At 66.4% G+C, this 56,008-nt stretch carries 55 protein-coding genes and 3 tRNA genes (2 of these 58 running past the window's edge); 27 read left to right on the top strand and 31 right to left on the bottom strand.

The features are described from left to right. On the top strand, window positions 1-1,097 hold the 3' portion of the coding sequence (locus ACVXZ4_RS02555; RefSeq protein WP_461796680.1) for an LLM class flavin-dependent oxidoreductase. Its footprint begins 223 nt before the window's first position; only the last 1,097 of its 1,320 coding nucleotides appear in the window; its start codon lies off the left edge, out of view; the stop codon is at window positions 1,095-1,097. Here ACVXZ4_RS02555 and ACVXZ4_RS02550 read toward each other — a convergent pair. After that, window positions 1,094-1,558, bottom strand: a complete 465-nt coding sequence (locus tag ACVXZ4_RS02550; protein WP_461796679.1) for a GNAT family N-acetyltransferase — start codon at window positions 1,556-1,558, stop codon at window positions 1,094-1,096. The genes ACVXZ4_RS02555 and ACVXZ4_RS02550 overlap by 4 nt on opposite strands. A gap of 129 nt (window positions 1,559-1,687) precedes the next feature. Here ACVXZ4_RS02550 and ACVXZ4_RS02545 point away from each other — a divergent pair, with 129 nt between their 5' ends. From ACVXZ4_RS02545 to ACVXZ4_RS02535, 3 genes are all read left to right on the top strand, one after another. Beyond that, complete coding sequence (locus ACVXZ4_RS02545) at window positions 1,688-2,284, top strand: DUF6230 family protein (protein ID WP_461796678.1); 597 nt, start codon at window positions 1,688-1,690, stop codon at window positions 2,282-2,284. Next, the gene (locus tag ACVXZ4_RS02540; RefSeq protein ID WP_461796677.1) at window positions 2,284-2,709 is read left to right on the top strand and encodes a DUF6114 domain-containing protein; all 426 of its coding nucleotides are present in this window, start codon (window positions 2,284-2,286) and stop codon (window positions 2,707-2,709) included. The genes ACVXZ4_RS02545 and ACVXZ4_RS02540 overlap by 1 nt, the downstream gene beginning before the upstream one ends. 65 nt (window positions 2,710-2,774) lie before the next feature. Beyond that, window positions 2,775-3,392, top strand: coding sequence for a hypothetical protein (locus ACVXZ4_RS02535; RefSeq protein WP_461798046.1), 618 nt, complete (start codon window positions 2,775-2,777; stop codon window positions 3,390-3,392). A 21-nt stretch (window positions 3,393-3,413) separates the two neighbouring features. Here ACVXZ4_RS02535 and ACVXZ4_RS02530 read toward each other — a convergent pair whose 3' ends face one another. Beyond that, complete coding sequence (locus tag ACVXZ4_RS02530) at window positions 3,414-4,175, bottom strand: SDR family NAD(P)-dependent oxidoreductase (RefSeq protein ID WP_461796676.1); 762 nt, start codon at window positions 4,173-4,175, stop codon at window positions 3,414-3,416. A gap of 97 nt (window positions 4,176-4,272) precedes the next feature. Between ACVXZ4_RS02530 and ACVXZ4_RS02525 the strand changes: the two genes are divergently transcribed. After that, window positions 4,273-4,890, top strand: a complete 618-nt coding sequence (locus tag ACVXZ4_RS02525; protein ID WP_461796675.1) for a TetR family transcriptional regulator — start codon at window positions 4,273-4,275, stop codon at window positions 4,888-4,890. 9 nt (window positions 4,891-4,899) lie between these two features. Here the strand turns inward: ACVXZ4_RS02525 and ACVXZ4_RS02520 are convergent, their stop codons facing one another. From ACVXZ4_RS02520 to ACVXZ4_RS02510, 3 genes are all read right to left on the bottom strand, one after another. After that, window positions 4,900-5,268, bottom strand: coding sequence for a VOC family protein (locus tag ACVXZ4_RS02520; RefSeq protein ID WP_461796674.1), 369 nt, complete (start codon window positions 5,266-5,268; stop codon window positions 4,900-4,902). Between the two features lie 81 nt (window positions 5,269-5,349). Continuing rightward, window positions 5,350-6,258, bottom strand: a complete 909-nt coding sequence (locus ACVXZ4_RS02515; protein WP_461796673.1) for an NAD(P)-dependent oxidoreductase — start codon at window positions 6,256-6,258, stop codon at window positions 5,350-5,352. A 78-nt stretch (window positions 6,259-6,336) separates the two neighbouring features. Then, window positions 6,337-6,684: a cupin domain-containing protein gene (locus ACVXZ4_RS02510; protein WP_461796672.1), complete on the bottom strand. Its 348-nt coding sequence runs from the start codon at window positions 6,682-6,684 to the stop codon at window positions 6,337-6,339. Between the two features lie 219 nt (window positions 6,685-6,903). On the opposite strand from ACVXZ4_RS02510, the gene ACVXZ4_RS02505 reads away from it, so the two are divergent. From ACVXZ4_RS02505 to ACVXZ4_RS02485, 5 genes are all read left to right on the top strand, one after another. Further along, complete coding sequence (locus ACVXZ4_RS02505; RefSeq protein ID WP_461796671.1) at window positions 6,904-7,392, top strand: CBS domain-containing protein; 489 nt, start codon at window positions 6,904-6,906, stop codon at window positions 7,390-7,392. Then, a complete protein-coding gene (locus tag ACVXZ4_RS02500; protein ID WP_461796670.1) occupies window positions 7,389-8,675 on the top strand; it encodes an ArsB/NhaD family transporter in 1,287 nt (428 codons plus the stop codon). The genes ACVXZ4_RS02505 and ACVXZ4_RS02500 overlap by 4 nt, the downstream gene beginning before the upstream one ends. A gap of 105 nt (window positions 8,676-8,780) precedes the next feature. Then, window positions 8,781-9,764, top strand: a complete 984-nt coding sequence (locus ACVXZ4_RS02495) for a cytochrome c oxidase assembly protein (RefSeq protein ID WP_461796669.1) — start codon at window positions 8,781-8,783, stop codon at window positions 9,762-9,764. Further along, window positions 9,761-10,630 (top strand): cytochrome c biogenesis CcdA family protein, encoded by an 870-nt coding sequence (locus ACVXZ4_RS02490; protein ID WP_461796668.1) that lies wholly within the window; start codon window positions 9,761-9,763, stop codon window positions 10,628-10,630. The genes ACVXZ4_RS02495 and ACVXZ4_RS02490 overlap by 4 nt, the downstream gene beginning before the upstream one ends. Further along, complete coding sequence (locus tag ACVXZ4_RS02485; protein WP_461796667.1) at window positions 10,620-11,843, top strand: redoxin domain-containing protein; 1,224 nt, start codon at window positions 10,620-10,622, stop codon at window positions 11,841-11,843. Before ACVXZ4_RS02490 ends, ACVXZ4_RS02485 begins: the two co-directional genes overlap by 11 nt. Window positions 11,844-11,860: 17 nt before the next feature. Here ACVXZ4_RS02485 and ACVXZ4_RS02480 read toward each other — a convergent pair whose 3' ends face one another. Then, a complete protein-coding gene (locus ACVXZ4_RS02480) occupies window positions 11,861-13,645 on the bottom strand; it encodes a chloride channel protein (RefSeq protein WP_461796666.1) in 1,785 nt (594 codons plus the stop codon). A 480-nt stretch (window positions 13,646-14,125) separates the two neighbouring features. Between ACVXZ4_RS02480 and ACVXZ4_RS02475 the strand changes: the two genes are divergently transcribed. From ACVXZ4_RS02475 to ACVXZ4_RS02455, 5 genes are all read left to right on the top strand, one after another. Further along, window positions 14,126-15,436, top strand: a complete 1,311-nt coding sequence (locus tag ACVXZ4_RS02475) for a quaternary amine ABC transporter ATP-binding protein (protein ID WP_461796665.1) — start codon at window positions 14,126-14,128, stop codon at window positions 15,434-15,436. Then, window positions 15,433-16,362: an ABC transporter permease gene (locus tag ACVXZ4_RS02470; protein ID WP_461796664.1), complete on the top strand. Its 930-nt coding sequence runs from the start codon at window positions 15,433-15,435 to the stop codon at window positions 16,360-16,362. The genes ACVXZ4_RS02475 and ACVXZ4_RS02470 overlap by 4 nt, the downstream gene beginning before the upstream one ends. 43 nt (window positions 16,363-16,405) lie before the next feature. After that, entirely contained in the window at window positions 16,406-17,308 is a 903-nt protein-coding gene (locus ACVXZ4_RS02465; RefSeq protein WP_461796663.1) for a glycine betaine ABC transporter substrate-binding protein, read from the top strand. A gap of 325 nt (window positions 17,309-17,633) precedes the next feature. Continuing rightward, window positions 17,634-20,180 carry a transglycosylase domain-containing protein gene (locus tag ACVXZ4_RS02460; RefSeq protein ID WP_461796662.1) on the top strand — a complete coding sequence of 849 codons (2,547 nt, stop codon included), beginning with the start codon at window positions 17,634-17,636 and terminating at the stop codon, window positions 20,178-20,180. 132 nt (window positions 20,181-20,312) lie between these two features. Then, window positions 20,313-20,786, top strand: coding sequence for a MarR family winged helix-turn-helix transcriptional regulator (locus tag ACVXZ4_RS02455; RefSeq protein WP_461796661.1), 474 nt, complete (start codon window positions 20,313-20,315; stop codon window positions 20,784-20,786). Window positions 20,787-21,061: 275 nt separating this feature from the next. On the opposite strand, the gene ACVXZ4_RS02450 is transcribed toward ACVXZ4_RS02455, so the two are convergent. The 3 genes from ACVXZ4_RS02450 to ACVXZ4_RS02440 all read right to left on the bottom strand — a co-directional run bounded on the left by ACVXZ4_RS02450 (window position 21,062) and on the right by ACVXZ4_RS02440 (window position 23,979). Further along, on the bottom strand, window positions 21,062-22,162 hold the full coding sequence (locus ACVXZ4_RS02450) for an ABC transporter substrate-binding protein (RefSeq protein WP_461796660.1): 1,101 nt from the start codon (window positions 22,160-22,162) through the stop codon (window positions 21,062-21,064). A gap of 63 nt (window positions 22,163-22,225) precedes the next feature. Next, complete coding sequence (locus ACVXZ4_RS02445) at window positions 22,226-23,122, bottom strand: ABC transporter permease (RefSeq protein WP_461796659.1); 897 nt, start codon at window positions 23,120-23,122, stop codon at window positions 22,226-22,228. Next, complete coding sequence (locus tag ACVXZ4_RS02440) at window positions 23,119-23,979, bottom strand: ABC transporter ATP-binding protein (protein ID WP_461796658.1); 861 nt, start codon at window positions 23,977-23,979, stop codon at window positions 23,119-23,121. The genes ACVXZ4_RS02445 and ACVXZ4_RS02440 overlap by 4 nt, the downstream gene beginning before the upstream one ends. Window positions 23,980-24,145: 166 nt before the next feature. Here ACVXZ4_RS02440 and ACVXZ4_RS02435 point away from each other — a divergent pair, with 166 nt between their 5' ends. Together ACVXZ4_RS02435 and ACVXZ4_RS02430 are read left to right on the top strand one after the other, a co-directional pair. Beyond that, window positions 24,146-25,750: an ATP-binding protein gene (locus tag ACVXZ4_RS02435; RefSeq protein ID WP_461796657.1), complete on the top strand. Its 1,605-nt coding sequence runs from the start codon at window positions 24,146-24,148 to the stop codon at window positions 25,748-25,750. Beyond that, window positions 25,747-26,451 (top strand): response regulator, encoded by a 705-nt coding sequence (locus tag ACVXZ4_RS02430; RefSeq protein WP_461796656.1) that lies wholly within the window; start codon window positions 25,747-25,749, stop codon window positions 26,449-26,451. The genes ACVXZ4_RS02435 and ACVXZ4_RS02430 overlap by 4 nt, the downstream gene beginning before the upstream one ends. Window positions 26,452-26,808: 357 nt before the next feature. Here ACVXZ4_RS02430 and ACVXZ4_RS02425 read toward each other — a convergent pair. The 4 genes from ACVXZ4_RS02425 to ACVXZ4_RS02410 form a co-directional block, all read right to left on the bottom strand. After that, a tRNA-Met gene (locus ACVXZ4_RS02425) sits at window positions 26,809-26,882 on the bottom strand. Window positions 26,883-26,909: 27 nt separating this feature from the next. Next, window positions 26,910-26,981: transfer RNA gene (locus tag ACVXZ4_RS02420), tRNA-Thr, on the bottom strand. A gap of 76 nt (window positions 26,982-27,057) precedes the next feature. Next, window positions 27,058-28,932, bottom strand: a complete 1,875-nt coding sequence (locus ACVXZ4_RS02415; protein WP_461796655.1) for a glycoside hydrolase family 13 protein — start codon at window positions 28,930-28,932, stop codon at window positions 27,058-27,060. A gap of 98 nt (window positions 28,933-29,030) precedes the next feature. Beyond that, complete coding sequence (locus ACVXZ4_RS02410) at window positions 29,031-30,089, bottom strand: sodium:calcium antiporter (protein WP_461796654.1); 1,059 nt, start codon at window positions 30,087-30,089, stop codon at window positions 29,031-29,033. Between the two features lie 88 nt (window positions 30,090-30,177). On the opposite strand from ACVXZ4_RS02410, the gene ACVXZ4_RS02405 reads away from it, so the two are divergent. Beyond that, complete coding sequence (locus ACVXZ4_RS02405) at window positions 30,178-31,926, top strand: glycoside hydrolase family 13 protein (protein WP_461796653.1); 1,749 nt, start codon at window positions 30,178-30,180, stop codon at window positions 31,924-31,926. A gap of 36 nt (window positions 31,927-31,962) precedes the next feature. Here ACVXZ4_RS02405 and ACVXZ4_RS02400 read toward each other — a convergent pair whose 3' ends face one another. The 4 genes from ACVXZ4_RS02400 to ACVXZ4_RS02385 form a co-directional block, all read right to left on the bottom strand. Continuing rightward, window positions 31,963-32,874 carry a M23 family metallopeptidase gene (locus ACVXZ4_RS02400; RefSeq protein WP_461796652.1) on the bottom strand — a complete coding sequence of 304 codons (912 nt, stop codon included), beginning with the start codon at window positions 32,872-32,874 and terminating at the stop codon, window positions 31,963-31,965. A 239-nt stretch (window positions 32,875-33,113) separates the two neighbouring features. Beyond that, the gene (locus ACVXZ4_RS02395) at window positions 33,114-34,118 is read right to left on the bottom strand and encodes a M23 family metallopeptidase (protein ID WP_461796651.1); all 1,005 of its coding nucleotides are present in this window, start codon (window positions 34,116-34,118) and stop codon (window positions 33,114-33,116) included. 290 nt (window positions 34,119-34,408) lie between these two features. After that, a complete protein-coding gene (locus tag ACVXZ4_RS02390) occupies window positions 34,409-35,200 on the bottom strand; it encodes an inositol monophosphatase family protein (RefSeq protein ID WP_461796650.1) in 792 nt (263 codons plus the stop codon). A 92-nt stretch (window positions 35,201-35,292) separates the two neighbouring features. Next, a tRNA-Tyr gene (locus ACVXZ4_RS02385) sits at window positions 35,293-35,374 on the bottom strand. Window positions 35,375-35,506: 132 nt separating this feature from the next. On the opposite strand from ACVXZ4_RS02385, the gene ACVXZ4_RS02380 reads away from it, so the two are divergent. After that, on the top strand, window positions 35,507-36,526 hold the full coding sequence (locus ACVXZ4_RS02380; RefSeq protein ID WP_461796649.1) for a LacI family DNA-binding transcriptional regulator: 1,020 nt from the start codon (window positions 35,507-35,509) through the stop codon (window positions 36,524-36,526). 3 nt (window positions 36,527-36,529) lie between these two features. Here the strand turns inward: ACVXZ4_RS02380 and ACVXZ4_RS02375 are convergent, their stop codons facing one another. Then, window positions 36,530-37,300 carry a lytic transglycosylase domain-containing protein gene (locus ACVXZ4_RS02375; protein ID WP_461796648.1) on the bottom strand — a complete coding sequence of 257 codons (771 nt, stop codon included), beginning with the start codon at window positions 37,298-37,300 and terminating at the stop codon, window positions 36,530-36,532. A 41-nt stretch (window positions 37,301-37,341) separates the two neighbouring features. Here ACVXZ4_RS02375 and ACVXZ4_RS02370 point away from each other — a divergent pair, with 41 nt between their 5' ends. Further along, on the top strand, window positions 37,342-37,830 hold the full coding sequence (locus ACVXZ4_RS02370; protein ID WP_461796647.1) for a YajQ family cyclic di-GMP-binding protein: 489 nt from the start codon (window positions 37,342-37,344) through the stop codon (window positions 37,828-37,830). Between the two features lie 21 nt (window positions 37,831-37,851). Further along, on the top strand, window positions 37,852-39,327 hold the full coding sequence (gene cls, locus ACVXZ4_RS02365) for a cardiolipin synthase (protein ID WP_461796646.1): 1,476 nt from the start codon (window positions 37,852-37,854) through the stop codon (window positions 39,325-39,327). 119 nt (window positions 39,328-39,446) lie between these two features. On the opposite strand, the gene ACVXZ4_RS02360 is transcribed toward cls, so the two are convergent. Genes ACVXZ4_RS02360 through ACVXZ4_RS02350 form a run of 3 tightly spaced genes read right to left on the bottom strand, consistent with a single transcriptional unit; the run spans window position 39,447 to window position 42,777 of the window. Further along, a complete protein-coding gene (locus ACVXZ4_RS02360) occupies window positions 39,447-40,799 on the bottom strand; it encodes an FAD-dependent oxidoreductase (RefSeq protein WP_461796645.1) in 1,353 nt (450 codons plus the stop codon). Between the two features lie 58 nt (window positions 40,800-40,857). Continuing rightward, on the bottom strand, window positions 40,858-41,940 hold the full coding sequence (locus ACVXZ4_RS02355; RefSeq protein WP_461796644.1) for a polyprenyl synthetase family protein: 1,083 nt from the start codon (window positions 41,938-41,940) through the stop codon (window positions 40,858-40,860). Between the two features lie 36 nt (window positions 41,941-41,976). Next, window positions 41,977-42,777 carry a class I SAM-dependent methyltransferase gene (locus ACVXZ4_RS02350; RefSeq protein WP_461798045.1) on the bottom strand — a complete coding sequence of 267 codons (801 nt, stop codon included), beginning with the start codon at window positions 42,775-42,777 and terminating at the stop codon, window positions 41,977-41,979. Between the two features lie 127 nt (window positions 42,778-42,904). Between ACVXZ4_RS02350 and ACVXZ4_RS02345 the strand changes: the two genes are divergently transcribed. Continuing rightward, complete coding sequence (locus ACVXZ4_RS02345) at window positions 42,905-44,164, top strand: isochorismate synthase (RefSeq protein ID WP_461796643.1); 1,260 nt, start codon at window positions 42,905-42,907, stop codon at window positions 44,162-44,164. A gap of 2 nt (window positions 44,165-44,166) precedes the next feature. Here ACVXZ4_RS02345 and ACVXZ4_RS02340 read toward each other — a convergent pair whose 3' ends face one another. Genes ACVXZ4_RS02340 through ACVXZ4_RS02330 form a run of 3 tightly spaced genes read right to left on the bottom strand, consistent with a single transcriptional unit; the run spans window position 44,167 to window position 47,126 of the window. Next, window positions 44,167-45,018 carry a polyphosphate kinase 2 family protein gene (locus tag ACVXZ4_RS02340; RefSeq protein ID WP_461796642.1) on the bottom strand — a complete coding sequence of 284 codons (852 nt, stop codon included), beginning with the start codon at window positions 45,016-45,018 and terminating at the stop codon, window positions 44,167-44,169. Window positions 45,019-45,078: 60 nt separating this feature from the next. Continuing rightward, entirely contained in the window at window positions 45,079-46,710 is a 1,632-nt protein-coding gene (gene menD / locus ACVXZ4_RS02335) for a 2-succinyl-5-enolpyruvyl-6-hydroxy-3-cyclohexene-1-carboxylic-acid synthase (protein ID WP_461798044.1), read from the bottom strand. 59 nt (window positions 46,711-46,769) lie between these two features. After that, the gene (locus ACVXZ4_RS02330; protein ID WP_461796641.1) at window positions 46,770-47,126 is read right to left on the bottom strand and encodes a PLDc N-terminal domain-containing protein; all 357 of its coding nucleotides are present in this window, start codon (window positions 47,124-47,126) and stop codon (window positions 46,770-46,772) included. 71 nt (window positions 47,127-47,197) lie between these two features. Between ACVXZ4_RS02330 and ACVXZ4_RS02325 the strand changes: the two genes are divergently transcribed. Further along, on the top strand, window positions 47,198-47,464 hold the full coding sequence (locus ACVXZ4_RS02325) for a DUF4229 domain-containing protein (RefSeq protein ID WP_461796640.1): 267 nt from the start codon (window positions 47,198-47,200) through the stop codon (window positions 47,462-47,464). A gap of 24 nt (window positions 47,465-47,488) precedes the next feature. Here the strand turns inward: ACVXZ4_RS02325 and ACVXZ4_RS02320 are convergent, their stop codons facing one another. The 4 genes from ACVXZ4_RS02320 to ACVXZ4_RS02305 form a co-directional block, all read right to left on the bottom strand. Further along, on the bottom strand, window positions 47,489-48,370 hold the full coding sequence (locus ACVXZ4_RS02320; protein WP_461798043.1) for a 1,4-dihydroxy-2-naphthoate polyprenyltransferase: 882 nt from the start codon (window positions 48,368-48,370) through the stop codon (window positions 47,489-47,491). A gap of 218 nt (window positions 48,371-48,588) precedes the next feature. Next, window positions 48,589-49,731, bottom strand: coding sequence for an AMP-binding protein (locus tag ACVXZ4_RS02315; protein ID WP_461796639.1), 1,143 nt, complete (start codon window positions 49,729-49,731; stop codon window positions 48,589-48,591). Beyond that, complete coding sequence (locus ACVXZ4_RS02310; protein ID WP_461796638.1) at window positions 49,731-50,072, bottom strand: hypothetical protein; 342 nt, start codon at window positions 50,070-50,072, stop codon at window positions 49,731-49,733. Before ACVXZ4_RS02310 ends, ACVXZ4_RS02315 begins: the two co-directional genes overlap by 1 nt. Window positions 50,073-50,130: 58 nt before the next feature. After that, a complete protein-coding gene (locus ACVXZ4_RS02305) occupies window positions 50,131-50,415 on the bottom strand; it encodes a Fe-S cluster assembly protein HesB (protein WP_461796637.1) in 285 nt (94 codons plus the stop codon). Between the two features lie 147 nt (window positions 50,416-50,562). Between ACVXZ4_RS02305 and ACVXZ4_RS02300 the strand changes: the two genes are divergently transcribed. Beyond that, a complete protein-coding gene (locus ACVXZ4_RS02300) occupies window positions 50,563-51,543 on the top strand; it encodes an o-succinylbenzoate synthase (protein WP_461796636.1) in 981 nt (326 codons plus the stop codon). On the opposite strand, the gene ACVXZ4_RS02295 is transcribed toward ACVXZ4_RS02300, so the two are convergent. Beyond that, a complete protein-coding gene (locus ACVXZ4_RS02295; RefSeq protein ID WP_461796635.1) occupies window positions 51,540-52,157 on the bottom strand; it encodes a DUF6226 family protein in 618 nt (205 codons plus the stop codon). The genes ACVXZ4_RS02300 and ACVXZ4_RS02295 overlap by 4 nt on opposite strands. A gap of 92 nt (window positions 52,158-52,249) precedes the next feature. On the opposite strand from ACVXZ4_RS02295, the gene ACVXZ4_RS02290 reads away from it, so the two are divergent. The 3 genes from ACVXZ4_RS02290 (at window position 52,250) to ACVXZ4_RS02280 (ending at window position 54,708) form a co-directional block, all read left to right on the top strand. Continuing rightward, window positions 52,250-53,290 (top strand): LLM class flavin-dependent oxidoreductase, encoded by a 1,041-nt coding sequence (locus ACVXZ4_RS02290; RefSeq protein ID WP_461796634.1) that lies wholly within the window; start codon window positions 52,250-52,252, stop codon window positions 53,288-53,290. A 54-nt stretch (window positions 53,291-53,344) separates the two neighbouring features. After that, entirely contained in the window at window positions 53,345-53,887 is a 543-nt protein-coding gene (locus tag ACVXZ4_RS02285; protein WP_461796633.1) for a MarR family winged helix-turn-helix transcriptional regulator, read from the top strand. Between the two features lie 149 nt (window positions 53,888-54,036). After that, entirely contained in the window at window positions 54,037-54,708 is a 672-nt protein-coding gene (locus tag ACVXZ4_RS02280; RefSeq protein ID WP_461798042.1) for a GTP pyrophosphokinase, read from the top strand. Between the two features lie 20 nt (window positions 54,709-54,728). Here the strand turns inward: ACVXZ4_RS02280 and ACVXZ4_RS02275 are convergent, their stop codons facing one another. Beyond that, window positions 54,729-55,469: a DUF952 domain-containing protein gene (locus ACVXZ4_RS02275; RefSeq protein ID WP_461796632.1), complete on the bottom strand. Its 741-nt coding sequence runs from the start codon at window positions 55,467-55,469 to the stop codon at window positions 54,729-54,731. Between the two features lie 15 nt (window positions 55,470-55,484). After that, window positions 55,485-56,008: the 3' portion of a c-type cytochrome biogenesis protein CcsB gene (gene ccsB / locus ACVXZ4_RS02270; RefSeq protein WP_461796631.1), read on the bottom strand. 448 nt of this gene lie beyond the right edge of the window; the window shows 524 of its 972 coding nt (coding positions 449-972); its start codon lies off the right edge, out of view; it ends in the stop codon at window positions 55,485-55,487.

Below are 56,008 nucleotides of genomic sequence, written 5' to 3'. Positions count from 1 at the left end.
GCGGGCCGAAGCTCGACCCACTGCTGTTGACCCCCTACCTCTTCGAGGCGAGCTCCCACATCGCGATCGCGCCCACGATCAACGCGGGTGCCTACCCTCCCTACCTCGCCGCCCGCCAGTTCGCAACGCTGCAGCACCTCAGCGATAACCGATTCGGGATCAACCTGGTGACCGACGTGAAGAGCGCACGCCACTTCGGGCTCGACGAGCTGTCGCACGACGCGGCCTATGATCGCGCTGAGGAATGGCTCACCGTGGTGCGACGCCTCTGGCACAGCTGGGACGAGGGGGCTCTCGTTCAGGATGCCGCCACCGGCCAGTTCGCGGACGGCAGTCGCATCGACGCCTTCCATCACGAGGGTGAGTACTTCACCCTCGACGGCCCGCTCAACGCCGTGCCGTTCGAGGCGGGGGATCCCCTCATCGTCTCCCCCGGCGGTTCGGGACGCGGGCTGTCGTTCGCGGGCGGCAACTCCGACGTGCAGCTGGCGCTCGCACCGCTCACCGTCGACGGTGTGCGCGCCTATCGCGCGAAGGTGCACGAAGCTGCCGTCGCTCGCGGACGACGGGCGGAAGACATCAAGATCCTCTTCGTCTTCAAGCCGGAGATCGTTGCGAGCCAGGAGGAGGTGGATCGCATCGTCGCCGCCTCGCTGCATCCGTCCGATGCCGAGGTGCGGGCGGTTCTCGCGGGCCAGTCGAGCGACCTCGAAACCGACCTCACCATCCTCGACCTCGACAAGCCGCTCGACATCTCGGTGTTCGGCCAGAATGTGTCCCGCGGCACGATCAACGGCCTGCTCGGCGGCTCGGACAGCTTCGAGACCCAGACCCTTCGCGACCTCGCCGTTCGTAAGGCCCGCAAGGGCCGCATCGCCGACGGCACCGGATTCGTCGGCACCCTCGGGCAGGTCGCGGACTTCATCCAGCGCCTCGGTGACGAGGCCGACAACGACGGCTTCATCTTCTCCGGCGACCTGCACCCGGTGACCGTGCACGGCTATCTCGACCTGCTTGTGCCGGAGTTGCGCAAGCGAGGAGTGCTGCGCCGCGAGTATGGCTCGGATGGCGCGAGGGGAAACCTTCTCGAGTTCTAGGCCGCTGCCGCGCGCGAGTAGAGCAGGTAGTCCCCGTCTTCGCCGGTGAGCCGGTAGCCATCGCGCTCGTAGAGCCGCCGCGCGGGATTGTCGCGGTGGACGCCGAGATCGAGGCGACTGTTTCCCGCGGCCGCCGCGTCCGTCGCGAACCACCCGAGGAGCCGGGCTCCGAATCCGTGGCGCCGGTACGCCGGGAGCACGTGCATCGTCACGAGGGTCGCGCCGTCGTCCCTGGGCATCCACATCGCGTAGCCCGCCGGCTCGCCGTCGGCCTCGAGCACGATCGTGCGCTCGAGGTTCGCGACCCACAGCTCGAGGTTTCGATCCAGCGCGGCCGTCCAGCGGGCCTCGTTCTCCGGCTCGATCTGCTGAAGATACAGCCGTTCCCCGCGAAGGATCATCGCGAGGTCCATCGGCGCCGCCGAACGCAGGAGGAGGGCAGGGTCGTCGGCTGGGGGCATGCGGGCGAGTCTACGAGCACCGCCCTCCGGAAAACTATTTTCCCGGATCCGCGTCATAGTTCCCCTCCGGCGGCGTCGCTCTTTCTATAGCGATCAAATGAGTCATTTGGTGTGGATCAAGGAGGATCTATGAAGTTCCGAAACCTCACAGGAACACACGCCGGACGCATTGTGCTCGCCGCAGTGCCGGTCGCCGTCGTCGCCACCGTACTCATGGGCGGGGTGGCCAACGGCGCCGTACCGGTCTCGTTCGCGGTGTCGGGCAGCCAGTTCCAGATCAGCGCCTCCCAGCTCGATGGCACCGGGTTCTCGCAGTATGCCGGCGTCACCAACGACACGGCCGGCAAGCCGCACCAGGTCGCGATCGCCAATATCGCCTCGGCGAAACTTGCCGATCTCTGCCAGTCGGTGGTCACCGACACCCCACTCGGCAAGGTCGGACTGCTGATCACCGCGGGCGGCGGCGGCGCGCCCGCGACAGCCACCGACCTGCAGATCGGGATGACCGATCTCAAGGGCGACTCGACCTTCAACAACATCCGCATCGGAGTCGACGCCTCGACGGTGAACACCAGCCACAAGGGCACCGCCGGGGACTTCGCGCAGGACGCCGACTCGCTCAAGATCGTCGGACTCCAGCAGACCGCCTGGTCCACCCAGGCATCCGTGTTCACGCTCACCGGGATGCACCTGCAGCTGACGGACGGCAGCAAGGGGTGCTTCTGATGACGCGCTTCGCCGCTTTCTCGGCCTGGCGTCGACGCCGCCCGTTCGTCGGCGCGGTTCTCGCCGCTCTCGCCGGAGTGGAGATGTTCTTCTCCGGTCAACTCGACGTGGGCAAGATCCATGTCCAGGTGGGCATCGAGGGCCTGCAGGCCACGATTATCCCGCTGCTGATGGTGCTGCTCGGCGTGCTCGCGATGGCGATGCCCGTGCACCGCATCTTCTATGGCGTGCTCGTGCTCGCCGTCTCGGTGTACTCCCTCATCGGAGTTAATCTCGGGGGATTCTTCATCGGGATGCTGCTCGGCGCTGTCGGTGGCGTGCTGATCGTCGCCTGGATGCCGAAGTCAGCCGCGCACGCCGCGGAATCGACCGCTGCGGAGTCGTCCCCCACGGAGTCGTCCCCTTTTGTGTCGGGCCGGTCCTGACCGGCGCGGCTCGACGGCGCCCGGGCGGGGCCAGCACCTCGATCGCTCTCGTCGCCGTGCTGGTGATGTCCCTCTCGGGCATCGGCGCCGCGCGCGTTCCGGGCGCGGGGATGTGCATTCCGCTGTTGATGCAGTGCGGATCGGGACAACCCACGCCCACGCCCACACCGGCGCCGACGAAGGGCCTGATCCCCGCGGTGCCGGCGATCCCCGGCGGTGTTGTACCCGCCCCGGCCGCCCCCGCCCCGGTGGTCGGAGTGCCGGATGCCGGAGCCCCGACCTTCACGTTGCCAGCCGCCCAGCTCGGTGGTTCGTCGATCTCGATCTCCGGCCTGCACTCGGTCACCGTCGTCACCGTTCCGCTCGCCGATGGAACGCGTACTACCGCGCTCAGGATTGTGGCAGACGGCGTCACCGTCGACGACTTCCTTCTCGACGTGCGGAAGGCGACCGGGCCATCACTGGTGACCAACGCAACCCGGATGCAGTTGCGCGGCAACGTGCAGGTCTATCTCGACTCGCTCACGGCGACCCTGGTCGACGGCACAGCGCTCACGCTCGGGGCAGCGACGCCACCGCCGGGAGACGAGCTGCCCCCGACCATGCTGCGCGTGAACCTCGGACTGGTCGGAGTCACGGCGAGTTCGATCGCGTTCACGGCGCCACACCAGTCGCTGAAGTGACGCCGTGCCCGCGGGAGCCGGTCAGACGGTGGACCAACCGCCGTCCGACATGAGAATCGCGCCGTTCACGTTGGAGGAGTCCTCGCTTAGCAGCCAGCAGATGGAGGCGGCGAGCTCCTCGGCTTCTGCGGGCGCTGGGATGGTCGTCTGCATGATCGGGCCGAGTCGTTCGCCCGCCCAGGCCGACAGGAAGGGGGCCTCGATGTTGGTCTTGACGGCGCCAGGGGCGACGGCATTGCAGCGCACGCCCTTCGGGCCGTAGAAGAGCGCCGTGCTCTTGGTGAGACCGATGACCGCGTGCTTGGATGCTGCGTAGGTCGTGCCCGACGCCCCCGCACGAATTCCCGCCTCGCTGGCCAGGTTGACGATGCGGCCGAAACCAGCATCGACCATTCCGGGCAGCACCGCGCGCATGGTGCGCATCTGGGATGTCACGTTGATGCGCATCACGCGCTCCCACACGTCATCGGTGATCTCGGCCGTCGGCAGGAAGGCATCCATGATCCCGGCATTGTTGACAAGGCCATCGATCGTCGCGCCGGCTGCAGAGACAAGGGAATCGACGTCTTCCTGCTTGCTCACGTCACCCGTGACGGTGACCATTCGATCGCCCGGATACTCGAGGGCGAGCTCCGCGAGTCGCTCGGCGGAGATGTCTGCCGCGATGACGCGGGCGCCCTCCTGGTGGAGGCGAACCGCCGTCGCGCGTCCGATGCCGCTGCCGGCTCCGGTGACGATGACTGTTCGACCGGCAAAGCGATCGACGATCGGGGTGATGCTCATGACAGACCATTCCTTCGTGCTCAGTGCCGCGGGTCGGCGTGGACTCAAAATATAGCACTCAGTGCCATAATTGTCCCCGGCGAAGTATCCTGTGAGGATGACCGTCGCCCCCGCTTCCCCCCGCCGTGGCCGGGGACGCCCGCCGAGCGTCGATCCCGAGGCGGTGAGCCTGGTGGCACTACGCCTGTTCGACGAGCTCGGGCTCGACGACGTGACGATGGACCAGGTCGCCGATGCCGCAGACGTGAGCAGGCGCACCCTGTTCCGCCTGTTCCCCACCAAGGCATCCATAGTCTGGGGTGGAATGTCCGAGTTCGCCGCCGTTCTCGAGCGGGAGATCGCGGATGCAACAGGCGACGCCGTAGTGCCACTGCTGCACCGAAGCTGGGTCACCGCGATGCACTCGCTCGACTCGGCGACCGAGATCACCCGCCTGAGGCTGAGGATCATCGGCTCATCCGCTGTGGTGCGGGCGTGGGGCTATTCGCAGCTCGAGCAATCAGCCACAGTTCTCGAAGCGCACATCACGAGGCTCGAGAGGCTCGAGACCGGGTCCCTGCGGGCCCGCGTGATCTCTACCGCGCTGCTGGGATCCACCTTCTCGGCGCTCACGTGGTGGGCCGCGGGGGACGATCCCCGCACCCCCGCGGAGATGATCGATGAGAGCTTCGGCGAACTCGAGCGCATCTTCGGCGAGGCTGGCTCCGGGGCTTAGCTCGCCGCGCTAGCGGGAGATCTGCTGCAGCGCCCAGGAGTTGCCGTCGGGATCGCTGAAGTAGGCGTAGCGCACACCGCCCCCGAGGTCGCTGATGGGCGAGACATCCACCCCGGTGCCGAGAAGCGAATCGCGCGCCGCCTCGATGTCGTCGACGACGAGATGGAGCCCGAGCACCGGCCCCGCGCTCGGATCACTGATCCCCACCCCGATCACGATCGAGCACGCCGACCCGGGCGGGGTCAGCTGCACCACGCGCATCCCGTTGCCCGGTTCCACATCGTGGTCGAGGCGGAAACCCACGCGGTCGACGTAGAACTCTCTGCTGCGGTCGACGTCGCTCGAGGGCAGGGGAACAAGTTCCAGGCGCATATCCACGGTGTACTCCTTCGGACGGCTGTTCTCGGCCGGTCGGCCCCGTCAGCGTCCAGCATGGCACTCCCGGCCGCGTCATCCGTCTCATCGCCCGCTGTCGGCCCGCAGAGTGCGGTGCGCTCGCTCCTCCAACAGCTTCGCCGCAAGGAGCTCGCCGTCGACCGGGCCGAAGCGCTCCAGTGCGTCCCGGTGCAGTGTCGCCACGTGCGCGGTGAGGTCGCCGGGCGTTTCGAGGGCCGAGGCGAGGGCGGTCACGGCGTCGAGCTCTTCCACCACCCGGTCGATGCCGAAGGTCGTGAGGTAGTCGCCAGACAGGAGCGCATCGCTGTAGTCCGTGAGAAAGACGCTGCCGCCCGCGCTGGCCGCGAGGGCGTCACGAAGGGAGAGCACATCGAGCCCGGCCGCCTGGCCGAGGAGAAGGGCCTCTGTCACCGCGACGGCCTGGGTGAACCACAGGGTGTTCGCGAGGAGCTTCGTCGTATAGCCCGCCCGGATGTCCGGCCCCATCACGGTGAGAGAGTCGGGCCCGCCGAGCGATTCGAGGATCGGGCGCACTCGCGTGACGGCGTCCGGGCCGCCCCCGACGAAGAACCTGAGGGCTCCGGATACTGCAGAGTCCGGTCCTCCTCCCATGGGCGCGCCGACGCACTCCACCCCGGCGGTGGCCGCCACTACGGCGAGGTCAGCGACGATCCGCGGGTCGGCGCTGGTGAGGTCCAGCCAGCAGGAACCTCGGCGCATCGCCGAGAGAATCCCGTCGGATCCCAGCATCGCACCGGAGAGTTCGCCTCCACCGGGGAGAACGGTGATGAGCGTGTCGACCCGGGACGCGAGCGCCGTGGCCGACACCGCGGGGCGAGCACCGAACTCGCGGGCCGCATCGACGGCGGCCGGGCTCAGATCGAAGACGGACACCTCGAAGCCTGCACCACAGAGCCTCGCCACGATCGGAAGGCCCATGCGGCCGAGGCCGACGACGCCGATGGTGTTCATCGATCCTCCTCCCGGCAGCGCCGGTCCCCTGCTCAATTATCCCGGGAGCAACACCCGCCAGGGCGGATGTCCCGAGCGTCAGCTTCCACCCCTGACGACGTCGACCGATATCTCAACGGCAGGGACGGATCCGCGGTTCTCGAGCCAGTGCAGTGTGTGGTGGTCCTCGGGCCAGCCGAGACCCGGCCCGTACTCCGTGGCGAGGCCATCCCTGTGGTCGGTGATGACGCCCTGCAGCACGTAGACGACTCCCGGCCTCCCCACGTGGTCGTGGACCGGCCCGAAGACGCCGCCGGGCTCGATGGTCACCAGCCGCATCCTCAGCTGTCTTCCGTCCATGCCCGGGATCTCAGACCCGAGGTCGATCGCGGCGAGCAACTCCGTCGCGACCTCGCCTGTCTCCGGCGCCACACCATCATCGGTCACTGCGCTGTCCTCTCCGAAAGGCCGGGCTGGCGATTCCCCGCGGTCGCCCGAGGGGCAGATCGAGCTTTCGAGGCCTGCCGACGTGGGTCGATTATCCCCCTCCGGGAATCGCGCGAACAGGGGCGCGGCACGGACGTCGAGAAGCGGATACGCTCGACGGAGGTGAGCCGGGAAGTCTGGTCGGCATTATTTTGTGCTGCCAACATCGAGGAGGACACCGTGCGCGCATCAGACCTTCAGACCACTTTCCCCCTGGTGGGGCGGGATTCGTCCGCCCTCGAGGCTGCGCGGCTGATTGCCGCGGACCGTCTCGCCGGGCTGGTCGTGGTCGACCGATCAGGTATACCTGCCGCCGTGGTCTCCGCTGTCGATGTCCTCAAACTCATGTTGCCCGGCTATGTACTCGACGACCTGTCTCTCGCCGGGGTCTTCGATGAGGGCGCAGCCGAAGAGGTTTTCGGGCACGCCAAGGACCACACCATCGGCGAACTCCTCGATGACGAAAGCGTGCGTGTCTACGACCTCCTGGTCGTGGAGCCGGATGCCACCATCGTCGAAGTCGCCGCCCGCATGGCCGATGCCCGTGCCCAGGTCGCCCAGGTGAAGGGCGCTGCCGGAGCGCCACCGGTGTTCCTCACCCTCCCTGTCGTGTTAGACGCCGTGCTCGCCCTCTGCTCCCCGCGCCCGAACGGCGAGGACGGCGCGTGACGATTCAGATAGCCCTCGCGCTCGCAGTCTTCATCGGCGCCTATGTGCTGATTGCGACCGAGAAGGTTCCGAGGATCACCGTCGCCCTCGTCGGCGCGGCGCTCATGGTCATCATCGGAGCGACCGACGACCACGGAGTCTTCTTCTCGGAAGACAGCGGAATCGACTGGAACGTCATCTTCCTCCTGCTCGGGATGATGATCATCGTGGGGATCCTTCAGCAGACCGGCGTCTTCGAATTCCTGGCAATCTGGGCCGCCAAACGTGCCCGTGGTCGCCCGTTCGTGATCATGGTCATGCTCGTCGTCATCACGGCAGTGTTATCGGCATTTCTCGACAATGTGACCACAGTGCTGCTGATCGCACCGGTGACGCTGCTGATTTGCGAGCGACTCGCAATGCCCGCGATTCCGTTCCTTATCGCTGAAGTGATGGCGAGCAACATCGGAGGAACGTCGACGTTGATCGGGGATCCCCCCAACATCATCATCGCAAGCCGCGGTGGTCTCACGTTCAACGACTTCGTGATCAACCTCGCCCCGATAGTGGCCATTCTTCTCGTCGTGTTCATCGGATTGTGCTGGCTGATGTTTCGCAAGCAGCTCACCTACGACGCCACAAGGGTCGAGCGAATAATGGCATTGAACGAGAGGGAGGCCATCCGCGATGTTCCCCTCTTGATCAAGTCGCTGGTTGTGCTCGGACTCGTGCTCGCCGGGTTTGTGCTCCATCCGGTAATCGGGCTCGCGCCCGCGATTGTCGCGCTGCTCGGCGCGGGACTGCTCGTGCTCATCACCAAGCTGGAGACCCGCAAGATCTTTGCGGACGTGGAATGGGAAACCCTGCTGTTCTTCGCCGGGCTGTTCATCATGGTCGGTTCTCTGGTGAATCTCGGCGTCATCTCGATGGTCGGGAAGGCCGCAACCGAGGCGGTCGGCGACAACTACTTCGGCGCAGCGACTGGTCTCCTGTTCGGTTCTGCGGTGTTCTCGGGGATCGTGGACAACATCCCCTACGTCGCGACGCTCGCCCCGCTGACGAACGACCTGGTGCAGGCCGGCGGCTCTGCGGCTCACCCGCTGTGGTGGGCGCTGGCGCTGGGTGCGGATCTCGGAGGGAACGCGACGGCGATCGGTGCGAGCGCGAATGTCGTCGTGCTCGGCATCGCAAAGCGCAACGGCCAGCCGATTTCATTCTGGACCTTCACCAAGTACGGACTGATCGTCACGGCGGTCACGGTCAGCCTCTGCCTGCCCTATCTCTGGTTGAGGTACTTCCTGTAAGAGGCGCGGTCAGTGCCCGCCGCGGAGGCGAAACGCAGCATACTCGCGTGTAATCTTGCAATAGTTGCAAAACTACAAGTGAGATTGGGTGAGGCGTGACGGGCAATGGATGACATGACCGGCCCGATGTGGATGCCTCAGCTTCCCCCCACCCTCGCGCGCCTGCTGGCCTGGCATCCGCAGCCGATCCCGATCATCCCCCTGCTCATGGCTGCGCTTCTCGCGCTGTATCTGTTCGGGGTGTGGCGACTGAATCGCCGAGGAATCAGCTGGCCGGCCAGTCGCACCATCTGGTGGACCGCCGGCATCGCGTCCGTTCTGCTCGTTACCGCCACCGGTATCGACGGGTACGGCATGGAGTTGTTCAGCGTGCACATGGTGCAGCACATGACGCTGAGCATGCTGTCGCCAGTGTTCCTCGTGCTGGGGGCCCCGGTGACGCTGCTATTGCGGGCGTTGCCGGCGAAGCCGGGCGGCGGGGTGAACCTTCGCAAGCTGATCCTGCGAGTTCTTCACAGTCGGGTCGCGGGCTTCTTCACCCATCCGGTGGTGACCATCACACTGTTCCTGATGAGCCTTTACGGCCTCTACTTCACCCCCGCCTTCGATTTCCTGATGGGCTCGATGTGGGGCCACAATGTCATGCTCCTCCACTTCCTGGCCATCGGGATGCTCTATTTCTGGGGAGTCATGGGAGTCGATCCGTCGCCCCGACAAGCGAGGAGAGGGATGCGCCGGCTGAGTGCTCCGGTGCTGCGCATCTTCGAACTCTTCATCACAGTGCCGTTCCATGCGTTCTTCGGCGTGATCGTGATGATGTCGGTCGACCTCATCGTGCACTTCTACGCGACTCCGAATACGTCCTGGGGCGTGAACCCCCTTGCCGACCAGGCGCTGGGTGGGGGCATCGCCTGGGGCTTCACGGAGCTGCCAACCCTCATCGTGCTCGGCGTGCTCTTCCTGCAGTGGCAGCGGTCTGAAAAACGCCACGAGCGCACCGCCGACCGCAAGGCGGACTCTGACGGCGATGCCGAGCGCGTCGCCTACAACGAGTACCTCACGTCCCTCGCCCGACGGCAATCACGGTGACGCCCGCGGCATCCATCGCCTATGCCTTCACCCTCGGTCTCATCGCCGCTGTGAACCCGTGCGGTTTCCCGCTGCTGCCGGGCTATCTGGCGCTTTTCGCCCGGCGAGAAACTCGGAGCGGGTGGGGTCCGCGCACGATCGCGGCCCTCGCGGCGGGGGGCTGCGTCACCCTCGGATTCATCGCCGTGTTCGCGACGGTCGGACTGCTCGCGTCGGCCGGGGTGCAGCTGGTCGTCGATGCGGCACCGTGGTTCATGATCGTCGTCGGGGTGTCCCTCGCCGTCCTCGGAACGGCGGGACTGTTCGGTCGCCAGGCGAGGATCGCCGTGCCGGTGATGCGCTTCCGCTCCGGCACCGGGGCGATCGCGATGGCCGGTTTCGGCGTCGCGTACGCGGTCGGTTCCCTCACCTGCGCTCTTCCCCTGTTCATCGCGGGGGTCGCCGGCACGTTCACCCGACTCGGCCTGGTCGCCGGCGTCGCGACCTTTGTGGCCTACGCACTCGGGATGGGCGCTCTCGTCACCGGCCTCGGCCTGATCGCCGCCCACGCGAGTGGCGGACTGGTGCGGACACTGCGCCGCGCGGGCCGACTGATACCGACTCTCGCCAACGCCCTGGAGGCGCTCGTCGGCGTGTACCTGATCGACTATTGGGTGACCGAGCTTGTCGACCCGCTGTCGACCACGGCGGCAAGCCGGGCCGTCGCAACGATTCAGGGTGCCGTCAATGGCGCGCTCTCGGATTTTCCCCTCCTCATCGGCTGCGCACTGGCCATGACGGTGCTCGCCGGTTTCGCGGTCGCCGCAGTGTCCACCCGACACCGACCGGCGCCAGCCAGAATGGAGAACGACCCCGATGGACACTGAGACCGGCCCGAGAAAAGGGCCGAAGGCCAACACCGGGTCCGGCTGGATCCTCTGGGTCACCACCGGCAGCGTGCTCGCCCTTGCCCTGGTGGTCTTGCTCATCGTCGCCCTGGTTCCGGGGCCGCCCACGTCGTCGCCGACCACGGCGGCGGATGCTTCGGCCGGGATCGGCCGACCCGCGGCCTCGCTGCTCGAACTCGCCGATCTCGGGGTGAGTCACACCGCGATGCCGGACTTCGCCCTCATCGACCAGCGCGGCAAGCCCCTCACCCTCACGCAATTCGCGGGGCGCGTCGTGGTACTCAGCTTCAACGACGACGAGTGCGAGGATCTCTGCACCCTGCTCGCCCAGGACGTCGCGGCCGCCGACCGCGACCTCGGACCGCTCGCCAAACACGTGGCGTTCGTGTCGATCAACGCGAACCCGTACCACCCGTCGGTGGCCGACGTGAAGACCTGGACCGATGATCACGGCCTCGGGTCGGCTTCCAACTGGTACTTCGGTACCGGCTCGGCCGCGACCCTCGCCGCGGTAGCGACGAAGTACGGCGTGCCGATCGCCCTTGACGCGAAGGCGAGGACCGTGGAGCACGGGACCCAGCTGTTCTTCATCGACCCGAAAGGCATCCAGTCGCAGGTCGGCGGCTTCGGTGCCGGGTCGGCGAGCACCGCCCTCTTCGCTCACGCCATGGCCGAACTGGCCGTCTCGCTCCTGCCGGCGAGCATCCGCGGACCGATCGGCGGTCCCGCCATCACGACCGCAGTGCACCACTCTGCCCATCTCGGCGACACCCCGACTCCCGCCCGGCTTCCTTCGCTCGGCGAACCGTCCTCAATGGTCGGCACGGCACCCTCGACCGGAAAGTACGAGGTGATCAACTTCTGGGCAAGCACCTGTACCGCGTGCGTTCAAGAACTCCCCCAGCTCCAGTCGGAGTTCGCAAAGGACGGCAGCGGGGTGACGTTCACGGGAATCGATGTCTCGGACGCTACGGGTTCCGGGCTCGCCTTCGCCGCGCGCGCCGGTGTCACCTATCCACTGGCCGCCGACCGCGACGGCAGCCTCGCCGGCAGGTTCCAGATCACCGGCTTGCCCTACACGGTGATCCTGGACCCGGCCGGGTCGGTGGTGGTGCGGCATCCCGGAGCCTTCACCGCGGAGCAGCTCGAATACGTGCTCGATACCTTCGACCCGGCTCTGGGACGGCCGTGACCCCCCTCGACGCTGGGCTAGCGTTCGCCCGCGAGCGCGCGAAGCACCACGTTCTGGCCGAGCCAGCCGCGAAGCGCGCCTGCCTCGTCGACCACGGGGACGCCGTCGTTGTCGGCTGCGGCGAGGACGGTGTCCAGCGCTCCATCGAGAGTGGCCCCGGGCCGCACCGTGTCCGAGAGCTCGCAGAGGCCTGCGACGGTGAGCGAGGATGAGTCGTCGTCGTTCGCCAGGGCGTCGGCGACGGCCCGCACGGTCAATACCCCCGCGAAGTCACCGCCCGCCGTCGTCACCGGCAGCGCCGGTCGACCCGATGCGATGAGAAGTCCCGCACCGTGGCTCGCGAGAGTGTCCTCCGGAATAGTGTCGGACGAGACCATGACGTCACGAACGTGCAGGGAGTGCAGAGCGGTGTTTGCCGGCGCCGTGCCGATATTGACCCCTCGTCGGCGCAGCTTGAGTGTGTAGATCGTGTCTGCGGTGAGCGCACGCGAGACCCCTGTCGACACGATGATCGCCAAGAGGAGCGGCAGGATGATGCTGTACTCCCCCGTGAGCTCGAAGAGGATGATCCCGGCGGTGATCGGCGCTCGGGTCGCCCCGGCGAAGACGGCCCCCATGCCGACCAGAGCGAAGGCTCCGGGCTGACCGGCAAGGCTCGGGATGACCGAACCGACGATATCGCCGAACGCCGCGCCGAGCATGGCGCCGATGAACAGCGAGGGGGCGAACACGCCGCCGGATCCGCCGATTCCAATGGTGAGGCTCGTCGCGATGATCTTGGCAACCAGCAGCAGCATGAGCATGCCCACGGCGTACCCACCCATCACGCTCTTCTCGAGCACGGGGTAGCCGACGCCGTACATCTGCGGGATGGCGAAAAGCAATAGCCCGAGCAAGAGCCCACCGGCCACCGGTCGAAGCCATTCCGGGCCGTGCCAGGCCCAGTCGCAGAAGTCCTCGATGGCATAGAGCACCCGGGTGAAGCCGACGCCGACGAGTCCCGCGAACAGGCCGAGGATCGCGAACAGCGCGAGATGAGAGGGGTTCGTGACGGTGAAGGTCGGCAGGGTCAGGAAGGGATGATCGCCAAGCAACGATCGGCCAACCACCGATGCCGTGATCGATGCAAGCATCACTGCGCCGAAAGACGTCGCCGCGAAGTCCCGAAGAAGCAGTTCGAGGGCGAAGAACACACCCGCGATCGGAGCGTTGAAGGTAGCGGCGATCCCGCCTGCCGCTCCGCAGGCGACCAGCGTGCGGACTCGAGATTCGGGCATCCGCATGAGTCGCGCCAGGGTCGAGCCCATCGCCGACCCGATCTGCACGATAGGACCTTCGCGCCCGACCGATCCGCCGGATCCGATCGTGATCGCCGAAGCCAATGCCTTGACCACCGCGACCCTTCCCGGAATCCGACCACCGCGCTTCGACACGGCATACATCACCTCTGGCACTCCGTGGCCGCGCGCCTCGCGGGCGAAGCGGTCGACCAGCGGTCCGTAGAGCAATCCACCGACGGCGGGGGCGAAGATGACGAACGCACCGCCGAGCCACGGGATCCAGGGGTTGGCGGGATGTCCCACCGACGAGGAGTAATCCTGGGTGCCGGTGAACACGAAGGTCGCTGCCGAAACGAGCCACCGGAAGCCGACAGCAGCGAGGCCGGCTCCTCCGCCCACGATGACCGCGGGCAGCACCAGTTGCAGCGAGGCAACCCCAAGGCGGTCGCCAAGCGGCTTCAGGGCAGCCGAGAACCGAAAGACGGGCTCGGCCCATCGCGCTCGCACAGATGCCACAATCACTTCACTTCCCGTATCGATGCAACAATTGCATCTATGCACAGATAACCGTAGCACGGAGCGGGTTCGGGAGCCGTCGAGCGCCCCATCCGCTCGCCAAGGTAACAAAGCTGCAACTACTTGAAAGGGCGCTGGATCCCTGAAATCACGGGAAGGGATCCCGGTCGCGGCACGGGAAGGGGCACCGATTCCGGGCCCGCGCCCGACGGCCGAGCCACGGATGTTGCTAGCCTCGTGGTGGCCGTTTTGGCCAGTAGAGCCCAGTCCGCGCTCCCGTTCCATGTTTTCGTGGGATGCCAACGTATGGTCTGGCGTCGTCGGTGCTGCCCCATGGCGGCACCATCGTGACACTCCGATCGCACCGGTGAAACCCGTCGCCGCTGCTTGATGTGGGAGTACACCTGGCGTGCCCACGACCCGGTCGATAACACATGAGCCGCGTTCGAGATCTGGTGGATCGCGAACGCGCGTCTGGAGAAGCCCGTGTCAGATTCAATAGCAGTGAAGGCGAAAAGCCTCTACAAAGTCTTCGGACGCAAACCCCGCGAAAGCATCAAGCGACTTCAGAGCGGAGCCTCGCGCGACTCACTCGGAAGCGGTACCACCGTCGCCGTCATCGACTCGTCCTTCGAGGTCAAGCGCGGTGAGATCTTCGTGGTGATGGGGCTGTCCGGCTCTGGCAAGTCCACGCTCATCCGGATGCTCAACGGGCTGGTCGAGCCCACCGCCGGATCGGTGTCCATCAACGGCATCGACATCACTGGCGCGGACGCCGCTCAATTGCGCGACGTGCGCCGGCGGAGCATCTCGATGGTGTTCCAGCATTTCGCCCTCCTTCCGCACCGCACCGTGCTCGACAACGCCGCGTTCGCACTCGAGGTGCAGGGAGTCCCACTGGTTGAGCGTCGGGAGCGCGCCCTCGCTGTCGTCAAGCGAGTCGGCCTCGAGGGCTGGGAAGACAAGCTCCCCGGCCAGTTGTCCGGGGGAATGCAGCAGCGCGTCGGCCTGGCGCGGGCACTCGCCGCGGACACAGAGATCCTGCTCATGGATGAGGCGTTCTCGGCGCTGGACCCGCTCATCCGTCGGGAGATGCAAGAGCAGCTCGTCGAACTCCAGGCGGAGTTCGGCAAGACCATCATCTTCATCACCCACGATCTCAACGAAGCCATGTTCCTCGGCGACCGGATCGCGGTCATGCGGGACGGTCGTATCGTGCAGGTGGGGACCCCCGAGGACATTCTCACCGATCCGGCCAACGACTACGTGGCCCAGTTCGTCAAGGATGTCGACCGTGCTCGCGTACTCACTGCCGCCAGCGTCATGGAGCCCGTCCGTGCCCTGATCTCTTCTACCGCAGGCCCCCGCGCCGCCCTCCGGGTGATGCGGGACCTGCAGACCTCGACGGTCTTCGTCGTCGGTGAGGGACGTCGATTCCTCGGCGTCGTCCGTGATCGCGACGTGATGCGGCTGGTGAAGAACTCCGAGACCGACCTCGCCCCCATCGTGCGTCCCGTGGGGTCGGTCACCGGCGCGACCGCCCTGTCCGAGCTGTTCGAGGCCGCCGTGGAGAGCTCCCTGCCCGTCGCGGTCACCGATGCCAAGGAACGACTGCTCGGCGTCGTGCCCCGGGTGACGCTGCTCGGCGCGCTCGGGAACGTACCGCCATCGACCGGAGAGATCCAGTTGGTCGAACCGCCGTCCACCATCCCCATAGATGTCATCACCGAGACGCTTCTTGCCACCGCACAGCGTCCCAACGGCGTCTTCGAGAACGCTGAAGGAGAATCCAAGTGAACGGCTTCCGCATCCCCGTCGGAGACTGGGTGACCACCGTCGTCGACTTCATCACCCTCCACTTCGCCGGATTCTTCGACCTCATTTCCGGGGCCTTCGGCGGGCTCTACGACGGTCTCGACTACGCCCTCTCCACCCCGCCATTCTGGGTGATCCTGATTGTTCTCGTCGCCATCTCGGTGTTCGCCAAAGGCTGGCGCTTCGGTGCCGGAGCGGCGGTCGGACTACTGTTGATCGCTGGCCTCAACCAGTGGGAGAACGCGATGGACACCCTCGCGCTCACCCTCGTTGCCGCGTTCGTCGCCGTGGTGATCAGCATCCCGATCGGCATCTGGGCGGCACGATCCGACACGGTGTCGTCCATCCTCAAGCCCGTGCTCGATTTCCTGCAGACCATGCCGGTTTTCGTCTACCTGATTCCGGCGATCATCCTCTTCGGTATCGGCGCCGTTCCCGGCATCGTCGCGTCGATCGCCTTCGCCATGGCCCCGGGAGTGCGTTTCACCGAGTTGGGCATCCGCGGGGTGGATCGGGAGGTCATCGAGGCCGGTCACGCCTTCGGGGCCTCCCCCGGGCGCATCCTCCTCCAGATCCAGTTGCCCCTGGCCCGCCCCACGATTATGGCCGGCATCAACCAGGTCATCATGCTCTCCCTGTCGATGGTCGTCATCGCGAGCATGGTGGGGGCGGATGGACTCGGCAGGGACATCATCCAGGCGTTGAGCAGAATCGATGTCGGCCTCGGAGCCGAAGCCGGCTTGTCGGTGGTCATCCTCGCCATCCTTCTCGATCGTCTCACCGCCTCGCTCGGCGGGGCGCGACGAGGCCCACGTCGCTTGTTCCCCCAGAATTCGACCGTCGATGAGTCGGTCGAAAACCCGCCGAGCTCGGCGCCGGCCACCCCGGCAGTCCCGAGCACGGCATAACCCAATCTCCCGGACCACAGCTTCGGGAAGAAAAGGAATCACCATGAATAAGCGTCTCCTCGCGGCAATCGCCGTGGCAGCAATCACACTGGTCGGCGTCTCCGCGTGCGCGTCGACGACCGGGTCGGGATCGTCATCCGGCCCATCGAACGGCGACAAGGCAGATCTCAGTATCGGAGTCTTCAATGGCTGGCCAGAGGGCGAGGCGGCCTCGTACCTCTGGAAGTCGATCCTGGAGAAGAAGGGGTATTCGGTGGAATTGAAGTACGCCGACGCCGGCCCGGTCTTCGCTGGGGTGAGCACGGGCGCCTACGACCTCGCCCTCGACGGCTGGCTGCCCACTACCCATGCCTCCTACATGAAGAAGTACGGCGACAAGATCACCGACCTCGGCGCCTGGAACTCCGATGCCAAGCTCACCGTCGCGGTGAACGAGGACGCCCCGATCGACTCCCTGGACCAGTTGGCAGCGAACGCCGGCAAGTTCGGTAACCGCATCGTCGGTATCGAGCCGGGCGCCGGCCTCACCGCTGCCGTCACCGACAAGGTCATCCCGGAGTATGGACTCGAGAAGATGAAGTTCGTCACCTCGTCTACTCCCGCGATGCTCGCGGAGCTCAAGTCCGCGACCAGCAAGGGCGAGAACATCGCGGTGACCCTGTGGCGCCCGCAATGGGCCTATGACGCCTTCCCGATCAAGGACCTCAAGGACCCGAAGGGCACTCTCGGCACGTCGGAGTCCATCCACTCCCTGGCGAGCACCTCTTTCTCGGCTGATTATCCGAAGCTGGCCGGATGGATCAAGGGCTTCACACTCCCGTCGAAGCTGCTGTTCTCGCTCGAGAACGACATGTACAACGTCGAGGGATCGGTTGACGACTACACCCCCATCGTCGAGAAGTGGATCGCGAAGAACAAGTCCTACGTCGATGGACTGACGAAGTAGCGCAGTCGAGGTCGCGGAATGCCGGGGATTCCCGGCGTTCCGCGCCGACCGGCACACTCTGCCCAGCCCTCGCTGAGCCATTCAGGCAAAATGTGTAAACTAGCAATAGTTGTATCGCTGCACTAATCTCCTTCCCTCACCCGAGATCCATGGCGCCGCCAAGGGAAGTCTCGTCGGCATTGCCCGAAAGGTCGCTCGATGAAACCTGTCTCCGAAATTCGGCCCGTCTTCGAGGGCGTGACAGCTGGCTCGAAAGCCAGCCGCCGGAGACCTGCTCGGCATCCGGCTCGGTCGCTTCCCGTACTGGCCCGCGGGATGAATGCCAATGAATGACGTTCGGCAGGCCGTGATGGGGTGGCTGGGGATTGTCGGCTTGGGAATCCTGGCCGGAGTGCTCGTCACGGTGATGGTTCTTCCCGCCGTGATCGTGCCGAGCCGCGCATCGGCGGCGGCCATCTCGATTTTCGAGAACCTCCCCGACTCCATTACTATCGGGCGCCTCTCCCAGCAGAACGAGATCTTCGCCACTCGCGATGGTGCGCCAGTCAAGATCGCTACAGTCTTCGACCAGGACCGGGAGATCGTCGCCTGGGACAGCGTGTCGGAATTCGTGAAGGATGCCCTCGTGGCGGGTGAGGACCAGCGGTTCTACGAACACGGCGGGGTGGATCTCAAGTCCATCGCCCGAGCCGCCGCCGGAAATGTCGCCAACCAGGCCATCACGAGCGGAAGCTCGACTATCGACATGCAGCTGGTGAAGAACATTCTGGTCCAGCGCGCGGTCAAGATCGAGGATCCGACCGCGAGAGCGAAGGCCTACACTGCGGCGATCACCGATACCTTCTCCCGCAAGCTCCGCGAGATGAAACTGGCCATCGGTCTCGACAAGGCGTATTCAAAGCAGGAGATCTTGCTCGGTTATCTCAATATCGTTGGATTCGGCGGCAATACCTATGGCATCCAGGCCGCGTCCGACAAGTACTTCAGCGTCAGCGCGAAAGACGTGACGCTCGCGCAAGCAGCGAGTCTCATCGCGATCGTGCAGCAGCCTTCGCTGCAGAATCTGGGCAATCCCGCACACTATCCGGCCAATAAGGTACGCCGCGACCAGATTCTCGCGGACATGCTCGACCAGGGCTACATCACGGAGTCCCAGTACCAGAGTGCCCTGTCGACAAAGATCGAAGATGAGGTCGCGCTGAGCCCCGACAGGAACGGGTGCCTGTATGCCGCCGACGCCAAATTCGCCTGCGACTACGTGACCCGGTTGGTGCCCACGCTTGCGGCGCTCGGGAGCGACGCCGCAGAACGGGAAGCGAATTGGGCGCGCGGCGGCTACAAGTTGTACACCAGCATCGACCTCGCCCAGCAGGATGTCGCTACCGCATCGCTCAGGCGGAATGCACCGGCATCGGAAACCCGTTTCGCCCTGGGTGCGTCTGCCGTCTCTGTTCAGCCGGGGACTGGACGGATACTCGTCATGGCCCAGAACAAGGCGTTCGACAATTCGGCACTAGGCGGTGGATCCGCCAAGACCGCCGTCAATTTCAGCACCGACAAGGCGTACGGGGGATCCTCTGGATTCCAGACCGGTTCGACGTACAAGCTGTTCACCCTCACCGATTGGCTGCAAAACGGTCATGGCCTGAACGAGTACGTGAACGGGAGCGTCCGCACCTTCCAACAATCCTCGTTCCAGGCTTCGTGCTCGAAGCCATTCGTCGGAAGCTATCGCCCGCGAAACGACTCGCCCAACGAGGGCGGCTACATGTCAGTGCTCAGGGCGACTCAGAATTCTGTGAACGTCGCGTTCATGACCATGGCCCAACAGCTGGACCTGTGTGACATCCGTGCGGATGCGACAGCCATGGGTGTACACCGAGCCGACGGGAAGCAACTCGTAGTGACGCCGTCCTCCGTGCTCGGCGTCAACGAGATCGCACCGCTCAGCATGGCCGGAGCGATCGCGACCATCGGCGCGGGGGGCATGTTCTGCACCCCGGTCATCATCGACAGGATCGTGGACGGAGAGGGGGCGAGTCTGCCAGGGCAGGGCAAGGCCTGCAGCACAGCAATGTCACCCGAGGTCGCGAGCACGGTCGCTTTCGCGCTGGCCACTGTGATGAAGTCGGGAACAGGAACGCACGGCAACCCGCGCGATGGCGTCCCCGTTGTCGGCAAGACCGGAACCACCGATACAGCCGACCAGAACTGGCTCATCGGCACCACTACAAAGGTCGCATTGGCGGTTTGGGTGGGGAACATATCGGGGCACCAGGACCTCAGGCGCATCTCGGTGGCCGGCACCAACGGGTACAACACGAAGTTCAACATATTTCGAACGACGCTGGCGTCCCTGAACAGCGATTCCCGATATCGCGGTGAGGCCTTCCCTGTGCCCGACCCGGCACTCCTCGTCGGGGAGGGCGTGCTGGTTCCGAACATGACCGGATACTCGTCGACCGAGATGAAGGCCGCCCTGTCCAGTCGGGGGTTGAGGCTCCTCGACGGCGGAGAGGTCGCTGCGGGTCTCCCCGGCGGGCAGGTCGCACGCACGTCGCCCGCGGCCGGCACTCGCGTGTCCAAGGGCGCGACGGTGACCGTGTACACCAGTGATGGCTCGCTTGCCATCAGCATGCCCGATGAGATCGGCAGGTCGAAGAAGGCAGCCGTGGAGGATCTGGTCAGTCACGGTTTCTCCTCTGACAAGATCACTTTCTCCTGGAAAGCCACCTCGAGCAACCCGTGTCGAGTGAGCGCGAGCGCGCCCGCCGCTGGGGCGCCGACCGCCATCGATTCGGGCGTGACGCTCACCATCCAGACCGGGGATCCGCAGTCCGGCGGCACAGCTCCGGCCGGCGCGTGTGGGTGAGCGCCGGGGGTATCGAGTCCGTAGCGCTTCTGCGATACGAGAACGAGCGACCCGAGCAGCCGGCGTGTAGCCTTGCAAATGTTGCTGGCGTGCAGGTGCCACCGGTGACTTGGTTCGCAAGACAGGAGAGCGGTGAAGGACACATCCCGGCTCAGGCGGCAGACCACCGACTCGATTTTGACGGCGTCCCGCGCCCTGCTCGGAGTCGTCGCCCGGTCGGTTTCGCCCGCCCTCGAGTTCGTCTCCCTCCCACAATTCCGCGTGCTGGTTGTTCTGACGAGCGGTGGACCGCTTCGAATGGGCAGCCTGGCCGAGAGACTCAGCGCAAACTCATCCACCTTCAGCCGCTCGATCGACCGGATGGTGATCGGCGGCTGGGTTCAACGATCACCCAGCCCCGATAGCCGGCGAGAAGTGCTCATCAGTGCCACGGACGCCGGGCGCGCCCTTGTCGATGAGGTCACCGAGAGGCGCCGACTCGCGATCTCCGAGATCCTTTCCCGGATGACCCCCGAAGACCAGAAATCCGTAGTCCAAGCGCTTGAGGTCTTTTCCACGGCGGCGAGCGAACCCGCCGTTGAGGATCTGCTCACGCTGGGACTGTAGCGACCCGACGACCGCTCCGCCTGCGCTGCGTTGCCATCAGCCCCCTGGGCAGGGGGCCTGCGCCGACCGTGAGATGTCGGCGGAATCACAGTCGCTCTCTCCGCAGCCCGCCAGCTCTACTGAAAGGCGGATTTGGCAAGAGAAGGGTGTCGATGGTCCCGATTCTGGTACGGACAGCGCTGCCGATGCGGCGCTTTCCTGACTCGTCTGGTTGCGCAGAACGGCCCCCGCAGTGTCCACTGTGGGCACTTCGGGGGCCGCGACTCGGCAGAGGATCAGCCCTGTGCGCCTGCGGCGGCTGTGGTCGGTGTGATGCCCAGTTGCTTGAGCGCGACTTGCACGTACGAGTTGGTGAACGTGTCCGTGTACGAGATCTTCGAGGTGTCCACGCCGATCGCGTTCTCCATCTGGAACACCGTCTTCGGGCCACCGACCGGCATCAGCCCGTCCGGAAGGAACTGGCCGTAGTCCTGCTCCAGGCCCTTCACATAGTCCGCCTTCGAGATCGTCGAATTCTGCACGAACGACTGGGGGAGCTTGTCGGCCACGTCCTGAGCGGTGTGAGTGTGCATCCAGTGCATGGTCGCGGTCAGCGCGGTGACGACCTTCTGCACGACGGCCTTGTGAGAGTTGACCCAGGACTCCTGAGCCAGTAGGCCCGCGGCTGGCCAGGCCCCGCCGAGCGCTGACTTCGCGCCTTTCGTGCTCGCGAGGTCGATCGACGAGGTGGCGATCTTCTGCGACTCGAGAGCTCCGACAGTGGGCTGCGTGGTCATCACGCAATCCGCGCTGCCCCGCTGCAGAGCCGCGATCGCGGTGGCTCCGGCATGAACGACGACGGTGCTGTAGTCGGTCTTCTTCACCCCCGCCTTCGAGGCGATGAATTGGGTGAGCTCGTCCGTTCCTGAGCCGAGGTCGGTCACACCGACGCTCTTGCCCTTGAGGTCCGCCCCCGACTTGACGTTCGACTTCGGGGTGCACATGATGCGTTCACCCGGTGCCCCGGAGAGCTGGATCAGGTTGATGACCTTCTTGCCCTTCGACTGGAAATCGATCGCGTGGATGTACCAGGCACCCGAGAGATCCACCGAGCCGGAGACCATGGCCTCTTCCGCTCCGACACCGCCGTTCTGTTCGGTGGAGAGTTGCATGTCGACGCCGTACTTCTTGTAGTAGCCGAGGCTCTCTGCCAGCTGGTAGGGAAGGTAGATCTGCTTGTCGATGCCTCCGACCATCATCTTGACTACCGGGAGGGCCGCGCTCGAACCGGGGTTCGAGCTCGAGGCCGACGGAGTGCTGCTACTGCAACCGGCGAGCCCCAGCGACACTGCTGCTGCTGATGCTGCGACTACAGCGACGATGCTGCGCTTGTTCATCTTGTGTGATTCCTTTCGTGGTGCCGGAGGGATTCCGGCTGACTTGGTGGGAGAGACAGAAACTCAGATTGCCTGCGCCTCGGAGCGCGACGGCGGACGCCACTTGAGCACCGCCTTTTCGAGCAGGGTGATGAAGTATTCGGCCCCGAGGGTGACAACGGCCATGATGACCATGCACGCGAACACCGTGTTCGGGTCGAAATGTCCCTGCGCCTGGCTGATGATGAGCCCGATGCCCTTTTGTGCCCCCAGCACCTCGGCGACCAGTGCGCCGATGATGGCGAAACCGAACGCGGTGTGCAGGCTGGCGATGATCCATGTCATCGCGGACGGAATGGTCACGTGCCGTGCGATCTGCAGCGGGGACGCGCCGAGAACACGCACGTTGGCGACCAGGTTCTGGTCGACTTCGCGCACACCCTGGTAGGCGTTGAAGAACACTGCAAAGAACACGAGAACTGCGGCGAGCAGGATCTTGGGAAAGATCCCCAGACCGAAGGCCACGATGAAGATCGATCCGAGCACGATGCGCGGAACTGAATTGAGCACCTTGATGTAGGGATTCAGCACGTCCGACAGGTACCGGTTCGAGCCGAGCAGGATGCCGACGATGATTCCGGCGATGGTCCCGACGAGGAAGCCATAGAGCGCCTCCTGCACGGTGACCCAGATGTTGTCCCAGATCGACCCGAACGCGGTGCCCTCGGTGAACAGTGTCACGAGGCTGTTCCAAATATCGCTCGGTCGACCGTAGAAGAATTTGTCGACCCATCCGATCGCCGTGAACGACTGCCATCCGCCGAGCACGACGATGATGACGAGCGCACGACCGACCCACACCCAGGTGGTGCGACGCTGACGAGCCCGACGGGCGGACTCCCTCAACGACGCTTCCGAGTCGAATTGGGGGATCGTGTCCGAGACACCCTGGATCGCGGTCTCCTGCCTGAGCACGCTCACGCTGCCACCGCCGATGAGAGCTGGTACGCGCGAGTGACTTCGTCGCGCAACGACTCCCAGATCTGACCTTGGATCTCTTGGAATCGCGGTTCGTGGCGCAGCGTCTGCACGTCTCCCCGCGGGCGTGGAAGGTCGATGTCGAAGACGTCTTTCACGGTGCCGGGGCTGCTGGTCATGATGACGACGCGATCAGACAGCGTCACCGCCTCGTCGAGGTCATGGGTGATGAAGAGCACCGAGGGGCGCAATTCCTCCCAGAGTTGTAGCAACTCCGACTGCATGATCGCCTTCGTCTGCACGTCGAGCGCGCCGAAGGGTTCGTCCATGAGCAGGATGCGGGGCCGGTTGATCAGCGCGGCGGCCATCGCGACCCGTTTGCGCATTCCGCCGGAGAGTTGGTGCGGATAGCGATCTTCGAAGCCGGCCAGGCCGACCCGCCGCACCCAGTCCAGGGAGAGCTTTGTCGCCTCCGTCTTGGACGTGCCGAGCAGGATCGGACCCATCATCACATTGCCGAGCACAGTCTTCCAGGGAAAGAGGGAGTCCGCCTGGAACATGTAGCTCACCCCGTCGGTGATCCCGTCGACGCGCTGGCCGCCCACCAGAACGGATCCCTCGCTCGGCTGTTCCAGGCCGGAGACCTGGGCGAGGGTCGTGGACTTGCCGCACCCAGTAGGGCCGACGATGGCGCAGAACTGCCCGGGTTCCACGGTGAGGGTCACGTCTTTGATCGCCGTGAAGGTCTCGCCCTTCGGGGTGAGGTACCGCTTGGTCAGGCCGACGATTTCGATGCGAGCCGCATCGTCCATGCCGCCGACGCCGACCCGTCGTGGTTGGGGAGAAGGGGGAGTACGCATGCGCTGAAGACCTCTCTGTCTGTGTAGTGCGTGTTTCAGGAAGACTGCGCGCGCACCCCCACCGCCGTCGCGCTTGTGCGCCATTCGCCTGTTAAGCGCATTGCGGGGACTTTCGCGCATTCTGCGCACGTGCGGGTTCACGGCGGCGCAGCGATAATGAAGCGTGATGCGACGACGGATCAGGCGGCTCTCCAGCCAGATCTTCCTCGCGCAGTTAGTGATTCTCGTCGGCTCGCTCGCCGTGGGATTCGTGCTCTTCGCCACCACCGCTCGTGCGAATCTCGATCACGAGTACCAGTCACGGGCTGCCGCAATCGCCCAGGCTTTCGCGGAGAATCCTTCAGTTCAGGACTGCATGGCGACGGAGGATCGCGGCTGCCAGCCGATGTTGCAGCGAGTGGCCTCGGCGACCGCCCAGCGCACCGGTGCTTCCTATGTCGTGCTCATCGATATGCAACGGGTGCGCCACAGCCACCCCAACCCCGAGCTCATCGGCAAGCCCGTCTCCGAACCCATCGTCGCACTGGACGGAAAGGCGCACCTCGGGGTGGACGCGGGGGCCACCGGAGTGAACGCGAGTGCGCGCGTTCCGCTGTATTCCGAAGCGGGAACCTTGATTGGCGAGGTCTCGGTGGGCATTCGTGAAAGCTCGGTCTCGAGCGAGCTGCTCGCTCAACTTCCCACCTATGCCATCTGGGTCGCCGCGGTGCTCGCGATCGGCGCACTCGCGTCGTTCGGCCTCGCCACACTGCTGAAGCGGCGCACTTTCGGTCTCGAGCTCGACGAAGTGGCCCGCCTGTTCCAGGAGCGCGAGGCGACCCTGCACGGTATTCGGGAGGGCGTGATCGCCGTCGATACCGCCGGGCGCATAACTGTGATCAACGACGAGGCTCGACGCCTGCTCGGACTGCCCTCTGACTCCCTTGATCGCCCGCTTGCCGAGGTGCTCGGTGAGGGTCCGCTCTCCGAGGCACTCACGGGCAGCTCCGTCGTGACGGACGCCATCGTGATCACCGACGACTACTGCTTGGTGATCAATCGGATGCCCGTCATCCTCGGCGGGCGGCCCCACGGCTCCGTCGTCACCCTTCAGGACCGCACGAATCTCGAGGCGCTCACCCGCGAGCTGGATGGCGCACGCAACTTCACCGAGTCGATCCGGGCGCAGCAACACGAGTTCGCAAACCGGCTGCACGCCATTGCAGGCCTCTTGGAACTCGAACGACCGGGTGAGGCTCTCGCCTACATCGAAGAGATCCGGGGAAGCACCGCCGACTTCGACCAGTCGCTGCGCAGCTATATCGAGGCTCCGCAGATCGTCGGGCTGCTACTGGGGAAGGCTGCTGAAGCTCACGAGCGCGGAATCGACTTCGTCATCGCTCCCGAAACCCGGCTGAGCGAGGCACCGGGACACGTGCAGGCCCTCACCACCATCCTCGGCAATCTGATCGACAATGCCTTCGATGCTCTCTCGGAGAGCCGCCCGCCTCGCCGGGTCTCGGTGAGCGTCGTTGAGGCGCCAGAGTCGCTGGTGCTGTCGGTCAGCGACAACGGCCCCGGGCTTCCCGATGGCGCCATTCCTCAGATATTCAGCAACGGCTACACGACCAAACGGGGGTCGGTGGTCCGCCACATCGGGCTGGGCCTCTCCCTCGTGGAGAAGACTGTCAGCAGGTTCGACGGATCGATCACCGTGTCGGAGGGACCCGGCGCCACCTTCACCGTGGTCTTGCCGCTCGCCCCCGTGGCCGTGGCACCGGTGCGGTCATGACCCCCGATCCCACGACCGTGCTGGTGGTCGATGACGACTTCCGGGTCGCGTCGCTTCACGAGGCATTCGTGCAACGCATCGAGGGCTTCACCGTGGTGGGTAAGGCGCACACTTCGGCCGAGGCTCTCCACCTTTCGTCGACGCTGCGCCCAGATCTCGTACTGATGGACATCTACCTACCCGATGTGGACGGGCTGCGCACCCTTCAGGAAATGCTCCAGTGGCCTTCCCCTCCGGCCGCGATGGTGATCTCGGCCGCCAACGATGTGTTGAATGTGCGTTCGGCCCTGCGACTGGGAGTGACTCACTATCTCGTCAAACCGTTCAGTTTCGCGCAGCTCGCAGAACGGCTGACCGCGTTCCGGGACGCCTCTGCGCACATCGACGAGCTGACCGACGAGGCGACGCAGGTCGATATCAATCACATTTTCGACCTGATGCGGCCGACCACGGCTCCCCTACGTACGGAGCTCAGTCGGCTGGCCCCGACCCTTCAGGGCGTGTACGACGCACTGAACTCCAGCGACACGCCGTTGTCGGCCACCGACATCGCTGAGGGGCTCGGAATGAGCCGCGCAACGGCACAACGCTCCCTCACACAGCTCGAACAGAGCGGGGCGATCACGCTCGAACTCCGCTACGGCCGCACCGGTCGACCAGAGCACCGCTATACGATCCGTCGTCGTACGGACGGGCGATGAGCGCACACGTTGCTGTCCCGCGCCCGGACCCGTGGGGTGAGGGCGAATCCGTACCAGTCTCGCTTGAGCAACTCGGGCTTACGGGTTCGTGCGGAAGAACCATTTCAGGGAACCCAGGCCACCCGTCCACGGCTATGCGTTTGTCCGCGGATTGGATCTGCGAGATCACCCCGATGCCTATCCTCGATTTCCGCAATGATCACCGCAGGTACTTCACTTCCCCGCGTAGCGATGGCCTCATGAAGGGTGTCCACGAAATGATCAGCTCAGCGGAGGCCGATCAAAGCGGCGACGTGGTCGCGTGCGGGATCGGAATTGACGAGACATTCTGCTTCTGACCAGCACTTTTAGCGAAGGTAGCGGGAGCGGGACTTGAACCCGCGACACCACGATTATGAGCCGTGTGCTCTAACCACCTGAGCTACCCCGCCGGGCTGCATCCGAGTGAAGGATGCGCGAGCCCCCTGTGGGAATCGGACCCACTACCTCTTCCTTACCAAGGAAGTGCTCTACCAATGAGCTAAGGGGGCGAAAGCAGCGCGCACGAATGCGCGGCCGTTTTGGCACCGTTAGAGAATAGCATCCGGGAGGGGGCCTCCCGCGCCGCTATTCGAGCGCGAGGATCATGCCCGGCTCGAAGAAGTCGGGAAGGGTGATGCCCGGCAGCTCGAAGGCACCGAATGCCGGTCCGGATCCGCTCAGCCTCAGGCCCTCCGGAGTCTGCACCGCACCCATCTCCCCGAAGAGCGTCACCGGCAACCCGGCGACCGCGTGGGGTGCGAGGGTCACGTCGAAATCGTCGCGGGCGGCCACCACGAGCACACTCTGCCCGGCCGACTCCCGCACGAACACCAGCACCTCGTCCCCCGCGTACAGCCAGCGGATGCCACCGGTGCTGAGCGCCGGGTGGGAGGTGCGGAGGTGGATGAGCCGCGAATAGAGAGAGATCGTGCCGGCGGCTGCCGCCTCGGTGCCCCAGGGCATCGGCGTGCGAGACTCCTCGCCATCAGATCCGGTAAGACCGAACTCGTCGCCGGCGAACACGACGGGGATTCCCGGAAGGGTGACCGAGAGCCCGAAGGCCACGGGCACGGTGCCCTGCCGCGCGTGGGTGAGGAAGCGCGGGGTGTCGTGGGTGTCGAGCGCGTTCATATTGTGGAGCCGTACCCGCCACGGGAAGGCCGCGGTGAAGCGGATGTGGGCCGCGTGCACCTGCGTTCCCGTATAGCTGGGGATCGTTCCGAGAGCCATTCCGATGCCGCCGGGGGCGAGGCTTCCGGGCTCGGAGAGCCAGCCCCACACCGGGCGCGTGAAGTTGGCATAGGTCATCGCGCCGTGCCAGGCATCGCCGGGGAAGTCGCTCGCGGCGTCGTTGGTCGACTCCCCCAGCAGGATCGTGTCTGTCTTCGTCGCCACCATCGTGCGGCGGATCGTGCGGCGCACCTCCTGGTTGAGGTCCTGCTCGAGGTAACGGCCGGTCATGTTGGAGACGTCGATGCGCCAGCCGTCGAGGTTGTAGGGCTCGCCGAGCCACTTGGCGACCACCGAATCGGGGCCGTCGATGAACCGGCGGCGCAGCTCGGCCGAGTTCCAGTTGAACTTGGGAAGGCTCGGCACCCCGAGCCACGACACGTAGCGCTCCTGCTGCGCATCCAGCCAGTAGTAGAACTCGCTCTCCGCTGCACCCGGAGTGAGGTGGGATGCCCGGAACCATTCGTGCGCGTCACCGCTGTGGTTGGAGGTGAGATCGCCGATCACCTTCAGACCCTTTGCGTGGGCGGCTTCGATCAGCGCGACGAGCGCCTCGTCTCCGCCGAGCAGCGGATCCACCTCGGCGAACGAGAGCGCGTCGTAGCGATGGTTGGACTGCGCCGGAAAGACCGGCGTGAGGTAGATGAGCGTCACGCCGAGCGCGACGAGATGGTCGAGGTGCTCGGCGATGCCGGCAAGGTCGCCGCCGTAGAACTGGCGCGGGGTGTCCGCGCCCACGTAGATCACGTCATCAGTCCACTCGGCCGGTTCGGCCCAGTCGGGCAGTTCACGGGCGGATGCCGCCGCCGACCGGGCGAAGCGGTCGGGGAAGATCTGGTACATCACCGTCGACGACGACCAGTCCGGCGCGGCCGGGTAGGTCACCAGCCGGAAGTCCTCGGAGTCGAGAGTCTCGATCGCGTGGATGCCCGTGGCGTTCAGCCACGCCGAGCTCCCGTCGGCGAGCGAGAGCAGCCAGCGATACCCGTGCACCGGGTTCTCGATCTCGATCTCCGCCTCCCACCACTCCCAGCCGTCGACATCCGCAACGGGCGAAGCCACGGCGAACCGCGGTTCGTGGTCCGGATTGGAGCGGGTGTGCACGGCGATGACCGGTCCGAGGTCCTGCGGGATGCGGATGCGCACCCGCACGTGGTCGCCGAGCGCCGGCGCGGCATCCGAGACATAGAGGGGAGAACCGTCGTGGTGCGGCTCGTGCACGATGCCCATGGTGATCCTTTTGCGCGACGCGGAGGGCGGTGGGGCTCCGCAGGTTAGTGCAGAAACTACCGCAGCGGCGTTACAGCCCGATTACGACGGCAGGTCGGTCATCCACTCGTGATCGAGACAAGCCCAAGGATACCCACCGCGTAGAGGACGACCACAGTGAGCGAGTCGATACCCATGCCGAGGATCCGTCGGGACGGTCGAAAGATCAAACCGACGACGTAGACCAGAGTGAGCAGCACAGCTAGAGCGGTGAGGTAGATGTCGCTGGGGTTGGCGTGGGACAGCACCGACTTCCCCGAGATGATCGTCGCGACCAGGAAGAGAACAGGCAGGAAAGCGTTCCCCCCGAAGATGTCGCTCATCGCCAGGTTGTCGTCGCCCTGCTTCACGGCCTGAAGCCCGGTGGAGATCTCGGGCAGAGATGTCGCCAAGGCTAGGAAAGTCGCCCCGAAGAATACCCCGGATAAACCGATCTGCGACGACGCGGCATCACCCGCCCGCTCGAGCACCACACCCGCGACGAGCGTGGCCAGGGCGGAGACCACGAACACAATGGCAGCTTTGGTCACACTCATCTTCTTGTCCGGAGTGTGGCGTCGATGTCCGCGGGGATGCGGAGACGAGCCCGGTGACGACCCATCCTCGTGCCACGGTAGGTGTGAGCCGGAGCGTTTCACCAGAAACAGGCCGACGATCCAGAGGGCGGCAATGGCGAGTACATCCGGCGTGACCCGCGCGACCACGAGCGCGGCGGGAAGCTGGCTGCCCGCGACGACGACACTCAGAACCGCGACGACGACCACCGCCTCGAGCACCAACGTCAGGGAAGCGGCCCGGTAGGTCAGCGGCCGCACTCCTTTTCCCCTCCGTCCGAAGAGATCGAGGATCGCCAGTACGACTGTTTGCATCGCGATGCCGCCCAGAATGTTACCCGTCGCTATCTCGATCTTCCCGGACAGAGCCGCGCTGACCGTGATGGCGATCTCGGGGAGATTTGTGGCGACCGCGAGAACGATCAATCCGCCGAGGGCACTGCCGAGGTGCAGTCGGCTATCAAGGACGTCCGTCGTTTTGGACAGTTGGATACCCGCCACCCAGATCACGGCCGCTCCCGCGACGAAGATCAGCACCAGCAGCCAGAGGGGCGAAGAGTTCACGTATGCAGACAGTACGCTTTCCGTCACTCCTACGCGCGGAAGGCATCTTCGCGATTTTGGCCGACAGGCGATGCAATAGGGTTTTTGGATGAGCCTCGACATTCTGCAGGATTTCTCTGCGCCCTCGACCGAGACCGTCACCCCCTCCACCAGCCCCGGAAGCGAGTGGTGGCGCTCCGCCGTGATCTACCAGATCTACCCGCGATCCTTCGCCGATGGCATGGGGGACGACGGTCTCGGCGACCTCATCGGCATCACCGAGAGGCTGCCAGCGCTGGTCGAGCTCGGGGTCGATGCCGTCTGGCTCTCGCCGTTCTACACCTCGCCGCAGAAGGACGCCGGATACGACGTGGCCGACTACTGCGACGTCGATCCGATCTTCGGCACCCTCGCCGACTTCGACGCGCTCGAGAAGCGCGTGCACGAACTCGGCCTCAAGCTCATCGTGGACCTCGTGCCCAACCACTCCTCCGACCAGCACGTCTGGTTCCAAGAGGCGCTCGCATCACCCGAGGGCAGCCCCGAACGCGACCGCTACATGTTCCGCGAGGGCACTGGTGTCGATGGCGCGCTGCCACCCAACAACTGGGAGTCCGTCTTCGGCGGCCCGGCCTGGACCCGGATCACAAACGCCGACGGCACTCCCGGTCAGTGGTTCCTGCACCTCTTCGACACTTCCCAGCCCGACCTCAACTGGCAGAACCCGTGGGTTCGCGCGCAGTTCCGCGACATCCTGCGGTTCTGGCTCGACCGGGGCGTCGACGGCTTCCGGGTGGATGTGGCGCACGGCCTCATCAAGGCAGCCGGCCTGCCCGACTACACGGCACCGGCGGATGGCGGCAGCATGGGCGGAAGTGGCACCCTCGGCCTCGAGCCCGCCATCGATGCGCATCTGGGCGACGACGACGTGACCCCGCCCTATTGGGCGCAGGACGGCGTGCACGAGATCTACCGCGACTGGCACTCCGTGCTCGAGGAATACGAGGGCGATCGCGTGCTCTGCGCCGAGGCCTGGGTTGAGCCGCTGGCCAAGCTCGCCGGCTGGGTGCGCCCCGACGAGATGCAGCAGGCCTTCAACTTCTCCTACCTCGAGACGCCCTGGAGTGGCCCCACCATGCGGGCGATCATCAACTCTTCGCTCGAGGCGTTCACCGGGGTCGGTGCCCCGAGCACCTGGGTGCTGTCGAACCACGACGTGGTGCGTCACGCCTCGCGCCTCGCGGTGACGGCCGAGAACCCACAGGGCCACGGCATCGGACCGCGCTCCCCCGGCCAGCCGGTGCGATCTCTCGGCCTTCGCCGCGCCCGCGCGGCGACAACCCTCATGCTCGCCCTGCCCGGCAGTTCGTATCTCTACCAGGGCGAGGAGCTCGGCCTTCCCGAGGTCATCGACCTGCCCGACGACGCCCGCCAGGACCCCACCTGGTTCCGCACCGATGGCGAACGCTACGGCCGGGACGGATGCCGCGTGCCGATCCCCTGGGAGGCGGACGCCCCCTCGTACGGCTTCGGCACGAGCGGCAAGAGCTGGCTCCCGCAGCCCACCGACTGGGCTCCCTACGCTCGCGACTCCCAGCGCGGAGTGCCCGGGTCGACGCTCGAGCTCTACCGTGCCCTCCTGGCCGAACGGTCCCTCGCGGATCTCGGACTCGGCGACGTCGAATGGCTCACGGGCTACCCGGATGCGGTTGTCGCATTCCGCAACGGCTCCGTCACAGTGCTCGCCAACACAGGCTCCGAGCCGGTGGAACTGCCCGCGGGCGAGATCCTCGTGGCGTCGGGAGAAGTGAGCGGTCGAATGCTTCCGGGTGACACCGCGGCCTGGTTGCGCTCGTAGGCACCGCTGCCGGTTGAGCAGGTCGCTCAGCAGGAGTCAGTTCGCGTTGGCCTTGAGCCAGGCGAAGGGATCGACCGGCGTGTTGTTCAGGTGGATTTCGAGGTGGAGGTGGGCGCCGGTGGACGCGCCGGTGCTTCCGACCTGGCCCACCTCATCCGTCACCTTGACCATCTGGCCCACGACAACCCGCACCGAGCCCGTGAGCATGTGCCCGTAGACGCTCTGCACCTTCTGGCCGTTGATGTTGTGGTCGATGGTCACGTTGTTGCCGAGGCCTCCGCCATCGAACTCGACCTTGCTCACGACGCCGTCGGCGATGGCCTGGATGGCCACCCCGGATCCGGGCGTGAAGTCGACGCCCTGGTGGAAGGTGGAGCAGAATCCGCAGCCGGGTACCGACCTCGGGCCGAAGCCGTAGGTGATCGGCACGGCTACGGGGAACGGCCACTGGATCGTGCCGTTCGGGTCATTCGTGTAGGCGTTGCTTCGAGCGGCGGCGGCATACTTCGTCGCGATCTGCTGCACGAGGGAGACGACCGTGTAGGCGTCTCGGGCGGGCGCGGCGGCCGTGGCTGAGGCATCCACCTTGAGGTTCTGTACCGGCACTGCGGCGCTCACGGATGCGGTGCTCGCCGAGGCGCTCGAGGTGCTGGAGGGGTTGAGAAAGACGCTGGCCGGGAGAGAAGTGGAGATGAGCAGGGCTGCGGCACCCGCCATCGCCCCCACGGTCATCAGTTTGCGCAGCACCCGACGGACTCCGTTGCGGCGCAGTGTTGCTGTGGGGCGAGTTGCTGCGGAGCGAGTTGCTATGGAGCGAGTTGCTGCGGGGCGACGTGCCGCAACAGTGCGGCGCGGGATTCCGGCGCGGATGCGAGGGGTCGAGGCGCGGCGTGCTTCTGCCAGCTCCCGTCGGGTTCGCGCGGGCGGCATCCCGGAGTCGAACGTCATGCGCGCCCGACGAGAGAGCGGTCACGGCCCGAGGGAGCGGTCCCACGGCTGCACGACTCGTCACGGAATGCTGGTGACATGAGGGGTGCTCCTTGCGGCGATGCGCGGTACCACTGGACTGGCACGGCCATTGACTTACTTCGGTCTCGAAACATCACAATGTCTATGCGAATGTGACGATTGTTTCAACAGTAGCCAAACTGGCCACGGAAGGCCAGCCCCGCAAGCGGGGGCGGACGTCAGTTCGCGTTCGCCTTGAGCCAGGCGAAGGGATCGACCGGCGTGCCGTCGAGGTGCACCTCGAGGTGGAGGTGGGCTCCCGTGGAGTGCCCGGTGCTGCCCACCAGTCCGAGTTCCTGAGTCACGGTTACCTGCTGCCCGACGACGACCTTGATCGATCCGGCGAGCATGTGCGCGTAGAGGCTCTGCACCTTCTGGCCATTGATGTTGTGGTCGATGATCACGTGGTAGCCGAAGTTGCCGTCGTAGGCCGCGTAGGTGACCGTGCCGTCGGCGATCGCGCCGATGGGGGTTCCGGCGCCCGGGATGAAGTCCACTCCCTCATGGAACGATGAGCACCCGCCGCAGGGCGAGACCCTCGCCCCGAAGCCGGAGCTGATCGGCACCGGCGCGGGGAACGGCCACTGGATCGTGCCGTTGGTGTCGTTCGTGTATTCGAAGTTCTGCAGGCCGAATTTCATCCGGGCCTGCTGAATCGTGTTGACCACGGTGTACGGGTCGCGCGACGGAGCGGCATCGACGGCGCTGCTGTCCACGGCCAGGCTCTGCACCTCCGAGCTGGACGTGCTCTGGTTCACCGGGGTGAGGGCGCTCGCCGAGGTGACGTGGAGCGCGACTGCGGGAAGCGAGGTCGCCACCAGCAGGGCGCCGGCGCCGAACATCGCGCTGATGGTGATGAATTTGCGAAGCACCAGCCCACCACGGGGACTCCGGGAGCGAGCGGATGCGCGGGGCACCGCTGTCGCGGGAGCCGTTGTCGCGCGGGCGATTCGAGCCCTGTTCGCAGCGGCCGGGCGCGGGGCCTTCACGGCGCGCGGCGCCTTAGCCGTGCGCGGAGCCTTGGTGCGCAGAACCTTCAAACCGCGGGGCGCCTTCATACTGCGCACACGGGATGCCGACGCCGCCGTCTCCTGGGCGCGAAGCGCACGACGCGAGGTCGCCGCTGCTGGAGCAGAGGCGGCGGCGTCGGACTCGGAGTCGAGGTTCCAGCTGAAGTCCGCCACGCTATCGGCGCTCCGACGTCGCCTGGCGAGCGGGCATGGATGAGCGTGGGGCGTTCACAGCTGGTGGTCCTCCAACAACAAATACAACGAGTTGGAGAACTCGAGTACGTCTGTAGGTCTGGTTATGGCGTGTCTGCAATCGACGTGGTCAAGGCCGCACATCCGAGGGCGCACGCCCATCGGATTTATAACGAATAGGTAAAGGCTACGTCACCGGCACGAAAACGGCAATTGCAGTCGACCCGTTCGGCGCTGATGCTCCATGGTCGCAGGCCAGCCTGAATCCCCGGTCAGAGCTGCTGAAACAGCAGTTCAAGGGCTTCTGCGAGTCGCGGTTCGGCGGCGAGTACGAGCTCGCGCGAGGGCGGTGCGCCGTCTATTCCGGTGACCCGCGCGCCGGCTTCGCGGGCGATCAGGGCCCCGGCGGCGTGATCCCAGGGGCTCAGGCGACGCTCGAAGTAGGCGTCGAGCCGACCACACGCCACGGCGCACAGGTCGAGGGAGGCCGCCCCCATGCGACGGATGTCCCTCACCCGGTGAAGCAGCCCGACAAGTACCTCGGCCTGCTCGGAACGGATGTCGGCAAGGTACGCGAATCCGGTGCCGACGAGCGCCTGGGAGAGGTCGATCTCCGACCCCACCCGGATCGGCGCCCCGTCGAGGAACGCCCCACCGCCGAGCCGTGCCGTGAAGGTCTCCCCGCTCGCCGGGTTGGCCACCGCCCCGGCGAGCGCGCGCCAGGTAAGGGGGTCGGGCTCTCCCTCCACCACGGCGATGCTCACGGCGTAGTGCGGGAAGCCGTAGAGGAAGTTGACAGTGCCGTCGATCGGGTCCACCACCCAGGTAAGCCCGCTGGTGCCGGGTTCCGCACCGCTCTCTTCGCCGAAGAATCCGTCGTCCGGTCTCAGCACGGCCAGTCTTCCGCGGATCAACGACTCGGTCTCCCGGTCGGCGAAGGTGACGATGTCTTCCGTCGAGGACTTGCTCGCGGCGACCTCGACCCCCTCCGATCGGCGCCGTCTCGCGAGCGCGCCGGCTTCGACGGCCACGGATCGGGCGATCTCGAGCAGCTCGGCGCTCATAACAATCCGGCTCTCGGTTGATGTGCTTGCGAAACACGAGAGGCCCGTCTCGTTTCGAGGCGGGCCATCGGTCGTGCGGTGCTGCTGCGATGTGGCAAGTGCGAGATTCGAACTCACGAAGTCGTAGACGGCTGATTTACAGTCAGATCCCTTTGGCCACTTGGGTAACTTGCCATTCGCGTCGACCACCGGTCGAACGCGCAAATAAAAGGATACAGGGTGAACGGCCCCGGCGAAATCGTGGCCCGCCCCAGCCAGGCCATAGGATTCAGTCGGTCGCACGACGAAGCGCGAAGGGGAGGTGTCATGGCCGGCATCCAGGAGGTGGCGGATGCCGCCGGCGTCTCCACCGCCACCGTGTCCCGAGCCCTCAGCGGCAATGGCCACGTCTCCGAAGTCACGAAGGCCCGCGTCGCATCCGCCGCCGCCGATCTCGGTTACGTCGTGAGTTCGAATGCCTCGAGTCTCGCAAGCGGGCGTACCAAGAACATCGGGGTCGTCATCCCCTTCCTCAACCGCTGGTTCTACAGCTCGGTGCTGGAGGGGGCCGAGAGCTCGCTGCTGAGCAACGGCTACGACCTCACCCTCTACAACCTCGGTGGGGGCGGCGAGGAACGTCGCAGCGTCTTCGAGCACTTCCTGCTGCGCAAACGGGTGGATGCGGTGGTCGCGATCTCGCTCGAGCTCACGCCTTCGGAGCTGGCCGGCCTCCTCGCGCTCGGCAAACCTGTGGTCGGCGTCGGAGGCCCGCTGGTGGGGGTGCGCACCTTCAGCATCGACGATGTGGCCGTCGCGCGGCTGGCGACCGAGCACCTTCTCGCTCTCGGCCACGTGTCGATCGCACATATCGGTGGCGACCAGGACTCGGAACGCGACTTCCACCTGCCCACCAATCGACGCGTGGGCTATGAGGCGGCGCTCGTGGCCGCCGGTATCTCGGCCGACCCCTCGCTGTTCCAGTCGGCAGACTTCACTATCCCGGGCGGATACGCCGCGGCGAAGCAACTGTTCGGCAACCCGCGCACGCGGCCGACCGCGGTGTTCGCGGCATCCGATGAGATGGCGATCGGCACGATCCTCGCCGCCCGAGACCTCGGGCTCCGGGTTCCCGCCGACATCTCGGTGATCGGCATCGACGACCACGAGCTCAGCGAGTTCTTCGGGCTCACGACCGTCGCGCAGTTTCCCGAGCTGCAGGGTCGGCTGGCGGTGGAGCTGCTCATGGACGAGCTGCACCCCGGCCGCCGCTCGCTTGGTTCGTCGAACACCCCGCTGCCGTTCGAGCTGATCGTGCGGTCGTCGACCGCGCGTCGCTCGACGTGCTGACCGCTACTTCGCCGGGCTGACGTCGGCGGCGTAGCCGGTGGAATAGCGGATGACGTCGTCAAGGTACTGCTGCGACCCGTTGTACGCGAGCACCGCCTGCCGCCAGCCGCTCTCGGTGTCGAGGGCCTTGTCCCCCGCGCGGCAGAGATACCCGGCCGCGGCCAGGGTCGCGTCGTCGATGTTCTGCGGATCCTGCACACCGTCGGCGTTGCCGTCCGCGTGCCAGTTGCGCCACGCCTCCGGGATGAGCTGCATGGGGCCGACGGCACGGTCGATCGTGGCGTCGCCGTCGATCGCCCCCTTGTCGGAGTCGGGGATGTTCGCCACGGCACCGCCCGACAGCGGCACCCCGAAGATCGCCGGGGTGGCCTTCCCGTCGGGTGCGATTGTGCCCCCGAAGATGGTGCCGTGCCGGGACTCGATCTCGCCGATCCCAGCAAGGGTGTTCCACCCGATCCCGCAGGTGCGGCTCTCGAACGAGATCGCAACACCGGCGTAGGCGGCGAGCGCGCGCGGCGGGATGCCGGTCTTCCGTGCGGTCGCCGTGACCCAGGCGGGGTCCGCGAGCGCGGAGAGCGCCGGGCCGGCAGGGGTCGTCGCCGGAGTCACCGGTGCGGAGGTGGCATACCGGGCTAGCGGGGTCGACGGGCCAGTGGCATCCGGAAGCCCGCGCAGTGGGCTACCCGGCAGGGCGAAGACGACGATGGCGCCGACCACCGCCGCGGTGACCACCAGGCCAGCGACGGAGATCAGGATCACGCGCAGAATCGACATCGGCTCCCATCATCGCCTGAGCCGCCCGTTAAACTGCTGGCATGGCTGACCCAACTTTTGACATCGTGAGCAAGGTCGACAAGATGGAGGCCGACAACGCCCTCCACCAGGCGCAGAAAGAGATCGCCCAGCGCTACGACTTCAAGAATGTGGGAGCGGAGGTGGACTGGAGCGGCGAGAAGCTGCTGCTGAAGGCATCCTCCGAGGATCGCGTGAAGGCAGTGCTCGAAGTTCTCGAGGCCAAGTTCATCAAGCGCGGTATCTCCCTTCGCAGCCTCGACACCGGGGAGCCCTACCCCTCCGGCAAGGAATACCGCATCGACGTCTCGCTCAAGAACGGCATCTCGAGCGAGGATGCGAAGAAGGTCTCGAAGCTCATCCGCGACGAAGGACCCAAGAGCGTGAAGGCGCAGATCCAGGGCGACGAGCTGAGGGTCACCTCGAAGAGCCGCGACGACCTGCAGTCGACGATGGCGCTTCTCAAGGGTGCCGATCTCGACATCGACCTGCAGTTCGTCAACTTCCGCTGAGCCTGCGGCCCACCCGAACCCGTGGTCGCTTTCGTCGCGAACTTCTTCGCGAGCTCCCTCTTCGCCACGATCGCCCTCGTGGTGGACATCTCGATCCGGGTGATCGCGGTCATCGTCGTGCCGCAGAACCGCAAGCCGCAGACGGCGATGGCCTGGCTGCTCGCGATCTTCCTCATCCCGTATGTCGGCATCCTGCTGTTCCTGCTCTTCGGCAGCACGAGGCTTCCGAAGCGCCGGCGCGAGAAGCAGCTGGAGATCAACACCTTCATCCTCGAGACGACAGAGGGGATGGACCGGGTGGAGAAGGAGATCGACTTCCCGTCCTGGCTCGAGCCGATCGTCGAGCAGAACCGCACGCTCGGATCGATGCCGCTGGTCGGGGGCAACACCGCCAAGCTCTTCACCGAATATGCGGAGTCGCTCACGGCGATGACCGAAGCGGTCGGCACGGCGAAGCGTTTCGTGCACGCGGAGTTCTACATCCTGGCGTACGACCCGACGACCAAGCCCTTCTTCGACGCGCTCGAGGCCGCGGTGGCGCGCGGCGTCACGGTGCGGGTGCTGCTCGACCACGTCGCATCCATCCGCTCTCCCGGATACCTGCGCACCATCCGTCGCCTCAAGCGCATCGGGGCAAAGTGGCACCTGATGCTGCCGGTGCAACCCTGGCGCGGACGGTGGCAGCGGCCTGACCTGCGCAACCACCGCAAGCTGCTCGTGATCGATCGCACGGTCGCGTTCACCGGGTCGCAGAACATGATCGACCGCAGCTACAACAAGCGCGGGAACATCCGGCGCGGTCTGAAGTGGAAAGACCTGATGGTGCGGTTCGAGGGACCGATCGTCGCGGGCATCAACGCGCTCTTCGTGACCGACTGGTACAGCGAGACGGATGAGCTGCTCATCCGGGAGACCGACCGCATCCCCGACGAGAAGGTCGTGGATGCGATCGACGCCCAGGTGGTGCCGAGCGGTCCCGGGTTCGACCTCGAGAACAACCTGCGACTCTTCGACTCGCTCGTGTACAACGCCCAGCGCCGCGTGATCATCACGAGTCCCTATTTCGTGCCCGATGACTCCATGCTCTACGCCATCACCAACGCGGCCTACCGCGGGCTCGACGTGCAGCTGTTCTGCTCCGCCGTGGCCGATCAGCCCGTGGTCTTCCACGCCCAGCGCAGCTACTACGAAGCGCTCCTGCGGGCCGGGGTGCGCATCTGGCTGTACGAGTCACCGACGGTGTTGCACGCCAAGCACTTCACGATCGACGAGGATGTCGCGGTCATCGGGTCGAGCAACATGGACATGCGCTCGTTCACCCTCAACTACGAGATCTCGGTCATGGTGCACGGCCGCCACATCGTCGCGCAGCTGCGCGACGTCGAGGAGAGCTACCGCCAGCAGAGCACCGAGCTCACCCTCGACGAATGGCTCACGCGGCCGCTGCGCTCGAAAGTTCTCGACAACACGGCGCGGTTGACGGCGGCGGTGCAGTAGGGCTCAGGCAGGCACGCCTCACTTGCGCGAGGTCCACCCCCGCGAGTGGGCGAAAGTGGCGCCATATCCGCGCGGTTAGCGCCACTACTGCCCACTCGCGGAACGGAGAGCGCAGAAAATCAGGCCTCGGCGCGGGATACCGCCACCATCTCGTCGCGCGGCACGACCTTGATGCGCACCCGGCCAGCCGGTTCGCCCAGCGCTTTCTCGTGCTCATCGAGCCGATGCCATCCGCCGAGGTCTGTGTACTCCACGCCCCGCTCCTGCAGCAGGTCCACGATGGACTGCTCCTCGGGATGCGCCGGTGCCCACCAGTTCGCCTGGTCGTGCACCACGTGCTTGACGGTCTCCATCGCATCGCTCTTGGTGTGGCCGATGAGCCCGACCGGCCCGCGCTTGATCCAGCCGGTGGCGTAGACGCCGGGCAGCGGACGATCGGAGTCATCCAGAACCTGGCCCTCGCGGTTGGGGATGACACCGCGCTTCTCGTCGAACGGGATGCCGGGCAGCGGCGACCCAAAGTATCCGACGGCCCGATAGACCGCCTGCACCGGGATCTCGCGCACCTCACCGGTGCCGACGACCCCGCCCTGACCGTCGGGAGCCGTACGTTCGTACCGGAATCCCTCGACCCGTCCGTCGCCCGTGACCTCCACCGGGCGGGCGTGGAAGTGCAGATGCAGGCGCCGGGATGCCGTGCCGGCCTCCCGCGCGCGCCACTGGGTGAAGACCTTGTCGATCACGAACACCTGCTTGTTGCTCGTGATGGCGGTCTTCGAGGCCTCGTCGTAGTCGAAGTCCTCGTCGTGCACGATCATGTCGACGTCGGGGAGCTCGCCGAGCTCGCGCAGTTCGAGCGGGGTGAACTTCACCTGCATGGGTCCGCGACGCCCGAAGACGTGCACGTCGGTGACGGGAGACGCGGCAAGCGCTGCGTAGACATTGGCCGGGATCTCGGTGGGCAGCAGATCGTCCGCGTGCTTTGCCAGGATGCGGGCCACGTCGAGGGCGACGTTGCCGTTGCCGATCACCGCGACCTCCTTCGCCTCGAGGGGCCACTCCCGCGGCACGTCAGGGTGACCGTCATACCAGCTCACGAAGTCGGCGGCGCCGTAGCTGCCTGCGAGGTCGATGCCCGGGATGTCGAGGCCGGCATCGCGCACGGCTCCGGTGGAGAAGATCACCGCGTTGTAATGGGTCTTCAGGTCGTCGAGGGTGATGTCCCGGCCGTAGAGCACGTTGCCGAAGAGACGGATACGCCCGGTGTCGAGCACTTCGCGCAGCGCCGTGATGATGCCCTTGATTCGCGGATGGTCGGGAGCGACGCCGTAGCGCACCAGCCCGTAGGGGGCCGGCAGCTGCTCGAACAGGTCGATCGACACGTCGAAGTGCGTCTCCGTCTTGAGCAGGATGTCGGCGGCATAGATTCCCGCCGGGCCGGCGCCGACGATGGCGAGTCTCAGTTTCGTCATGGGTTCCTCTGCAGTCAGGGACAGGGCAGGCGGCCGGCTCGACAGCCCGCACGCGAGATCAGTTGGAGCGCTCGACGACGCTCTCGGCGAAACGGGTGAGGGCTTTCTTCACGGGGCCGTCAGGCAGCGGCGCGAGCGCCTCGACCGCTTCCCGCGCCCAGCGTCGTGCCTCATCGAGGGTCTTCGTCGTCACCGGGTGACCGCGCAGTTCGGCGATCGCGAGCGCCAGTTCCGCCTCATCCGGATCCTCTGGCGCATAGTGCGCCGCGTTCACGTCGCGCTCGATGCGGGTGAGCAGGTCGGCGGCATCCAGGTCTGTCTTCGCGAGGTCGCGCAGGTAGAGAAGAGGGAGCGTGGCGACCCCGGACCGCAGGTCGGTTCCGGGAGTCTTGCCCGTCTCCGCCTCTCCGGCGGCCAGGTCGATCACGTCGTCGATGAGCTGGAACGCGACGCCGATCTTCTCGCCGAACACCTTTACGGGGGTGCGGTATTCCTCGGGCGCGTTGCCGAAGATCACTCCCATCTCCGCTGCGGCGGCGATGAGGGACCCGGTCTTGTCGGCGAGCACCTGAATGTAATGGTCGATCGGATCTTCGTCGTCGCGAGGGCCGATCGTCTCGTGCAGCTGGCCGAGGCAGAGCCGCTCGAAGGTGTTGGCCTGGAGCATGATCGCCCGCTCCCCCAGGCCCGACATGAGCTTGGATGCCCGCGCGAACAACAGGTCCCCGGTGAGGATCGCCACAGAGTTTCCCCAGACGTTCTGGGCGCTCGGCACCCCGCGCCGCATCCCCGCCTCGTCCATCACGTCGTCGTGGTACAGCGAAGCGAGGTGGGTGATCTCCAGGGCCTCCGCGGCGATGACGACCTCGGGGGTGTTGCCGGTGCCGAGTTGGGCGGTGAGCAACGCGAGCGTCGGACGCACCCGCTTGCCGCCGGCATCGAGGAGGTAGCGTGTCGTGGCATCCGCGAGGTCGTCGGCGAACGAGACCTGGTCGAGGAGGCCGGTCTCGACCTGGTCGAGGCCGTCCTCGATGGCTGTAGCGAAGCGCCGTTCGCTGGCGGAGGAGAACAGCTTCTCGCCGAGGCCGAGCGCGGAGTTGAGAGAATTGCGGCGGCGGGCGAGGGGCGCGCTGGGAGTCACGGGGTCGGCCTTACCGTCGAGGGCGGAAACGAAGCCCTAGGGCTTCGGAGCCGCCGGGCTGTCCGGGTTGGTGGCGCGGTCATCAGGTGTCGAGGCATCGGTGCTCGTGGCATCGAGGTCGGTCACGGTCTCGATCACGGGCTTCTTCGGGCTGGCGGTCTTCCGCGGTGCGCGGCGGGTGACCACCCGGGCGGGTTTGTGTCCACGGTGAAGTGCGACGACACCCGCGGTGAGGTTGCGGTACGCCACCCGGGTGAAGCCCGCTCCACGGATCCACTGGCTCAGGGTCACCTGGTCGGGCCATTCGCGGATGGAATCCGCGAGGTAGGTGTAGGCCTCGGGGTTGGAGCTGGCCGCTCCGACGATCGAGGGCATGAGATAGCGCATGTACGCGCCGTAGCCGGCCCGGAAGATGGCGCGGGACGGGGTGCTGAACTCGCAGATCACGAGGCGACCGCCGGGCTTCAGCACCCGATACATCTCGGCAAGGGCCCTCTTCGGGTTCTCGACGTTGCGCAGGCCGAAGGACACGGTGACCGCGTCGAACTCGCCATCGGCAAACGGCAGGTCCATGGCATCCGCTTCGACGAAGGTGACGGACGGATGCTTCTGCCGACCGACCTCGATCATGCCGGGGGAGAAATCGGCCGCGACCACGTCGGCGCCGCTCTTGGCGAGCGCGGCAGAACTCGTGCCCGTGCCCGCGGCGATGTCGAGGATGCGCTCGCCCGCCACGGGCGCGACGGCCCGGGTGGTCGCGATACGCCAAATGAAGGAGTTGCCCATCGACAGGACGTCGTTCGTGCGGTCGTAATGCTTCGCGACCCCGTCGAACATCTCGGCGACCTCTTTGGGTTGCTTAGTCAGATCTGCCTTTGCCACGTCGATAAGTCTAGTTCAGCGTTTCTGTGCGTCCCGGTGCATCTGCGGCAGCTCCCAGCAGTGCCCGGCTAGTGTTGGCCGGGTGACCGCTCCCGCGCCCCTCGATGACGGCGCCGTGGTGCCGTCGCTCACCGTGGAGACCACCGTTACGGCCGATCTCGGCCCGTTGGTGCCGCTACTGGAGGCGGGGCATCCGCTGCTCTGGATGCGTCGCGGGTTCGGTCTCGTCGGGCTCGGCGAGGCCCTGCGGCTCGAGTTCTGCGGCCCCGATCGTATGCGGGATGCGGCGGTCGCCTGGCAGCGGATCGCCGCGGCCGCGACGGTGACCGATCCGCTCGCTCAGACCGGCAGCGGACTGCTCGCCTTCGGCACCTTCGCCTTCTCGGACAGTTCGGCGACGTCGAGCGTGCTGATCGTGCCGTCCTTCATCATCGGCCGGGACAAGGGGCAGAGCTGGGTGACGCGGATCTCCGTCGGTGAGCTCGAGCCGCTCGTCATTCCCCCGCTGGCGCCCTACGGCCCGCGGTATCACGTGGACCTCCACCCGGGCACTGTTCCCGGCGCCGACTACCGGGATTCGGTGGCCGCGGCTGTCGGGCGCATCCGCTCCCGGGAGGTGAGCAAGGTAGTGCTCGCCCGCGAGCTCGTGGGGCAGCTGCCGCCGGGTGCAGACATCCGACGGATGATCGACGTGCTCGCCGTCGGCTACCCCGACTGCTGGACCTTCGCCGTCGACGGCTTCATCGGATCGAGCCCGGAGACCCTCGTGACCGTCGATGCCGGATCGGTGACCGCTCGGGTGCTCGCCGGCAGTGCGGCCCGCGGGGTCGATGCCGCCTCGGACGAAGAGGCCGCCACCGCCCTCGCCACCTCCACCAAAGACCAGGACGAGCACCGCTACGCCGTGCAGAACGTGCTCGCGTCGCTGCGGTCCCACAGCCCCAACGTCATGGCGAGCGAGATGCCCTTCACCCTCAAACTGCCGAACGTCTGGCATCTCGCCAGCGACATCGAGGGTGACCTCATCGACGGATCGACGTCGCTGGACCTCATCGACTCGCTGCATCCCACCGCCGCGGTCGCCGGCACGCCGACCGCGGACGCACTGCGGATCATCGGCGAACTCGAGCCATTCGACCGCGGACGCTACGCCGGACCGGTGGGCTGGGTGGGAGCGGACGGCGACGGCGAATGGGCGGTGGCGCTGCGGAGCGCCCAGTTCGCCTCCGACGGCGGCGTTACGGCATATGCCGGTGCGGGCATCGTCGCCGAGTCGGTGCCGGAGCGGGAGTTGCTCGAGACACGGATGAAGTTCCGGCCGATCGTGGAGGCGCTCGACTGAGGTCAGGCGTCGGCGAGCCGCGCCGTCTGCTCCGCGACGTCATACTCCGCGACGGGCCAGGTGAGGTGCAGCCCGCGCAGCGCGTCGAGCAGCAGGTGCTGCACCGCCACCCGGGCGTACCACTTGCGATCGGCGGGGATCACGAACCACGGGGCATCCGCCGTCGAGGTCTTCTCGAACGCGGCCTGGTAGGCCTCCTGGTATTGCGGCCAGAATGCCCGCTCGTCGAGATCGCCGGGGTTGAACTTCCAGTGTTTCTGCGGGTCGGCGAGGCGGGCCGCGAGACGTGCCTTCTGCTCATCCGGGCTGATGTGCAGCATCACCTTGACGATGGTGGTGCCGCTGTCGACCACCTGCTTCTCGAACTCGTTGATGAGGCCGTAGCGCTGCTCGATCACGCTCGGCTCCGCGAGACTGCGAACGCGGGCGATGAGCACGTCTTCGTAATGCGAACGATCGAAGACGCCGAGGAGGCCGGGCGTCGGAAGCTGGTTGCGTACGCGCCAGAGGAAATCGTGCGAGAGCTCCTCCTTCGTCGGCTTCTTGAAGCCATACACCTTGACGCCTTGCGGATCGACCCCACCGACCACGTGCTTGACGATGCCGCCCTTGCCGGCGGTATCCATCGCCTGGAGCACCAGCAGCACCGAACGGGTGCCGCCGAACCGGCTCTCGGCCCACAGCCGCTCCTGAAGCTCGCCGAGCTCGGCGCGCCCCTTCTCGAGCAGTGCCTCGCCCCCGGCCTTGCCGCCCTCGATGCCCGGTGTCGACGACGAATCGACGCCGGCGAGAGAGAAGCCCGGTCCCACCTTGAGGAGCGCGCCAGGGTCTTCGGTCCACACAGTTTTCGCCATAGGCCAGATGGTACTCGCGGAGCGGAATTTAGCGACCGGTGCGGTGCGCAGCCGAAGGCCTCACCGAGGCAGCGGCACCTCGACGAGAGTCGGAGTCTCGGATGCCGCGAGCGCCTCATCCAGTTCCCCGCGGTTGCGCGCCACCCGGTAGTCCCACCCATAGGCGGCGGCGAGCGAGCGCAAGTCCACGGACTGAGGCGTGTACTGCACCCGGTCGAAGGAGTCCGCGGGGGCGGTGCCCGCCACCTCCAGACCGTCGAAGATCGTGCCGCCCCCGTCGTTTCCCACGATCACCTGGATGCGCGGCCTCGTCTCGCCGCCGCCGAAGAGCAGAGCACCGACGTCGTAGAGCGCGGTGAGGTCGCCCACCAGCACACGCGTGATCCCGGCGGAGCTCCCGCCCTCTGCATCCTGGCTCGCCAGGCCGATGCCGATGCCCGTCGCGATCGTGCCGTCGATGCCGGCCAGTCCGCGGTTGGCGTAGACGGTGATCTTCTTGCCCGGCACCCAGGCGTCCGCTTCGCGGATGAGTCGGGATGCCCCGAGCACCAGCCGGTCATGCGGCCAGGTCACGCGCCACACGGCCTCGACGAGCATCCGCCGAGTCACCGGCTCGCGGAACACGGCGAGCTGCTCGCGAGCGAAGTCCCCCGGTCGCTCGCTGGCGCTCCCGTGCGGATCAGCAGCCGGCGCGACAGGGAGGTCGGCCGAGAGTATGCCGCGACTGGCATGCACCCAGCTGCCGAGCCATGCCCTGCCCTCCGGCGACTCGTCGGGCGCACCCTCAGCGACGACCGCCCCATCGATGGTCGCCGCGCGATGGCCGGGGTTGTAGGCGTCCGCGGTGACCCCGCGCACGATGTGCACCACGACATCCGGTCGGCTGAGAAGGGCGGGCACCTGACGGCTGAGCGTGGGATGACCGAACACGACCACCCGCTCGATTCTGGGCCCGAATTCCGCGTCGTCCAGCAACCGCTGGTAAGCGACGACGAGGTTTGGCCCGAACCGGGCGCCACTCGAGACCTCGGCGAGAAGCGGCACCCCGAGCGATCGCGCGAAGGTCTCGGCCTCCGGCCCGGCATCGTGGCCCGCGATGACCACGGTGCGGGGGGCTGCACGGATCACGCGCACAGGCGATGAGGCCGGCGGATCGACCCGGGCGGCGGGATGCAGCGGCGGGAGCACGCCGACAGGTCCCGACAACGGCTCCCGGAACGAGAGGTTGAGCTGCACCGGGCCGGGCGTGAAGAATGCTGCCGCGTACGCCTCGGCGGCGAGCGACACCGCGCCCGCCGAATCGACGGGCGGCGCGACATCCCGCACCCAGCCGACGGCGCTGCCGAAGATGCCGGGTTGGTCAGTGGTCTGATTGGAACCGATCCCGCGGAGCTCCAGCGGACGATCCGCCGTCACCAGGATGAGCGCAACGCCGGAGTGGTGCGCTTCGAGCACGGCGGGGTGCAGGTTGGCCACCGCGGTGCCGGAGGTCGTGATGACGACAACCGGCCGGCGGGTCTCGACCGCGATGCCGAGTGCGAGAAACCCGGCGACCCGTTCGTCGATGCGCACCCGGAGGCGCACCCGGGCATCCCGTTCCCAGGCGGCCGCGGCCAGCGCGAGAGCCTGCGACCGGGACCCGGGGCACAGCACGATATCGCGGACGCCGCGAGAGATGAGTTCACCGAGCATGGCGACGGAGAAGTCCGTCGCCGGGTTGCCGACAGGCACCGCGCCCGTGGCCGGGGTGCTCACTTTTCGGTCGAGTTGTTCTGGTCGTCGTCGAGCTCGGCCAGGCGCGCTTCGAGCTCACGGATGCGCTCATCGCGCTGCTTGTCGGCACCGAGCTGGCGCAGGAACTCCGGGTCGTCATCCGGAGCCTTCGAGCCTCCCCCGCCGGTGGCCGCGACGGGCGCGCGGCCCGATCGCTCCTTGCCGAGCGCGAACCAGAGGATGCCGCCGAAGGGCGTCACGATCACGATCAGCACCGCCCAGAGGATCTTCGGCAGCGCTCGGACACGCGACTCCTCCGTGCGGATGCAGTCGATGAAAGAGAAGATCGTGAATGCCACGAATAGAACTGTGAGTATCACTGAGAGCCGAGCCATGTGCAGATTCTAAGCCGGGATCCTGCATGGAGCGGACGAGCTTTCAGGCACACGTGCCTAGACTGATTTCCGTGTACTCGCGCCAGTGGATCGTCTTCTCCCTCATCAGGGTGGGCACTTTCGCCGTGGCGCTCGCGGTTCTCCTGCTCGTGGGCATCAACGTGTTCGTCGCAGCCATCGGAGCCGCCATCATCGGCTTCTGCGTGTCGTACATCTTCCTGCGCAAACAACGGGAGGCCGTGTCGATCAGCATCGGCCACCTGCGCGACAACAAAGACAGGGACCGCGACAACGAGCTCGAGAACGAGGCACTCGACCGGTTCGAAGAGCCGCGCTGATCGCATCCGCCGCACCGGTATCGCCTAGAAGGCGATCGCCGCCGCGAGCGCCAGGCCGAAAACCAGGGCCGTGAAGCTCGTCAGTTTGAGCGCGAGGATGAACTCCGGCGCGGTCTTGCCCGTGAGGGTGATCACGATCGCCGGAAGGCCGGAGAGCAGCGAGAAGTACACCAGCGGCGCCTTCACATAGAAGAGCGAGAAGAAGACGAGGATGAGGTACGGCACGGCCACGAACACCGCGAACAGGATGCGGGCGGCGCGGCTGCCGACGATGACGGCGAGAGTGCGCTTCCCCGACAGCGTGTCCTGGCTGATGTCGCGGATGTTGTTGACCATCAGCACCGCGCAGGCGAAGAAACCGGCGGCCACCCCACCGAGCACGCTCTCGATGTTGACCGTGCCCACCTGGGTGAACGTGGTGCCGAGGGTGGCGACGAGTCCGAAAAAGACGAACACGAAGACCTCACCGAGACCGTTGTAGCCGTACGGCCGCTTGCCGCCGGTGTAGAAGTAGGCAGCGACGATGCAGACAGCCCCGATGGCGAGAAGCCAATAGAACCCGCTCAGTAGGGAGAGCGCCAGCCCGGCGAGGCCGCCGAGGCCGAAGAAGACCAGCGCCACGATGAGCACCGTGCGCGGTTTGGCCGCACCGGATCCGGTGAGCCGGGACGGCCCGACACGGTTCTTGTCGGTGCCGCGCACGCCGTCGGAATAGTCGTTGGCGAAGTTGACGCCGATCTGCAGTGCGACGGCCACAGCGAGGGCGAGCAGTGCCCGCACCCAGTGCCAGCCGCCGTCCGAGAGAAGGTGGGCGGCACCGGTGCCGAGCGCGACCGGGGCGATAGCGAGCGGCAGCGTGCGCACGCGCGCGCCGCCGATCCAGTCGCGGGCCGTCGCCTTGCGCACGACCACGCGGGGCGACTTGCCGCCGGGACGGCCGCCCGTCTTGCCCGTGCTGGTCCTGCCTGCGCTGCTCGTGCCTGCGCCGCTCGTGCCGACACTGCTCTTGCCCGCGCTGCTCTTGCCGACGCTGCGGGGATCGATGCGCTTCTGTACGGGTCTGCCTGCGTTAGCCACGGATCGAATCCTACCGACCGGGCCTGTTTTCATCGACCGGGCCCGTTTTATTTGACCGGACGCCGACCTCCGCCGCGAGTCGCCGCGAAAGCCGTTAGGCCTACGCGGTCCGGCTTGCCGTTTGCCAGCTGCGGAACGCTTTCCACCCTCACCAGCGCGACTGGGGCGGATGCCCGCCCCAGTGCCGCGACGACGATCGCCTTCACTTCGGCGAGGGTCGCCTGCCCGGACGTGAAGACGACCGGCACCTCGCCCCACTCGGCGCTGGGAGACCGCACGACCACTGCATCCGCGAGACCGCCGATCGTGCGCACCACCCGTTCGACCGCGTCGAGCGACACTTTTTCGCCACCGGAGATGATCACGCTGTCGAGTCTGCCGGTCACGTGAAGGGCACCGTCCACGATCTCCCCGGTGTCGCCGGTGCGGTACCAGCGCGCGCCGTCGTGGGTCCCGAACGAAGCGTCGGTCGCAGCCGGGTCACCGAGATATCCCTCCGCGAGCATCGGACCCGTGAGTTCGACCTGTCCGTCGACGATGCGGGCCTCGGCTGTCCCGATCGGAATACCGTCGTAGACGCACCCTCCCGAGGTCTCGCTCGAACCGTAAGTGCGAGTGACGTTCAGGCCGATTTCGATGGCGCGTGCGAGCAGCGCGGGCGGCGTTGCCTGGCCGCCGACGAGGATACGGTCGAAGCGGCGCACGGCGGCGAGCAAGTCGAGATCGTCGTCCGCGGCATCCACGAGCCTGGCGAGCTGGGCGGGCACGAGCGAGGTGAACCGCAGCGCGGAATTCAACTCGAGCGACGCTTCGGCGAAGGCTGCGGCATCGAAGTGCCCCGTGCCGAAGTAGACCGGCTCGGCATCGGCGGCGAGGGATCGCGTGAGCACGTTGATACCCGCGATGTAATGGGCGGGCAACGCAAGGAGCCACTGCCCCGGCCCGCCGAGGGACGATTCGGATGCCGCGGCACTGGCCAGCAGGGCATCGGCGCCCAGCGCCACACGCTTCGGCTCGCCGGTCGAGCCGCTCGTCTCGATCACGACGGCTACGCGCTGTTCCACCTCGGACGGCACCGGACTGCGGGGGTTTCCTGGCAGGATCGCCGGCCCGCCCGCAAGTGCCTCGCGCAGGGCGGCGAGCACCGTGGCGGGATCGTCGGCTGGCACGATTCGCAGCGGCCGGGACATTAGTTCGCCCCGAGAAGGCCGAAGACACCCACGAGCGTGAGCGGATTGGCCACCAGGCCGAGGATCGCTGCGGCGAGGCCGAAACGCCTGCCGTTGCGGGTCAGAATCGCCAGTAGCCCGAGCGCGAAAGCCAGGGCGAAGAGGCCGATCACGACCCATGCGAGCACGGTCGCGGCGACCCAGCCGCCGCCGCTGCCGATGACGATCGCGATCACTTCGAGGGCGACGCCGAGAACCGCGATGAGGAACGACGCCGAGCCGAGCCGTCGGATCCGCCGCGGTGCGACCCGAGGGGCGGACGGGCCCGGTTCGCCAGAGAGCTGCACCGAGTCGAGTGACATGCCTTCAGGGTAATCGAGCCCGACCGAGCCGAGGCTCGTCGGGTGATGGAGCGGGGCGTTACTTCTGCACGTCGATGGAGAAGCGTACCGATCCCTCATCGTCGATCTGGGCGTCGAGCACCTTGTCGTCGAGCACGAGGGCGGCGTTCTGCTCGATGAACACCTTCGCGCCGGCGTTCTCGATCACGGTGTCGGTCGGCTCGGCCTGGGTGGCGACGGCGAGCGAGAGGTCGGTGGCCCCGGCCTCTGACGCGCTGATACGGAGGGCGGCATCGGAAACATCGGGGGTGCGCTCGATGATCGTCTTGACGACGGAGGTGGCCGAATCGGTGAGTGTAAGCATGGTGGTCCTTTCGATTGTGCGAATGGAAGGTGGCCACGCTTCCGCACTCCGGTGGTCGGCGCAAGCCCCGGCGGCAGACACGGAGGGTTCTCCCACCTGCGGCCGGTCAGCATGCGGCACACAGCCCCACTACGACAGACTGGGAACATGTTGCCATCGCTGCCAGACATGCTCTCCTCCGCGCGCGTCGTGACACTGCCGCTGCGCCAGCGATTCCGTGGCATCGAGAGTCGCGAGGTGATGCTGTTCGAGGGTCCGGCGGGATGGACCGAATTCTCGCCGTTCCTCGAATACGGTGACGCCGAGGCATCCGTGTGGCTCGCAGGAGCCATCGACTTCGGCTGGGAGGCGGCGCCGGCACTCTTTCGCAGCCAGATCCGGGTGAATGCCACCCTCCCCGCGGTGGCGCCCGACGCGGTGGCGGAGATCCTCGACCGGTTCCCCGGTTGCCGCACCGTCAAGGTCAAGGTGGCCGAGCCCGGACAGCAGTTGGCCGACGATGTGGCCCGGGTGGTCGCCGTGCGCGACTATCTCGGACCGGAGGGACGCATCCGCCTCGATGCGAACGGCGGCTGGAACGTGGATGAGGCGGAGCACGCGATCCACGCCCTCGCGCCGAGCGACCTCGAGTACGTGGAACAACCCTGCGCCACGGTGGACGAGCTCGCCGACATCCGCAAGCGCGTCAAGTACATGGGGCTGCCGATCGCCGCCGACGAGAGCGTGCGCAAGGCGGACGATCCACTCGAGGTCGCGACGGCGAAGGCGGCCGACCTGCTCGTGATCAAGGCGCAGCCGCTCGGGGGCATCCGCGCCGCACTGCGGATCGTGGATGCCGCGCGCCTTCCCGTCGTCGTCTCGAGTGCCCTCGAGACCTCGGTCGGCATCGCGATGGGAGCGCACCTCGCCGCCGCCATCCCCGAACTGGCCTACGACTGCGGACTCGCGACGGTGAGCCTGCTCGCCTCCGACATCACCGCCGAGTCCCTCGTGGCCGAGGGCGGGCTGGTGAACGTGCGCCGGGTCACTCCGGATGCCGCACTGCTCGATCGGTATGCGGCAGATGCCGAGCGCGAGGCGTGGTGGCACGCCCGCCTCGAGCGATGCCTCGCGCTGCTCGGAGGCTAGGGGCGGCTGGGCCAGGGGAGCCAGCCGGCGCCCTCGCGGGGCACTGCAGCCAGCCGTTCAGGCGGGAAGTCGCTCGCCGGGGTCGCTCCGGAGCTCGATCCCCCGTCGAACCTCAATGCGAAGCCCACATCGTCACCAGAGACCCATTCCCGGAAGTCGCCCTCGACAACGGCGAAGACCGTCTCCTCGAGCAGGTCGATCTGGGTAGTCACGTCCTCGTCGCAGGCATCACAGCCACACGGCGGAAAACTGAACTGATGCAGTGCGCCGGCAGCAAGTAACACGCCGGGCAGGCTCGTGAATCCGAAGGTGAGTCGGGCGGCCGACGGATCGGTCGGCACCAACCGCACCAGCTCACCGACCCCCGAAGGATGGCTGAAATCGGAGACGAACGACGGGTCGGATGCCGCGTCGAGGGCATATTCCCGAACGAGATGTGTGATGAGCCGCCGAGCGATCCCCTGAAGCGGCTCGAAGCGCTGGGGGTTGCTCACCCGGCTGTAGGAGTCATCGGGAGGCCCGTCAACACTCCAACGAGAGCCGTACGGGATGACTGCGCCGGCATCGTCGCGGTACTCGGAGTGCGGTACTTCCCCGCGCGCGTAGCCTGCCATCGTGCCAGTGTATGCACCGGGGGAATATCGGCGCCGGGGTCGCCGTTGCTACCACATGCAAACGCATAGACATTGAACTGGGAGAAACACAGATGGCCAGCCAACTGGAACTCGGACTCGACACTTTCGGTGACGTGACCAATGAAGCCGACGGCACCCCGGTGCCCTACGCCAAGGTGCTGCGCAACCTCGTGGCCCAGGGCGTACTCGCCGACCGGGTCGGACTCGACTACATCGGCGTCGGTGAACATCACCGCAAGGACTTCGCCGTCTCTGCGCCCGAGGTCGTGCTCGCGGCCATTGCCGCGCAGACCGAGCGCATCCATGTGGGCACCGCTGTCACCGTGCTGTCATCAGACGACCCCATCCGGGTCTTCCAGCGCTTCGCGACTCTCGACGGCATCTCGAACGGACGGGCGGAGGTGATCCTCGGTCGCGGGTCGTTCACCGAGTCGTTCCCCCTCTTCGGACTCGACCTCGCCGACTACGAGCGTCTCTTCGAGGAAAAGCTCGAATTGTTCGCCGCCGTGCGGCAGCAACAACCGGTGAACTGGACGGGCAGCACCCGCTCCGACGTCGTCGACAAATCGGTCTACCCGACAGTGGAGAACGGTCTTCTGCCGACCTGGATCGGCGTGGGCGGCAGCCCCGAATCGGTGGTGCGAACCGCCCGCTACGGCTTCAACCTCATGCTCGCGATCATCGGTGGGGAGCCCGCTCGTTTCGCGCCTTACGTTGACCTGTTCCACCGCGCGCTGGCCCAGTTCGAGCAGCCGACCCCGAAAATCGGAGTTCACTCGCCCGGCCACATCGCCGAGACGGACGAGCAGGCGCGCGAGGAACTCTGGCCGCACCACTCCGAGATGATGAGCCGGATCGGCAAGGAGCGTGGCTGGGGGCCGATGAGTCGCGAGTCCTTCGAGAACGAGGCCGACACCGGCTCGCTCTACGTCGGATCCCCCGAGACGGTCGCGCAGAAGATCGCTTCGACGGCCCGCGTGCTCGGGCTGGACCGCTTCGACCTCAAGTACTCCAACGGCACCCTCTCGCACGAAAAGCTGATGTCGAGCATCGAGCTCTTCGGCACCGTCGTGGCCCCGCGTGTTCGCGAGCTTCTAGCCGAAACCGACTGATCCCGCCGTCCGTGCCCTCTAGCCTGGACCGGGTCGCGGTGTCACACTACTGACATGGCGAAACACGGCAAGAAATCGAAGAACGAGAGCATCGGCAAGTCGACCTCGGCCAAGACTGCTCCCGACAAGGCGGCATCGAAGAAGGCCGCTGCCGACGCTGCACAGGTCGGTGTGCTCGATGAGGCGCTCACCTACGTCCTTCGACACGCGGCGGCGTCGCTGCGGGGCGCGATGGCCGAGGCGCTGCGTCCCCTCGACCTCACCGCCGCGCAGCACTCCTGCCTCGAATTGCTCGGACGAAGCCCCGGCCTCTCGAGCTCCGACCTCGCCCGCGGAGCGTTCGTGAGCCGCCAGTCGATGAACCTGGTGTTGCGCGGCCTTCAGGATCGCGGGCTCGTCACCCGCCCCGATGTGGCTCCGCTTGGCCGCGCACTCCCCACGAAGCTCACCGCCGCGGGTCGCGAACGCCTGAACTCCGCGAATGCGGTCGCCCGCTCGGTGGAGAAGCGGATGCTCGACGCCGTTCCCGAGAAACGTCGCAGCCGATTCCGCAGCGACCTCGCCGCGTGCGCCGCCGTCCTCGCTTCGGACGAGTGACCTACTCCCCCGGGAGTCACTTGCGCCCTGCAAAGCGTTCTCCGATGGGAGCCTCCTAGGCTGTCGGGGTGAGCACAACTGACGACGTTCTAGCGGTAGGGCCCACCCTCACCGGCCTCAAACAGCTGCGAGAAGACTTCACGCGCTTCATGATGCGCTACAAGTTCGGCATCGACGAGGTCACGACCAAGATCACGATCCTGCGCGAGGAATTCGGCCAGCTGCACGACTACAACCCCATCGAGCATGTCTCCTCGCGCCTCAAATCGCCAGAGAGCATCGTCGCGAAGATCCAGCGCAAGGGGATCGAGCCCGACTTCGACTCCATCCGCGAGGCGATCACCGACATCGCGGGCATCCGCATCACCTGCAGCTTCGTTTCGGACACCTACCGGGTGTTCGAGATGCTGGCGAGCCAGAATGACATCCGTGTCGTTGCGGTCAAGGACTACATCGCGAACCCGAAGCCGAACGGCTACAAGAGCCTTCACGCGATCGTGGAAGTGCCGGTCTTCCTGTCGGACGGGGTGGTGCCGGTCTACGTCGAGATCCAGATCCGCACGATCGCCATGGACTTCTGGGCGAGCCTCGAGCACAAGATCTTCTACAAGTACGACGACGAGGTTCCGGATGATCTGCTCGCCGGCCTCAAGGAGGCCGCCGACACCGCGAGCCGCCTCGACGCCGACATGGAACGACTACACGAGGAGGTGCGCGGACTCGGCTCTTCCGGCGCTCCCGAAACCGCAGAGAGCCTCGCTCCCGACGAAGAGGTGCTCCAGCAGTTCCAACGCTTCCGGGACACCTTCGGCTCGGCCTGATCGGAACGCGACAGAGGAAGTCAGGCCAGGGTGCCCTGGTGGAACTCGATCTGCCAGCCATGGCGCGTGGAGCGCCACAGCGACGACCGGAGGGTGACGTTCCCCGCCTGGGTCGCAACGTAGCTGAGCAGCACGAGGCGGGCGGCGGGCACCCTGGCCTCGAGACCGCTCACGACGAATCCCTCGGATGTCGCGATCCCGCCGGGCGCCCCCAGAGAATCAAGGGCCAGGACCTCGCCGCGCTGCCACAGCCGCCCCGAACTCCCGATCTCGGTGAATCCCGGCGCGAGCAGCCTGTCCACCGCCGCGCGATCGGCGCGCACGGCCGGATCGAGCAGCGCGTGCTCCGCGGCGACGGCGCCCGCGACATCCGTCTCCACGATGGTGCCCTCGAAACTCACCTGTCCCTCGCTTCGCAGCCAGCAGAACCGCCCGTCGACGAACGCGGCCTCCCGCACCTCCGTGACGAACTCTGCGCGCACGGCGCCGAAGATGTGCGGATACAGGGTGCCGTTACCGGCGTCCTGGTAGCGCACAGCGATTCCCGCATCGCGCACCGCCGCGTCATCGATGACGAGCACGACCAGCGGCTCCTGATCGCCCGCGTATGCGAAGCCGGCCACCCCGGCGACCTGCGCCGAAGTGGAGGCGTGGATGAAACCCACCTCATCGAGCGACGCCCCGCGGGTCGAGACTCGGTACTCCCCGCCCGATATCGCCGAACGCCAGTCCTCGGCGTGCGCGATATGCAGCAGCGACATCGAGGGGTTCTGCGCCTACAGGCCGCTGTAGGCGTGCAGGCCCTTGAAGAACAGGTTCACGATGGTGAAGTTGAACATCACCGCGGCGAATCCGACGATAGCGAGATAGGCGGAGCGCGAGCCACGCCATCCCCGGGTCGCCCTCGCGTGGATGTAGCCGGCGAAGATGGTCCAGATGATGAACGTCCAGACCTCCTTCGTGTCCCAACCCCAGTAACGACCCCAGGCGTGCTCGGCCCAGATGGCGCCCGCCATGAGGGTGAAGGTCCAGAAGACGAAGCCGACCACGATCACGCGATAGGCGAGGGTCTCGAGCTTCTCGGCATCCGGCATCGTGTCGAGGAACTTCAGGCCGGAGATCTGCTTCGACTCGCGCCGGGCCTGGATCAGCTGCACGAGCGAGAGGCCGGCCCCGATGGCGAAGAACGCGGTGCCGAGAGTGGCGACGAACACGTGGATCACGAGCCAGTACGACTGCAGTGCCGGGGGCAACGGCACGACGTTGACGTAGAAACCGACGGTGCCGAAACCCAGCACGA

The sequence above is a fragment of the Lacisediminihabitans sp. FW035 genome (assembly GCF_054880895.1).
This window is presented reverse-complemented; position numbering and strand designations above follow the sequence as displayed.

Coding starts and splice junctions, on each gene's coding strand:
- ACVXZ4_RS02370 (WP_461796647.1), top strand. CDS start 37,342: ATGGCTGACCCAACTTTTGACATCGTGAGCAAGGTCGACAAGATGGAG.
- ACVXZ4_RS02305 (WP_461796637.1), bottom strand. CDS start 50,415: ATGCTTACACTCACCGATTCGGCCACCTCCGTCGTCAAGACGATCATC.
- ACVXZ4_RS02460 (WP_461796662.1), top strand. CDS start 17,634: ATGAATGACGTTCGGCAGGCCGTGATGGGGTGGCTGGGGATTGTCGGC.
- ACVXZ4_RS02390 (WP_461796650.1), bottom strand. CDS start 35,200: ATGAGCGCCGAGCTGCTCGAGATCGCCCGATCCGTGGCCGTCGAAGCC.
- ACVXZ4_RS02440 (WP_461796658.1), bottom strand. CDS start 23,979: ATGCGTACTCCCCCTTCTCCCCAACCACGACGGGTCGGCGTCGGCGGC.
- ACVXZ4_RS02380 (WP_461796649.1), top strand. CDS start 35,507: ATGGCCGGCATCCAGGAGGTGGCGGATGCCGCCGGCGTCTCCACCGCC.
- ACVXZ4_RS02285 (WP_461796633.1), top strand. CDS start 53,345: ATGGCGAAACACGGCAAGAAATCGAAGAACGAGAGCATCGGCAAGTCG.
- ACVXZ4_RS02375 (WP_461796648.1), bottom strand. CDS start 37,300: ATGTCGATTCTGCGCGTGATCCTGATCTCCGTCGCTGGCCTGGTGGTC.
- ACVXZ4_RS02435 (WP_461796657.1), top strand. CDS start 24,146: ATGCGACGACGGATCAGGCGGCTCTCCAGCCAGATCTTCCTCGCGCAG.
- ACVXZ4_RS02540 (WP_461796677.1), top strand. CDS start 2,284: ATGACGCGCTTCGCCGCTTTCTCGGCCTGGCGTCGACGCCGCCCGTTC.
- ACVXZ4_RS02290 (WP_461796634.1), top strand. CDS start 52,250: ATGGCCAGCCAACTGGAACTCGGACTCGACACTTTCGGTGACGTGACC.
- ACVXZ4_RS02525 (WP_461796675.1), top strand. CDS start 4,273: ATGACCGTCGCCCCCGCTTCCCCCCGCCGTGGCCGGGGACGCCCGCCG.
- ACVXZ4_RS02430 (WP_461796656.1), top strand. CDS start 25,747: ATGACCCCCGATCCCACGACCGTGCTGGTGGTCGATGACGACTTCCGG.
- ACVXZ4_RS02300 (WP_461796636.1), top strand. CDS start 50,563: ATGTTGCCATCGCTGCCAGACATGCTCTCCTCCGCGCGCGTCGTGACA.
- ACVXZ4_RS02350 (WP_461798045.1), bottom strand. CDS start 42,777: ATGTTCGACGGGGTCGCGAAGCATTACGACCGCACGAACGACGTCCTG.
- ACVXZ4_RS02340 (WP_461796642.1), bottom strand. CDS start 45,018: ATGGCGAAAACTGTGTGGACCGAAGACCCTGGCGCGCTCCTCAAGGTG.
- ACVXZ4_RS02535 (WP_461798046.1), top strand. CDS start 2,775: ATGTCCCTCTCGGGCATCGGCGCCGCGCGCGTTCCGGGCGCGGGGATG.
- ACVXZ4_RS02495 (WP_461796669.1), top strand. CDS start 8,781: ATGGATGACATGACCGGCCCGATGTGGATGCCTCAGCTTCCCCCCACC.
- ACVXZ4_RS02545 (WP_461796678.1), top strand. CDS start 1,688: ATGAAGTTCCGAAACCTCACAGGAACACACGCCGGACGCATTGTGCTC.
- ACVXZ4_RS02330 (WP_461796641.1), bottom strand. CDS start 47,126: ATGGCTCGGCTCTCAGTGATACTCACAGTTCTATTCGTGGCATTCACG.
- ACVXZ4_RS02415 (WP_461796655.1), bottom strand. CDS start 28,932: ATGGGCATCGTGCACGAGCCGCACCACGACGGTTCTCCCCTCTATGTC.
- ACVXZ4_RS02310 (WP_461796638.1), bottom strand. CDS start 50,072: ATGTCACTCGACTCGGTGCAGCTCTCTGGCGAACCGGGCCCGTCCGCC.
- ACVXZ4_RS02275 (WP_461796632.1), bottom strand. CDS start 55,469: ATGTCGCTGCTGCATATCGCGCACGCCGAGGACTGGCGTTCGGCGATA.
- ACVXZ4_RS02400 (WP_461796652.1), bottom strand. CDS start 32,874: ATGACGTTCGACTCCGGGATGCCGCCCGCGCGAACCCGACGGGAGCTG.
- ACVXZ4_RS02530 (WP_461796676.1), bottom strand. CDS start 4,175: ATGAGCATCACCCCGATCGTCGATCGCTTTGCCGGTCGAACAGTCATC.
- ACVXZ4_RS02485 (WP_461796667.1), top strand. CDS start 10,620: ATGGACACTGAGACCGGCCCGAGAAAAGGGCCGAAGGCCAACACCGGG.
- ACVXZ4_RS02405 (WP_461796653.1), top strand. CDS start 30,178: ATGAGCCTCGACATTCTGCAGGATTTCTCTGCGCCCTCGACCGAGACC.
- ACVXZ4_RS02315 (WP_461796639.1), bottom strand. CDS start 49,731: ATGTCCCGGCCGCTGCGAATCGTGCCAGCCGACGATCCCGCCACGGTG.
- ACVXZ4_RS02550 (WP_461796679.1), bottom strand. CDS start 1,558: ATGCCCCCAGCCGACGACCCTGCCCTCCTCCTGCGTTCGGCGGCGCCG.
- ACVXZ4_RS02280 (WP_461798042.1), top strand. CDS start 54,037: ATGATGCGCTACAAGTTCGGCATCGACGAGGTCACGACCAAGATCACG.
- ACVXZ4_RS02465 (WP_461796663.1), top strand. CDS start 16,406: ATGAATAAGCGTCTCCTCGCGGCAATCGCCGTGGCAGCAATCACACTG.
- ACVXZ4_RS02515 (WP_461796673.1), bottom strand. CDS start 6,258: ATGAACACCATCGGCGTCGTCGGCCTCGGCCGCATGGGCCTTCCGATC.
- ACVXZ4_RS02295 (WP_461796635.1), bottom strand. CDS start 52,157: ATGGCAGGCTACGCGCGCGGGGAAGTACCGCACTCCGAGTACCGCGAC.
- ACVXZ4_RS02450 (WP_461796660.1), bottom strand. CDS start 22,162: ATGAACAAGCGCAGCATCGTCGCTGTAGTCGCAGCATCAGCAGCAGCA.
- menD (WP_461798044.1), bottom strand. CDS start 46,710: ATGCTCGGTGAACTCATCTCTCGCGGCGTCCGCGATATCGTGCTGTGC.
- ACVXZ4_RS02360 (WP_461796645.1), bottom strand. CDS start 40,799: ATGACGAAACTGAGACTCGCCATCGTCGGCGCCGGCCCGGCGGGAATC.